The organism is Luteibacter anthropi (assembly GCF_011759365.1).
GTDB classification, from domain to species: Bacteria; Pseudomonadota; Gammaproteobacteria; order Xanthomonadales; family Rhodanobacteraceae; genus Luteibacter; species Luteibacter anthropi.
The window spans coordinates 1-56,135 of sequence record NZ_JAARLZ010000001.1 but is presented as its reverse complement, the minus strand read 5'-3'; the positions used below and the strand labels follow the sequence as shown (position 1 = coordinate 56,135).

Here is a 56,135-nt window from a genome sequence, read left to right as displayed (position 1 = left end):
CGGGCCGTATCGGGAGGTCTGGGCCATGCCAGTGCCGCGCATTCCGCGGTGAACGAGGCGCGCGACATGACCGACGAAGGCCACCGCGTGGCGATGGCCGCCATCGACAACATGCGGACGATCCTGCGCACCACCGAGCGCATGAATGAGGTGCTTGATCTGGTGGACCAGGTAGCGTTCCAGACCAATCTGCTGGCGCTCAATGCCGCCGTGGAAGCCGCCCGCGCCGGTGAGCACGGCCGTGGCTTCGCCGTGGTCGCCTCCGAGGTGCGCGAACTGGCCCAACGCTGCGCGCAGGCGGCACGCGACATCCGCGGCCTGATCGGTGCCAGCGACGAAGCCGTGCAGGCGGGCGTGACCTCCGTGGACCGCGCTGGTGCGGTACTGACGGGCATCGGTGAGCGGGTGACCTCGTTAGCAGGTCTCGTAGGTTCCGTGATGGAAGCCACGCGCGGACAGAACGACGGCATCGCCCGGGTGAACGGCGCGATCCGCGGCATCGACGAAACCACGCGCGAGAATGCCGCAATGGTGGAGCAGGCCGCCGCCGCAAGCCGCGCCATGCGCGAGAGCGCGGAAATCCTCCGTCGCGAAGTGGCGTACTTCGAGCTCACGTAGAAGCGCGCCTGCGCGCAGCCGGCTTATCACGATGAATGCGGTTGTAGGAGCGCGCCTTGCGCGCGACCGGGTGATCGAGACACCCCGGTCGCGCGCAAGCGCGCTCCTACATGTCGTCTTGCCTGACGCGTTTCAGCGACTTGTAGAGCGTCGCCCGTGATACACCGAGCACCTTGGCGATGTAGTTCGCTGCGTGGCGGATATCGAACAACCCACGTTCATCCAGCTGCGCCACCAGTGCCTCGCGCTCGGTTACATCCAAACCGGCCAGACTCGTGCCGCGCTCACCAAGGAACGCACCCACCAGATCGTTGATCTCCTCGCGCCAGTCCTCGCGAAACAAGGCATCCGGTCGCGGTGCCACCTTCGCAAAGTGCAGGAACTCCTTCGACATCGCATGCATCGCCTCGAACATGCTCACATCGATGTTGATGCAAAGCAGCCCCACCGCCTTGCGCCGCCCGTCGCGCAGCACGGCAGTCACCGATTTCATCGAACGTCCGTCCGCATGGGTCTTCGGATAGGGCCCGATCACCGCATCGTCGAGCGATTCGATATCCGCGATATCGGTAAGCGATGCATCGCCCGGTGCACGGCGTGACATGCGATTGGCGATATGCCGGATACGGCCGTTGCCGAGATCGTGGATCACGACTTCGGCATGCGGCTTCAGCACGGCAGCAATGGCATCGGCAACGGGGATGAAGGTGGTAAGGACATCGGTCATGCGACGATCATGGGTTCGGCGAGACTTTCTGTCCAGCCTGGACGCACACGCCGTCGAGCGCTGCCGATGCCACCGGTCCGCCGGGCATACGAGCCCGGCAGACCGGCGTCACATCACTTCGGCAGCGGCAGCGAGATGGTGCGCGACTTCAGCGTGGCCGACAGCGACGGGAAGGGATCGACGCCCGTCTCGGTGATGATCGCGTTGATCGACACCACCGAGCAGACCGGCGTGTCGATGTTCGAGCAACGCCAGGCGCTGGCGCCGACCTTGGGATCGTAGATGGCCTTCCAGGTGTAGTTCGGCACGATCACGGCATCGGCACCGATCGTGTCCGGCGTCGGGCCGTCGAAGGCCGGGCCGGTCACCACGAAGACTTCGCCGTCGTTGGTGGCCATGGTGCGCACGCTGGTTTCGATGCGCTCCCACTTGCCGGTGTTCAGCGTGTGGCTCTGCGGGATCATGTTCGCCAGCGAGAAGCTCTGGTACTGCGCGCTGGAATTCGGCTCGTCACCCGACGGCGTCATGTGGCCGCGGTCGTAACCACTGCCCTTGTAGTCGGCCAGCTGGGCGCGATCCGCCACGGGGATGGCAGTCTCGGCGTGAAAGGCATCCTTGCGCGGCGTGTTCTGCGCATCGGCGATCTGCTGCGCGGTGAGGTGCTCCGCGGACCACAGCGGGCCCTTGGTGACACCGGAGGCAAGCAGGGAGTAGGCATCGAAGCACAGCGGCGTGGTGCGTTCGGCCAGCGAGGTATCGGTCAGGTCGGGAGCCTGGCCACCCTGGAAGAGCTGGGGACACTGGGTGTCCGACGCGTGGACCGCGCCGCCGACAAGCAGGCCGAAAACCACGCAGAACGCGCGCGCATGACGATTGAGCATGAGTTGTTCCCCAAGAAGGCGACGGATCCCCCGTTCGCGAGGCGGTCATTCTTGCCGCAAGCGATGACGGATTGGGGACAACGCGGGCAGGGAAGTGCGACCTGCCTCGCACTTCGGGCGTTTCGCCTCAGTGTTCGAAGCCGTGGTCACCGATGGTTTCGGCCAGATAGTTCACGAAGGAGGCGATGCGCGCGGAGATCGCGGTATTGCGGTAGTACACGGCGTTGATCGGCTGGCGTTGCTCGATAGTCATTTTCGGCAACACCTCGACCAGTGTGCCGGCTTCGCGGTCGGTCCGCGTCATGAAGTCCGACAGACAGACGATGCCGTTACCTTCGAGGGCGAGATAGCGCAGCGTTTCACCGCTGGACGAACCGATGGCCGGCTTGATGTGCACAGGCTGGCGTCTGGCATCGAGCAAAGGCCATTCGTTGAGCATGTCCAGTTCGGTGAAGCCCAGCAGCATGTGCTTTTCGAGATCGGCCACCTTGCGTGGCGTGCCGTACCGTTCGAGGTAGGCCGGGCTGGCGAGGCAGCGCAGGCGACTGCTGCCGATGGAGCGCGCATGCAGGGTGGAATCGCGCAGCCGGCCGATGCGCAGGGCCACATCGGTGCGTCGTTCCAGCAGGTCGATGAAGCCTTCGCTGCTGTGCAGTTCCAGGTCCACTTCGGGAAAGCGTTCCCGATAGCCCGCGATGAGCGGCACCACGACATGCAGCATGAAGGGCGAGGCGGCATCGACGCGCAGCCGTCCCGCTGGCCGGCTGCGTCGCGAGGCCATCTGCTCTTCGGCGCTTTCCACGGCAGAGACGATCTCGCGCGCGCGTTCGAGGAAGGCCTGGCCTTCGTCGGTGAGTTCGATGCGTCGCGTGGTACGGCGCAGCAGGGTGGTCTTGAGCTTCTGTTCGAGCCGGCCCAGCGTGCGGCTGGCGGCGGAGACGGTCTGATCGAGCTGCTGCGCCGCGCTGGTGATCGAGCCGGTGTCGACGACGGTGATGAAGTTCTGGATCTCGTCGAGGGTGATGTTCATCGTTGCGTTCGGCTCAAGTGTATTTCGCTTATACGCGGCTTTTTCGACAAAGGTAAGAGGCCGAGAATGCGCGCCTCCCTCACTTCCCCGGAGCATGCCATGGGCATCCCCACCTTCGGCCTGGGCACGTTTCGCCTGACCGGCCAGACCGTCGTCGATTCCGTCCGTCATGCGCTGGATCTCGGTTACCGCGCCATCGACACCGCACAGATCTACGGCAACGAAGCCGAGGTCGGCCAGGCGGTAGCCGAGTCCGGCGTATCCCGCGACGACCTTTACCTCACCACGAAGATCTGGGTGGAGAACCACTCGCGCGCCAAGCTGGCTACCAGCCTGGAAGAAAGCCTCGCAAAGCTGCGCACGGACCGGGTGGATCTCACCCTCATCCACTGGCCGGCCCCCGGCAACGGCGTGCCGCTGGCCGAAACGCTGGAAGCCCTGGCCGCGGTGAAGGCACGCGGCCTGACCCGTGCCATCGGTATCTCCAACTTCAACATCGCCCTGACCCGCGAGGCCATCGACGTGCTGGGTGCGGGCGAGATCGCCACCAACCAGATCGAGCTGAGCCCTTACCTGCAGAACCGCTCGCTCACGGCATTCCTTGCATCGCAGGACATCACCGTGACCTCGTACATGACCCTGGCCTACGGCAAGGTGCTGGCCGATCCCGTGCTGACCCGCATCGCCGATCGCTACCAGGCGACGGTGGCGCAGGTGGCGCTCGCCTGGGCTCTCCAGCAGGGTTATGCGGTGATTCCGTCGTCCACCAGGCGCGAGAACCTGGCCAGCAACCTGCTGGCCCGCGACCTGCATCTGGGCGACGACGACATGGCAGCCATCGCAGCGCTGGAACGGGGTGGCCGCGAAGTGAGCCCCGAAGGTCTGGCACCCGTCTGGGACGCCTGAACACCTGATCGGCCGGATGCTCGCAAGTAATTGTCGCGAAAGGTAGAACCATGGAAGATGCGTCATCTTCCGCAAGCCGACCTCGCTTCCCCGCATGCCTGCGTCCATCCATCCGCCGCACTTCGATGCCGCCTGCGAGCCGGGACCGGACTGGGCTGTCCAGCGCTCCCAGCGCACCGATACGGTGGCCGGCGACGACGTGGGCCGGCCACTGGACGGTCTGCTGGCCTCGCGGGCGTGGCTGGAAGTGCCGCGATATGCCGGACGCATCGCCCTGGCATCCACTCGCATCACGCTCATGGCTTCCGGCCGCCTGCTGATGGATCATCGCTCGGGCCGCCAGCAGGCCTCGCCCGGTGAGGTGCTGCTGGTACGTCGCTGCGAGACCTATCGCGTGCATGCCGATTCGCTGTCCGGTCATGTGATCAACCTCGACGTGCAGCCGGCTTACCTGCGCGACCTCGGGCTCAGCGAAGACGATATCGCACTCGCCCTCACCAACTCACCGGGTGCCAGTCTCGTGCTGCTGCGCCTGTTCCGAGAGTCGCGCACCAACGTGCAACACCTGCCTTGGGAAGCCCGCGCCATGCTGGCTCAGTGGCTGGCGTCGTCGCAGCGGATCGCCGCGCAGTCGCGCACGCACTGGGCCGCACGCCTGCGCGGTTTTCTCGCCGAACACTGGAACGAGCGCTGCCCGCTGAAACTGCTGGGCGAAATCGCCGAGTGTCACCCGGTGACCATCGCCCGGTATTTCCCGATCCACTTCGGTTACACACAGCTGGAATACGTGCGCCTGCTCAAGACCGAACAGGCTGTATGCCAGTTGCTTCGCACCGGCCACTCGGTAACGGATGTGGCGCATCGCTGCGGCTTCTCCGATCACAGCCACCTGACCCGCACGCTGCGTCAGCTGACGGGCCTCACGCCAGTGGAACTGCGCCGCTTGGGTTCGCCTGCGGCCTGAGCAGCGGCTCGATCCGATCTCCATCGAATCTGGAACCAATCTCCACACTCACGGCCCATGCTCGTCGCGGGCCACCCGGTGCCGCGCGCCCCGACCCCCGGACCCTCGCCTGGCGGCGCCTGGGTGGCCCTCTCTCAGAGCCCCAGTGCGCGTCGCAAGCCATCCACATAGGACCGGCTGGCGCGCACGAGGGTGCCGTCGCGAAGGCGCACCAGGCAATCCCGGTTCGATAGCGCTTCCAGCTCGGCCACGCAGTCCACGCGCACGATGGTGGAACGGTGGATGCGGATGAAACACGACGGATCGAGCATGCGCTCCACCTGCTGCATGGTCTCCCGTACCAGGTGACAGCGTTCGCCGACATGCAGGCCCACGTAGTCGCCGCTGGCCTCGATCCACTCGACATCGTCCGTTCTTACCACGACATCGCGATGGCCCAAGCGCGCCGTAAAGCAGCGTGCGTGAGGCGAATGACGCTGGGGCGTCGGTTCCCGGGTCCCGAGGTGTTGCCGTGCCCGGGACAGCGCTTCATCAAAACGCGTGTCGTCGATGGGCTTCAACAGATAATCGAGCGCAGCGGCCTCAAAGGCACGCAAGGCGTACTGGTCGTAGGCGGTCAGCATGATCGGCAGCGGGCGGCGTTCCTTCGGCAGTGCCTCCAGTACATCGAAGCCGCTGATCCCCGGCATGCGCACATCGAGAAAGGCAACATCGAAGCGCTGTTCTTTCAGCATGGCGACGGCCGTTTCGCCATCGGCACATTCGTCGGTGGCAAGCACATCGGCATGCCGCGCCAGGCGCAGTAGCACGCCGCGTCGCGACAAGGGCTCATCGTCGACGATCAGTACGCGCATCAGGCCACCTCCGGCGAGGCATGCAGGCGGAACGGCAGGAGGATGTCGACCTGACAGCCGCCGTCGTCGAGCATGACGACGGCCACCTGCTGCGCTTCGCCATACAGGCGCTCAAGCCGCTCGCGAACATTGGCCAGACCGATGGCCCCGGGCCGCACGGTATCGTTGGACTCCGCCACGGGCCCATCGTTATGGAGCGTAATGCGCAGGTTCCCGTCTTCGCGTGCGACCCGCAGGTCGAGGCGGCCGGGTGTCCGCAGGCGAGTAATGCCATGCCGGATCGCGTTCTCCGCCAGCGGCTGTATCAACAGGCCCGGCACCCGGGCGCGAAGCACATCCGGTCCGGCGCGGACATCGACGATGAGTCGTTCGCCCAGGCGGGCTTTCTCTATGTCGAGATAAAGGCCGGTCGTGGACAGTTCCTCGGCCAGCGTCACTTCATGCGCGTGATCACCTTCGAGCGTGGTGCGCAGCAGATCGCCCAATGTCGAGAGCATGCGGGTGGCATCGTCGTTGCGCCGTTCGGTCACGAGCGCCGAGATGGCATTGAGCGTGTTGAAGAGGAAATGCGGATTGATCTGGTAGCGCAATGCACGCAACTCGGCTTCACGGGCCAGCGCCTCGGCCTCATGCAACCGTTCGCGCGCCGTCCTCAGTTCGTACGCATGGGCCACGATGGCATGGATGGCGCAGAACGCGATATACGCCAGCCAGCAACCGTCCAGTCCGGCAAGCGTACGGAACCAGCTGAAACTCGGTACGCGCCCCCAGTGGATCGCCAGCAGCTGGAGCACCGCATTGTTGAGCACGGACATGACATAGCCGGCGGCGAGCATGGCCACGACCAGCATCCACATGGGGATACGTCGCCATAAAGCACGCTGCAACACCGTGAGCGGGATGCTCCACAGTACGAACGCGCTGGCGAGGAAGATGCGCACCGCGAAGGCGTGCTCGTAGCCGAACTCGGCCAGCCCGACCACGGCCATGCAGGCCACGATGGGCGATCCGGCCGCGATGGGCAGCAGGAAGGGCACGCGCTGTCGTGGCGGAACAGGAAACGGCATGGCGGTCTGCGAAGGTAGGGGGAATCGGCAAGGAAGCTGCGGGCTCCCTGGCCGCATCCTACCCTTCCGGAGCTGCATTGGCAGGGGCCGTCCCTGGACCCTGCGACCATTCCAGCGCAAGGGCTGCCGGCGGGCCAGCTCCCGTCGGCGGTACGTGCGGGATGTGCGGTAGAACGTTGGCGCCGGAGGCGCTACTTTTCGCTCCCCCCGACGTAGCCGGTGGAAGGTATCGTAGGATAGGGGGCTCCACATTGGTCAAAGGACGTGCCATGTCGTCGAGCCGCCCCTTCGCGAACAAACGTGTCGTCATCGTTCACGGCTATATGGCCTCGCCGACGGACCACTGGTTTCCTGCCCTGAAACGCTCGCTGGAAGTCGAAGGTGCGCAGGTCGATGTCGTGGCGCTGCCCGAATCGAATGAACCGCAGGTCGATGCGTGGGCCAGAACACTGAAGGAAGCGCTTCCGGTGGTGAATGACCGCACCTTCATCATCGGTCACAGCCTGGGCTGCGTGACGGCGTTGCGGCATCTGCAATCGCTGCCCAATGGCACGCGCGCGGCAGGCATCGTGCTGGTTTCCGGCTTCGATTGCCCACTGGATACCATTCCCGCGCTGGCAGCGTTTACCTCGCCACCCCTGGATCACGACGTAGTCCGCAAGCGTGCCGCGCATATCGTGTCGATCGTTTCGGACAACGACGTCATCGTGGATACCAGGCATTCACACGCCTTGGCGGAATCGCTCGGCAGCGATCTCCAGGTGGTGAACGGCGGCGGTCATTTCATGGCGGAAGATGGGTTCACGGCGCTTCCGCAGGTTCATGAGGCGCTGCGTCGCATGGTGTAACGCGTCACTTCACCAGTTCGACAAGCGGTTTGCCCTTGGGAACGATATAGGTGCCCAGTTCGGCGGCACGGGTCTTGCCGACATTCCTGGCGCTATGCACCACGCCGGTGGGAACGAAAAGCACATCGCCCGCCTTCAACGTCATGGGCGGCCTGCCATCGAGCGTGTACTCGATGGTGCCTTCGATCACGTAGATGATTTCTTCACCGGGATGACGGTGGTTGGGTGCGATGCGGCCGGGATCAATGTCCACCCGGACCTGCAGTTCCTCGTAGCCGGGCAGGTCGAGGTCGTTGCGCGAAAGATCGGTGCGGTGCACGCCGGTTGGCATGGCACCGTCGGCGTGAGCTCCATGGCTTGCAGTTGTAACAGCGAGGATCGTGGCGACGAACAGGGCAGCTTTCATGGCATGTCTTCCCATGGCGTTGAATGATGGGAGGACGTTACGCCTCAAGATCGTGCCTTGTCCGTAACCGAATGTAGCGTTTGTAACGAGCCTGGGCGCAAGGCCGCCATGCAGCGGCCCCTTGGCTGCGGCGCCTACGTTTCGTTACAAAAAGCCTTCGCCAGCATCAGAGCCACGCCAGCAACGGCGACACGCACAGCAGCAGGCCGATCAGCACGATGAAGGCGAGACCGGCACCCTTGTAACGGGACAATGCCGGGACCTTGTAGACCAGCCAGGCGGGAATCAGGCAGCCCAGCACGCCGAAGATCGGGCTGCTCAGGGTCGTGAAGGACAGTACGGGGAGATTGCCCACGATGGCGCCCCATGCGAGCAGTACGGCGAATACCATGACGCCGCGCGACACCCAGTGGCGCGGGATGCGTTCCTGCGGCAACCACCGCCCGAGCAGGGTCACCAGCATGCCCTGGCAGGCTTCGCGGAAACCCAGGTACACGCCGAAGAATGCCGTCATCACCGCGAAGATGTTCAGCACCACGCCGACCAGGCTGGCCCAGCTGCCGGGAAAGATCTGCGCACTGATAGCCAGTGCCGACACGTTCTGCTCATAGGCCTTCACCGCATCGTCGTGACCCATGGCAAGGGTGAAGGACACCGCGTAGAAGAACACCGTGGCGAAGAGGATGCCGAAGGCGATGTTCATGGCGCGCAGCGCCTTGTGCCGCGCGACGGCGATGGAGGTTTCGCGCGCACGATAGGAAATCACCATCGGGCTCAGCGTCTGGATGAACAGGATCGAGGTAAGCGTGAAGGGCAGGGTGACCACGGCGTTCTTCACCAGCGTGCCCGGGGCGGGTGGCGTGCCAAGATTGCCGAGGTTCCAGCGCGAGATCATCAGGAAGCCTAGCGCCGCCACGATGAGCAGCTTGGTCAGCACCAGCAGTGACGACAGGCGGAACAAGGCCCGCTCGCCACGGGATGCCAGGGCCACGAGCACGATCATGAGGATGAGGCCATACCACGGACTGTCCGAAAGCAGGTGCTGCGTGATACCAAAGCTCTGCAGGTAGGACGCGCTGTCCCGCGTGATGGCGGTGGCATAGACGAACATCCAGATCGTCAGCATCACGAAGTACAGCAGACCCAGCGCCACGCCCCAGCCACGACCGAGATACCCGGCGATCATGCTCGGGTAATCCTGGCTTTGTTTCGCATCGGCCAGCGTGTTGATGAACAGCCGCTGGAACAGGTACATGCCCGGGTAGCCGATCACGGCCGACAGCAGGAAGACCCAGATGCCCATCAGGCCCACCTGCACGGGCAGGAAGACGATGCCCGCGCCGATGGCCATGCCGATGCTCATCATCACCCAGCCCACGTCGGTGCCGTCGAAGCGGGTGGCGGCACGCCATTGTTCGGCGCTCATGCGCTCGCCGGGATCGGTGCCGTGATCGTGGAGATAAGCCATCGGAAGTTCCTGCGGTTCGGTGCGCGTCGACGACGCTGCATGCCATCCGGCGGGATGCCGGAGGGCGTGGTGTTCGGGGGGAGGGGGTGGCCGGCGCTCAGGCGCAGGCAGCGTGTGTCCGGGAGACGCTCAACAGGGACGACAACACGAACGGCCGCCCGCGCGACACGGCAGTGCCGTGAAGAGGGTGGTGTCGTTCGTCGTGTCGAGGTCCACAGTGTTCACCGGGGAAATCACGCCAGGAAGGCCGGCATGCGCCGGCAGGGCCCCCATTCTGCGATAACGCGGCACTGCTTTGTCAATGCCGCGCCGCTCACGGCCCTGGCGAAACATGGACTGTGATTTTCTCCCGCCCCGTGCGAATCATGTTCCGTACCCAGGGGAACGATCCGCACGATGACCGTCCACGCCGGCCGCTCCGTGGTCCGCACGGAAGCCATGCTGGAAGAGATTGCCCGGTTTGAGAAAGAGTGACCGGGCCTTTCCGTCACACGTCGAGCTCGTAACGCGTGTTCCTGCCCCCGCCCGGCAGACGTCGCAGGCAGCCTTTTTCGACCAGGTCGGCGAGGTGTCGGGTCGCCGTGGCCTTGGATACCTTTGCCACGGCCTGGTACTGCGAGGCGCTGATACCTTGCAGGAAGCCCCGCTCACCGCCGTCCAGTAATCGATTGAGGACCTTGACCTGATCTTCCGACAGGCCGCGGTGTCGATGAGCCTGCCAGAACCGGGCCTTGGACAGGACGCTATCGATACGTTGCTGTGCGTGGACGAGGCTATCCAGCAGCGTGCGCAGGAACCATTCCAGCCATGCCGTGATATCCAGCCCTGCTTTCTGGCTGGATTCGAGGATCGTGTAATAGCCCGTGCGGTCGGCAAGGATGCTTGCCGACATGGCATGGAAACGGATGGCCTGGGGTTGGGACTGGGCAAGCGAGAGATCGGTGAGGGCGCGCGTGATGCGGCCGTTGCCGTCATCGAAAGGATGCAGGGTGACAAACCAGAAGTGGGCGATGCCCGCACGCAGCAGCGGATCGAGCGTCGCATCGCGTCGTGATGCGTCGAACCATGCGAGGAATCCATCGAGCTGTTTTTCCAGTCCATCGCGTGGCGGTGCTTCGAAATGAACGACGGGCCGATCGATACGACCGGATACGACCTGCATGGGTTCGTCGCCACGCAAGCCACCCACGCGGATGCGCGAAGGCAGCAACGCGTCGTGATTCACGAAGAGCCACTGGTGCCAGCGAAAGAGGCGCGCCCTGTCGAGCGGCGCATCGATGTCGCGGGTGGCATCCAGCATCAGGTCGGCAAGCCCTTCGCTCCGGGGCGTGGATGGACGGGGCGGGTGTTCCGCCAGCCCCAGTCGCCGGGCCAGCGATGACCGGACCGATTCGACATTGAGGCGCTCCCCTTCGATGGCGGAAGAGGTAACGATGTTGGACAGCAGCGTATCCAGGGCATCCTCCGCCTGGACTTCCACGCCCGCCGTGCCGGCCATGCCCAGCAACTGGCCTTGCGCCAGCTGGCATTCGCGCAGCAGAGGGGCCAGGGTATCAGCCTGCCAGGTGAATCGGGGCCAGTCCGGTGCCTGCCAGATCCAGCGAAGGGTACTCATGGGCCTGCTCCGGGGCGATGAGCCGAATCCAGGACTTATTCGGCTCAGATTGTGAGCCGATTATAGGCAGGATTCGGCTCATGCGGGGTGCCGCCGCGAGCACGCCTCAGGCCAGCGCTTCCTTCGCAGGCTGCGACGTGCGTCGCCCGGCGTACTCCGCGACGATCACGCCGAGAATCGTCAGCAGGCCGCCGCAGGCCGTGGTCACGGTCAGTTTTTCGCCCAGGGCGAACACCGCCAGCACGGCCGTCACGATAGGCACGAGGTTGAAGAATCCGGTGACGCGGGCCGCGCCCAGGCGGCTGATGCCGGCCATCCAGCAAAGCGGGGCCATCACCGAGGCACCGATGCCGGCGAAGGCAATGCATCCCCATGCCGCCGCTCCGTGCACGCCTTCACCGAAGGCCAGCCATAGCGGTACGAGCATGATGGTGGCCGTAGAGGCCTGCATGAACAGCGACTCCACCAGCGAGACCTTCAGCTTCCACTTGTGCATGAGCAGGTTGTAGAGCGCGAACGCCGTGGCACCCAGCACGATCAGGCCATCGCCACGGTTGAGCCCCTGCACGGTGAGCTGGCGCGGATCGCCGTGCGAGATCACCATGACGACACCGAACGCGGAAACGAGGGCACCGGCCACGACCAGCGCCGTGACCCGGTGGCGCAGGAAGATTGCCGAGAGCATCAGGGTGATCAGTGGAATGAGCGACTGGATCACGCCCATATTGGTCGCCGAGGTGAAATGGGCGGCGTAATAGGCGGCGCACTGGTAGACGACGCTGCCCAGCAGGCCCAGCAGGAAGAACCGGCCGAGGTTGGGGCGGATGACGGCCATGTTGCGACGCAATCGCGGTATCGCCCAGGGCGACACCACCACTGCCGCGAAAAACCAGCGCAGCAGGCTGATGTCCACGGCACCGACGGTGCCGGAGGCCAGTTTGGTGACGAGCGTGTTCACGCCCCACAGGAGGGCGGCGATAACGGGGAAGAGGTAATTCATGGGGTCGTACAGGGGAGGGGATACGGCAGGTAAAGCGTAGCAGTGACGCATTTGCCGGGCATCCCTGAAATGCGACAATGCCTCCCGGTTCTGCGACAGCAAGGGAGATCGCCAATGCGTCCGATCCCTACCTTCAAGCAATTGCCCGGCCCCATCTATTTCCGCCACGGCACGATGCCGCCCTCGGTGTTCGAGTCGCATGTGCATCCGTGGGGCATGCTCAACTACGTATCGCAAGGCCTGATGGAGCTGACCGTCGACTCGCGACGCATGGTGTCACCGCCGCAGTACGGTATCTGGATTCCGCCGGGCGTTTCCCATGGTGCGGTCAATCGCAATGCGCTGGAATTTCGCGCGGTGTATGTATCCCTGGCCATTGCAGCGAAGATGCCGGCCGAAGCCTGTGCGCTATCCATCAGCGAGGTATTGAAAGTGCTGCTGGACGAGTTTGCACGGCTGGACATCATCACGCCGCGCGAGCCCGCGCACGTCCGCATGTCGCGCGTGGTCATCGACCAGATCCTCGCCGCAAGACCGGTGGCCAACTTCTTGCCATCCAGCGAAGAGCCGCACCTCGTCGCCGCCATGGCATTCGCAAGAACATACATTGCGCGTGGCGATTCGGTGCGGGACATCGCCCGGTCGCAGCATATGAGCGTACGCACGCTGGAACGCCTGGCGCAGAGCGAGCTTGGCATCGGCTTCGGTGAATGGCGTCAGCGCCTGAGATTCACGCTGGGCGTGGAGTTGCTGGCGAAGCAGCAGTCGGTAGAGACGATCGCCCGCGAACTCGGCTACGCCACCGCGTCGTCGTTCATCGAGATGTTCAAGCGCCAGGCCTGCTGCACACCGGACCAGTTTCGCAAGGGCATGCTGGCGCGCGCCTGATCCCGTCACCGGGGATTGAATGTGGGGTCACCTGCCCGCAGGAAGACGGGCAGCTTATTTTGTCCGTTCCGTCCTAATAACGGCCCACATTTACTATACCGGTGACCATATTCATGTCAGAAAATCGCAGCGCAAGCCCGTTGTTCCAGCCCATCCGCCTCGGTGACCTCGATCTCAGGAATCGCATCGCCATGGCACCGCTCACGCGCAGCCGTGCGCTGAAGGGCGACGTGCCGCGTCCGTCCGCCGTCGAGTACTACAGCCAGCGTGCCTCGGCCGGCCTCATCATCACCGAGGCCACGCAGGTCGACGACAGCGCCAAGGGCTATGCGTTCACGCCGGGCGTGTATACGGATGCGCAGGTTGCCAGCTGGAAGAACGTGACCGATGCCGTGCATGCGAAGGGAGGTTCCATCGTGGTGCAGATCTGGCATGTGGGCCGCATCTCGCATCCGTCGCTGCAACCGCAGGGCGTGAAGCCGGTGGGGCCGTCCGCCGTGAAGCCCGAAGGCAATGCATTCACCGAGAGTGGCTTCCAGCCGCATGAGGAACCGCGCGCGCTGGAAGTGGATGAGATCCGCCAGATCGTCGCCGACTTCGCCCATGCCGCCACGATGGCCCGCAAGGCCGGCTTCGACGGCGTGGAAGTGCATGCCGCCCATGGTTACCTCATCGACCAGTTCCTGCGCGATGGCTCCAACAAGCGCCACGACCAGTACGGTGGCAGCATCGAGAACCGCACGCGCTTCCTCTTCGAGGTGATGGGCGCGGTGTCCGACGCCATCGGTGGCGGTCGCACCGGCGTGCGTCTTTCGCCGGTATCGCCCGTCAACGATTCCAGCGACAGCAACCCCGTGCCGCTCTACCTGCATGCGGTGGAAGGGCTCAACCGCTTCAACCCGGCATACCTGCATATCGTGGAAGGCGCCACCGGCGGCTCGCGCGACTACGTGCCGGGCTACGATTTCGGGGCCCTGAAGAAGGCCTTCCACGGCAAGTACATGGGCAACAACGGTTACGACTTTGCGCTGGCCGATGCCGCGTTGCGCGAAGGTCGCGCGGACGTGATCGCCATGGGCCGTCCGTTCATCAGCAATCCCGATCTCGTCGAGCGCCTGAAATCCGGTGCCCCGATCGCCCCGAGCGATCCGAACACCTATTACGGTGGCGACGAGCACGGCTATACGGACTATCCGTCACTCGGCTGAGCCTGATCGATACACGGCGGGTTGCTTCCTGAAAGAGGTAACCCGCCGTGTACTCATGTAAACCGTAGCCATCGGGCCACGACAAAAATACTCAGTGATCCTTCGGCGGGAGCCGGTAGGGGACGAACTGCCCGAGCACCACGAAGCCACCGGGTACGCCGGTATAGCGCTCCACAAGACGCACGCTGTCGAGTTCGCACAACTGCGAGCCGAAGGTGCGGGTGACCAGCACATCGCGCGAATCGAGGAATTCACCGCCCGAGCGCAGCTGGTTTACGTACCAGATGCTGCCCACGCGGTAGGCGATGGTGGTCTTGTCGATCACCTGGCTGTCATAGGCCTGGCTGAGGTCGATGCAGCGCTGGGGCTTGCCCGCGATGCGGCCTTCGGTGAGCTTCGCCAGCTGGGCGGCCGGATCGTCCTTGGCGGCCCAGGCGGGCATCACGACGCTGGCTCCCAGTGCCAGCAGCAGGAAGCGGCTACGCGTGTTCATGGCGACTCCGACGGTGGTGCGGGTGCTTCGATTCTAGTCCAGTCGTGGCGGTTTTATTGGACGTAACTTCATGCCTTCAGGCGTGGGATAGAAACGTCCAGAAGCGTTGTCGCAAGGATGGACGGACATCGCGCAGGCCACCGCGACACGTTGCCACGGTGGTGCCGCCGGTCACCAGTTCGTATGCCACCATCCCAACCCTGGTCCCTACTCCAGGTGCGGCGTGAACGCAGATACAAACCGGTTCCCGGAGCCATCGCCTGCGGCGGTGACGCTATCGCGAGGCGCGCGCTACCGCATGATCTGGCGGTGGCACTTCTATGCCGGGCTGTTCTGCCTTCCCTTCATTGTCTGGCTGGCGACGACGGGCATGGTCTACCTGTTCAAGCCACAGATCGAGCCGTGGCTGGAACGCGGCTATGCGCATGTGGCCCATGGCCCGGCGCTACCACCTTCGGCGCAGGTGGCTGCGGCGCTGGCCGCCGTACCCGGCAGCGTACTCAACGCCTACGAACTTCCCGTCACCACGGAGCAGGCCACGCGAGTCCTCGTGGGCAAGGGCCCGCAAGTCATTCGTGTCTTCGTCGATCCTTCTACCGCACGGGTGCTTCACGTCGTGAACGACGAAGATCGCTTCATGCGGGTGATCTTCTATCTGCACGGTGAACTGCTGGCCGGTACACCGGGCTCCATGCTCGTGGAGCTGGCGGCATCATGGACCATCGTGATGTTGTTGACGGGTCTTTATCTCTGGTGGCCGCGTGGCACGCGTTTGCGCGGCGTGCTACTTCCCCGGCTGAGACAGGGATCACGTATCTTCTGGCGTGACCTGCATGCGGTGACCGGCGTATGGATTTCCGCGATGGCGCTCGTGCTGCTTTTGTCAGGTCTTCCGTGGGCGAAGTCATGGGGTGGCTTGCTGAAAGATGCAAGGCAGGCTTATTCCCACGTGGTGGTTGCCCAGGACTGGACCACAGGTAGCGCTGACCAGCGAAGGATCAACCGCGAAGCCAATGCACCTGTCACGGATGAACACGCAGGCATGGCCGGGATGTCGATGCCGGGCATGGCCATGGATGACAAGACGGCTTCAATGCCTGTCGTGGCACCGGACTATTCACCGATCGACCGTATCGTTCCCGGCATGGCCAGCCAGCACTGGCCCGCGCCGGTATTGATCAGCCCACCTTCGAAGCGTTCGCCTTTCTGGTCGGCTCACTCCGATGTCCAGGACCGCCCTCGGCGGATCGACGCGCGCATCGATCCGTCCACGGGAAAGATCATCGATGTGACGCGATTCAAGGATCGTCCGTTCCTCGACCGGCTTATCGGCTATGGGGTGGCCCTCCACGAAGGCCAGTTGTTCGCACCACTGAATCAGGTGCTCGGCGTAGCCACGGCACTCGGCCTTTTGCTGATGTCCGTCAGCGCCACGGTGCTGTGGTGGCGTCGCCGACCATCCGGCTTGCTGGGGGCACCACCTGCGCACGGAAGCACCCGCGTGTCTGGCGCGTTGATAGCGGTCATTGTCCTTCTGGGGATATGCCTGCCGCTTTTTGGCGGAACCTTGCTGGTGGTTCTTATGCTGGAGCGGCTACTTGTCACTCGCTGGACCAAGGCCCGGATTTTCCTCGGTCTGGCACGAAGCTGAGTCAGACCGATCCTGACTGCCGTTGGCGTTACTCGTGCAGACCATGGCGCCCTTCTCGTAATACCCCTCGCGCGACATATAACCGCCTCAGAACACGCGATGGCTGCGCAGGGCTTCCACCGCATCCTGTCTGCCCAGTTCGTAGGCTTCACGAACCGTCGCGCGGGGCGTGCAATCCCAGGTGGAGACGGGAATGCGCTTGCTCGGCTGCCAGTACGTGCGACCGGCCCAGCGGAACAGCGGCGGCAGCTTCGGGTAGTGCCGGGTCAGCAGCACGAGCGTGCCCGTCCGTTCGGCATCGGTCTGGGGAGGAATGGGTGCGTTGTCCGTATAGCCACCATCGATGGCATGCGCGCCGCCGACAGGGCGTGCGGACATGATGGGCGGTGCGGATGCAGCCGCGATCAGCAGGTCCTGCGCAGACTGGATGTCGGTGCAGTCGTTGAGCACCATGAAATCCCGGCGCAGGCCCATCAGTGTCGGGAGGCGCGGATGGATGCTGTTCCACACGTACTTGTCGATGAGGTAGGCGAACGTGCCTGCCGCCACGGAACCACGCATGCCGAGAAAGCGTGCCGTTCGTGTCAGGCCCACCGTGAGCCGCGACGACGACTGGCGCAAGGTGTCGAGCGTGTCGGCATTGAGGAACGCATCGACCCAGGCCGGATAGACGCGCTGGTGGGCGAAGCGGAGCTTGAGCTTTGCGATGCCCGACCAGTCGAAGATCTTCGGCGTCTCGGCATAGAGCCGCAGGCAGGCTTTCAATGCCTCGCCGTCACTTTTCGTCAGAAACGATGCAGCGACGGCGGCTCCCGCACTCGTTCCCACGAGTTGTCCTGGTAGCGACATCCCGGCATCGAGTAGATGGCGCAGTGCCCCGGATTGCCACCAGCAGCGGTTACCGCCACCGGCGAAGACCAGCGTCTTCGTATCCCTGAAATCGTAACGGCGGAGTTCTTGGAATCCGGTGGTCATGAAATGGCGGCTCGTGGCATGAGTAGTCTCGGCGAATGGTCGGTGGGTGACCCCGCCATCCAATGGGGACACGCCGTTGCCATTAAAAGTGGTCTGTCAGATCGTCGGTCCATCCCATTCGTCGAGATACTTTGGCAGCGTATCCGCGATATCCATGACCCGGTGGCGATAGAACAGGTACATCGTTGGTAGGAGTGCAGCGGCAAGCTGCACCTACCTTGACCGGGCGATCAATACATTCGGGACCACTCGCATACCAACTTGGCATGCTCCGTGGCTTCACATTCATGGGTGTCCTCACACTCGTTCGAGCATATATCTCCGCATGATGTGGCCGTCGAGGTCGGTGTCGTTGGCATAACGAAACCCTAGGCGTTCCGCCACCTGGATTGATCTTCTGTTGCCAGCGCCGATAAGCGCTTGCACTTGTGATCTACACTGGACATCGAAAGCGTGCTGTAGCACGGCCGTCGCGGCTTCCCCGGCTATGCCTTGCCCCCAGAACGGCTTGTATGTATTCCAGCCAAGCTCAAGCACCGGATCCCGGTCGCGGAAGAAAGCTCCGACATTGCCGACCAGCTCACCGGTGTCCCGGTGTTCGATAGCCCACCAACCTGCGCCACCCAGGATCCATAAGCCGGTATGAGATCCGAATATACGCCACGCGGTTTTCCGGTCAGACAGGTACGGAGGCGGCATGCAATCGGGGTCCGCAAGGTGCGCAGCAAAAGCTTCAAAATCGCCAGGCCTGTACTCCCGAAGTATCAGGCGTTCTGTTTTCAGGTATGGAATAGACGCTGTAAAATTCATCTGATCAGCCTGAGAAAGTCACTCGGAAATGAAACAACGCTGGGTGCATGAATTTCTTAAGTTTGTCAGGGACAATCTCAGTGCGGGCTATCCAGGTACACATCGAGGATGCCTGCGACCAGCTTATAAGGCTGCGATGCCTGGAGATTCGTCAGAACGATCACCGTCAGGTGTCGATCGGGGATCGTGGTGATCCATACGGCCGCGCCACCCCCGGTGTGTATCGTTACATGCCCCTGCTGGCTGTCGTGCATGAGCGCCAGGCCGAAGTCGCCGGTTTTGCCGTCCGTCATCACGTAGGGTTTCGCCATCAGCGCGAGGCTTTCCGGCTTGATGATCCTGCCGCTCCATAGCGCGTTCTCCCAGGTGGCCATCGCCTCGATATTGCCGCTCAGTCCTGCGGCGGGCAGCAACCATTCCGTCGCTATCTTCGATCCGAATGGGTGGATGCCGTCGGTGGAAAGTACGGGTGCACCTTTCGCATCGAGCTGGAGCTTCGAGTGATCGGCCGTTGGCTGCAGGGCGGTATACAGCGAAGCACGACCCGGCACGAGCGTCCACGTATCACCCCAGCGCAAGCCGGTGATACCCAGCGGCTTCAGCAAGCGGTCGTCGATATATTGCTGGTAAGGCATGCCACTGACACGCGCGATAATGTCGCCGAGCAACATGTAGCCGGTCTGGTTGTAAGCCATCGACGTGCCTGGCGCCTTGACCGGCTTGCTGGCAAGCAAGGCCATCAGGTCCGCACGCGTACCCGCCAATGGCAGCACGTTGACGGTATCGTCCTGCACATTGTCGGGAAGGCCGGATGTGTGGGAAAGGCAGTGGCGTATCGTGACGGGCATCCATGAGGCGGGGAGTTCCGGAAGATACTTCCTGACCGGATCGTCGAGCGCGAGCTTGCCTTGCTCGACCAGTGTCATGATCGCTACGGCAGTGAATTCCTTGGTCGTGGAAGCGAGCGGATACAGCGTCGCGTTCGTCGCTGGCACGTTCAGTTCGACGCTGGCGAGCCCATAGCTCTTCTCGAGCACCACCTTGCCGTCTTTGATCACGGCGACGGATGCACCAGGCGTATGGCGAGCCGCCATATCCTTGGCCACCACGTCGTCCACCTGGACCGCCATGGAGGTTTCCGCATGCGCGAGCGGCGCCTGCGACAGGACCAGGGCCATCAACAGACCCGCGATATGTTTTGCCATGGCGGCCCCTGCTCCGATGAATGAATGGATGCATCCTATGGAGGGCCAGGCCCAGGCGTACGTGCCGGTCGGCCTCCGTACTTGTGGCCTACCGCGAGCCGCCATACACCGGTCAGTGGTCCGCGACGGCTGGCCAAATAGGTGTAGTACACGTGCGCGTACCATGCTGGCATCTCCATTGGCCATCGCGTTCCCCCGATTGCCACCGTTATCCAACCTCCCTACATTGGTGCAATGCATGCACCGGATACGAACGACCTGTTGACCCTGCTGGGTACCGGCCTTGCCCTCGTCGGGGCAGGAGGCGCCGTGTTGTGGATCAACCCCGCCCTGGGCGAGGTGCTGGGGGTGGGGCCGCGGACGGCGGTGGGGCAGCGGTTGCCGCAGCTGATGCGGGAGCCGGGTCTCGTCTCGCACCTGGCGCGGGCGCAGCGGGAGCGGCGGGCGTTTCATCTGCGGGCAGTCACCTTCGGGGTGGCGCGCGGCCGGGAGGTGACGGCCGACCTGATGGTGCAGCCGGTGGACGACGAGCGGGTGCTGGTCGAGGTGCATCCGCTGGTGAGGGAGCAGGGCAGCACGACGACGCCGTTGTCGGCCACGCTGCGCGGCTTCGCGCATGAGGTAAAGAACCCGCTGGCCGGCCTGCGCGGTGCCGCGCAGCTGTTACAGCGCCGGGTGCAGGATGACGATTTACGGCAACTGGCCGGGATGGTGATCGGCGAAGCCGACCGGCTGGCTGCGCTGGCCGATGGCTTGCTCCGGCATGGCGGCGCGGCGCGGATCGCGCCGGTGAATGTGCACGAACTGCTGGAGCGACTGGAACACATCATCGGTGCCGAGCCGGGGGCACCTGGCGTGCGTCACGACTACGATCCCAGCCTGCCGGACAGCCTTGGTGACGGCGACCGGCTCTTGCAGGTGCTGCTCAACCTGGCTCGAAATGCACGTGAGGCAGGGGCGGGCCTGCTCGTGCTGCGTACGCGCGTGGAGCATGGCGTGCGCCTTGGCGAACGGTCGGTACGGTCGGCACTGCGCATCGATGTGATCGACGATGGTCCCGGCGTGCCCGATGCGCTGCGTGACAGCCTGTTCCAGCCACTGGTCTCCGGCCGTCCCGACGGGACGGGGCTGGGCCTGGCGCTGTCACGCGAGATCGCGCAGGAACACGGCGGCGACCTGCGTTATGTGAGCCGCCCGGGCGAGACGACGTTCTCCCTCTACCTTCCGATGGAGCGTGCGCATGACTGACATCTGGATCGCCGACGACGATCGCGGCGTGCGCTTCGTGCTGGCCGAGGCATTGCGCGATGCCGGGCACTCAGTGCGCGAATTCAGCGCGGGCGATGCGGTGCGCACGGCGCTCGACGATGCGCGGCCGGCCTTGCTGGTCACCGATGTGCGCATGCCGGGTGAAGATGGCCTGCGCCTGCTTGAAGACCTGACCCGGCGCAATATCGGTCCGGTGATTGTCATGAGCGCGTTCACCGATGTAGCGACCACCGCTGCCGCGTATCGCGCAGGCGCCGTGGATTACATCGCCAAGCCGTTCGACCTTGACCAGGCGGTGGCGGCGGTGGAACGCGCCATCGCGGCGTCGCATGAAGACGTGGTGGTGCCCGAACTGCGCCAGGACCCACATGCCCTGCTGGGCGAAAGCGCGGCCATGCGCGAGGTGTTCCGGCTGATCGGTCGCGTGGCGGCCAGCGATCTCAACGTCCTGGTGACCGGCGAAACGGGTACGGGCAAGGAGCTGGTGGCTCGCGCGCTGCATGAGGAAAGCGCGCGCAGCGGCAAACCCTATGTCGCCCTCAATACGGCCGCCATTCCGGCCGAACTGCTGGAGAGTGAATTGTTCGGCCACGAGGCCGGTGCCTTTACCGGCGCCGCGCGTCGGCATATCGGCCGCTTCGAGCAGGCCGACGGCGGCACGCTGTTTCTCGACGAGATCGGCGACATGCCGGTGGGTTTGCAGACACGCCTGCTGCGCGTGCTCTCCGGTGGCGAGTACTACCGCGTGGGTGGCCGCGAATCCCTGCGCGGCAACGTGCGCATCGTGGCGGCCACGCACCAGGACCTGGATGCACGCGTGGCGGCTGGCTTGTTTCGCGCCGACCTGAAGCATCGGCTGGATGTCGTGCGCATCGCGCTGCCTTCGCTGCGCGAGCGAGGCAGCGATGTGCCGTTGCTGGCAAAGCATTTCCTCGCCCGCGCGGCCACGGAACTCAACCTGCCGCCGAAGCGCTTCTCGCGTGCCGCGATGAAGCTGATCGAGCAACGTGATTATCCGGGCAACGTCCGCGAACTGGAAAACCTCTGCCGCCGTCTTGCCGTGGTTGCTCCCGGCAGCGAAATCCTTGCATCGGATCTCGGCGCGCTTCCTGGCCGCGAGACGAAGTCGGGTGAATGGACGGACGCGTTGCGCCTGTGGGCGCAGGATGCCCTGGCACAGGGAGAGGCGGATATCCATGCGCGCGCCCGCGAGGCGCTGGACCGCACCCTGCTCCAGGTCGCGCTGGTGGCCAACGACGGTCACCGGCAGCAGGCCGCGGCGGCGCTTGGCGTCGGCCGCAACACCCTGACCCGAAAACTCGGCGCCTCGCGCAAGCGCCGGCCCAACAATGGATGAAACGATGACCCTGGAGATTCGCCGGGCGACGGTCGCGGATGCCGACACGATCGCCCATTGGAACAGCGCCATGGCCTGGGAGACCGAGCAGAAGCGACTCGATCCCGACATCATCGGTCGTGGCGTGCGCGCCGTCTTCGATGAGCCGCGTCGCGGCTTCTATCTCGTGGCGATGCTCGATGGCATGCCGGCCGGGTGCCTGATGATCACTTACGAATGGAGCGACTGGCGCTGCGGTGATTTCTGGTGGATCCAGAGCGTCTACGTGCCACTGGAGGCTCGTCGTGCCGGGGTATTCCGCGCGCTGTATGCGCACGTGAAAGGCCTGGCCGACGAAGCGGGTGCCGTGGGCATCCGTCTCTACGTGGAGACGGAGAACGAGCGCGCCCAGGCCACATACTCCGGCCTGGGCATGGAGCGCTGCCACTACTACATGTACGAGGCGATGCTGGCGCGCTGAGTCAGCGCGCGCCGGGCAGGCCCGTGTCCACTTCCGCGATGCGGGCTTCGAATTCGCGAGCGCTGACACCGCGACCATAAAGGAAGCCCTGCATCTGCGTGCAGCCCGATGCGCGCAGGAAGTCAGCCTGTTCCTGGCTTTCCACGCCTTCGGCAAGCACATGCTTGTGCATGCCTTTGCCCATGGTGATGATTGCCCGCACGATGGCGGCGCTGTCGCTGTCCCAGGCGGCGTCGCGGATGAAGGCGCGGTCGATCTTCAGCGTATCCACGGGGAAGTGCTTCAGGTACGACAGGCTGCAATAGCCCGTACCGAAATCGTCGAGGCTCAGCGTAACGCCCAGCTGCTTGATCTGGCGCAGCAGGTGGGCGATGTGGTCGCCGCCTTCCATCACCGTGCGTTCGGTCAGTTCCAGTTCGAGCAGGGTGGGATGCAGGCGGGTGTCTTCCAGCACGCTGTGCAGGGATTCGAAGAAGCGCGTGTGCTGGAATTGCAGCGCGGAGACATTCACCGAGACCGACAGCGGGCGATAGGTGCGCGCCCAGACCTCGGCCTGGCGGCAGGCCTCGCGCAAGGCCCAGTCGCCGATGGGCACGATGAGGCCGCAGTCTTCCGCCACGGGAATGAACTGCTCGGGCGTGTAGACATCCTCGCCATCCACCTGCCAGCGAAGCAGTGCCTCGGCGCCCACGATGGTGCCCAGTTCGACATCCACCTTCGGCTGGTAATGCAGGGTCAGTTCGTTGCGGGCCAGCGCGCGGCGCAGCTCCATCTCGATGCGCACGCGGGCGCTGTTGCGCTCGTTCATGCTGGCATTGAAGAAGCGGTAGCCGTTGCGCCCCTGCATCTTCGCCTCGTACATGGCGGTGTCGGCATTGCGCAGCAGGGATTCCGCGTCGCGCGCGTCGTCGGGAAACAGGCTGATGCCAATGCTGAAACTGATCGCCAGGGCGGCGGCACCCGCGCCCATGCCGATCGCCTCGCCGCAGGCCTGCAGCACGTTCTCGGCCACGATGGAGGCGTCGGAAGCGGATTCCACGTGCGGCAGCAGCACCACGAATTCATCGCCACCCAGGCGGCTCACGGTGTCGTCGGGACGCACGGCCGAGCGGATGCGCCGGGCCACTTCCTGTAGCAGGGAGTCACCTGCCGCATGGCCCATGGTGTCGTTGATCTGCTTGAAGTGATCGATGTCCACGAACAGCACGGCGGCGCGCTGGCCGCGCCGGGCGGCCACGGTCACGGCGAAGTCCATCCGCGATTGCAGCAGGGTGCGGTTGGGCAGGCCGGTGAGCGTGTCGTGGTGCGCGAGGTGGGCCATCTTCAGGGCCAGCGCGCGTGTCTCGCTTACGTCGTGGAACACCACCACGCCGCCGACCACGTTGCCGGCGTAATCGTGGATAGGTGCGGCCGAATCCTCGATGGGGCTGTCGAAGCCGTTGCGATGCAGGAGGATGGCGTCGGTGGTGAGGCCCACGATGGTGTTGCGGGTGACTGCTGCATGCAGCGGATTGGGAATGGGCTGGCGGGTCAGCGGATCGCGCAGGCGAAAGATGTCGTCCATGGGACGGCCCACGGCTTCGTGACTGCTCCAGCCGGTCATCGCTTCGGCGATGGGGTTGAGCGAGGTCACCACCAGGTGGGTGTCGGTGGTGATCACGGCATCGCCGATGGATTTCAGCGTGACCTCGGCCAGTTCGCGCTCGCGGAACAACGCATCTTCGAAGGCCTTGCGCTCGCTGATGTCCTGGATCTGCGAGATGAAGTACAGCGGTTCACCGCGTTCGTCGCGTACCAGCGAAACGCTGATGAGCGCGTGCACGATGTGGCCTTCGGCGTGGATGTAGCGCTTTTCCATGTGGAACGACTGCCGGTCGCCGTTGAGCACGCGCTCGGTGAGGGCGAGGTCGGCCGCCAGGTCGTCAGGATGGGTGATGTCCTGGAACACCGAGGTGAGCAGTTCGTCTTCCGTATAGCCGAGGATGTCGCAGATGGCTTCGTTCACTTGCAGCCAGCGACCGTCCGGCCGTACCAGGGCCATGCCGATGGCGGCATGGCGGAAGGCCAGTGCGAAGCGGCGTTCGCTTTCGCGCAGGCGGGCTTCCAGTTCGCGGCGTACCGAGACGTCGGCCAGCATGATGAAGACACCACGCACGCCTCCTGATTCGTCGATGTCCGGTGAGAAGGTGGCCTGCGCGAAGTGACGGCCATCGTCGTCGCGGATCTCGCGGTCGGCCACCGTCTGGTCACCGCTGAGGGCAGCCTCGAAGCCGGGGATGATGCGCTTGTAGAGCGAGGCGGGAATCACGTCTTCCATGCGCCGGCCGACCACGCTGCCCTCGATGCCCATCCATGTCAGGTAAGAGGGGCTGGCATAGCGATAGCGGGTGTCCGCGTCCACGTACGCGATCATCGCCGGCGCGCGATCCAGCAGATAGGCCGGCCAGTCGGCCGGAGATGCGGTCGGTGGTGGAACCGTGGGTTGCATGGAGGCGCCGGCTGCGGAATGCCGTCACTCTACCCGCCCTTCGCGGCCGGCGTATATCGTTCGTGAAGACCTTAGTGAAGGGCCGGAGCAGGTGCGTCGAGCGCACCATTCGCATCCAGCAGGATCTTGCCGAGTGCGTGCACATTCGGCGTGGCGGCGTAGCGGTCGGCGAGGTTTTCCAGCAGGAGGCCCAGCACGTTCGGCGCCAGCGGATAACCGTGGCCGAGAATGCGGGCCTTGCCGGCCGACGGCTGCGCCACGGTGATGGCGGCCATGCCCAGGCCGGCGGCTTCATGGGCGTAGAGCTCGGGCGTCGGCAGGGCCGGATCGGCGTCGGCCACATGCTCGATGAAATACGGCTCGCTGCGGGCGGCGTCGCCGTCCATGCGCAGGGGCACGTGGTGGGCGTCGAGCAGGGCAGCGTACTGGCGAAGTTCGAACAGCGTGCCGGCGAATTCGTGCGCGGCGCTGTCGCGGTGCTCGCCGTCCCGGGTGAACCAGCCGGCGATGCCGGGAATGCTCACCTGCCCGTCGGCATAGCGCAGCGGCAGGCCGCGCGAGCCCAGCGCCGTCTCCTGCTGGTAGGGCGTGAGCAGGGCGGTTTCGAGCATGGTCCACAGGGGCGCCAGGTTCACGTGCTCGTACTGCACGCAGGTGAGGGCCAGCAGGTCGTTGCGGCTGAGGTAGCGCGCGTGTTCCAGGCGGACGCCAAGCGTGCGCATGAGGAAATCCGCCGTGCGCGCGCCGGCTTCGCCACGACCCACCAGCTCTACTTCCATCGCGGCGGTGATGTCGTCCGCCTGGTCGGCCGGCACCAGCAGCATCCACGGGATGAGTCGCATCGGGCCACCGGCGTAGCGCGTATCGGGCACCAGCGGCTGGGCCGGCATGTGGCCCTCGTGCGTGCCGAAAGCCACCACGCCACCGGCCGTGGTCACGCGCGGGATACGCCGGGCCAGTTCCTCAAGGGTGGCGAACACCGGGTAACCGGGGCGAAGAATCTCCACGCCGTCGAACAGGGCACCGGCCAGCGCGAAGCGGGCGGCTTCCACGCCGGGCACCAGGGCGCGCAGGTCTTCTGCCACCAGGGCGGCCAGTTCCTGGGCTTCGTCGCGGGTGAGTTCGAGCCGGTCGGGGCTGTCGCCCCCGGCCAGTTCCAGCGCCAGCACGGCGGGGCAGGCGATCAGCGGCGACTCGGACACGGCGGGTTTTCCACAACGGCAAAGGAACGCCATTCTACCATCCGGGCTCTTCGGGCTTTCGCCGGGGAGGGATGCGGGTTAGCCTTGCCGATACGCGTTCGTCGGCGATCGTCGGCGTCCACGGCATCTTCGCCTTCGAACGGGTTCGCCCGCTCGGGCACTCCCCTTCGGTTCCGGATAGTTCCTCACAACAGCATGGATAAGACGCAAAAGCGCGTGGGTGTGGTCGGCGGCGTCCGCATTCCCTTCTGCCGCAACAACACCGCGTATGCCGACGTCGGCAACTTCGGCATGTCGGTCAAGGTTCTCGGCGCGCTGGTCGAGAAGTACGGCCTGCATGGCGTGGAGCTGGGCGAAGTGGCGATGGGGGCGGTGATCCGCCACTCGTCGGACTGGAACCTGGCCCGCGAAGCGCTGCTGTCCTCGGGCCTGGCGCCCACCACGCCGGGCATCACCACGGCGCGCGCCTGCGGCACCTCGCTGGACAACGCCATCCTCATCGCCAACAAGATCGCCACCGGCCAGATCGACGCGGGTATCGCGGGCGGCTCGGACACCACCAGCGACGTGCCCATCGTCTACGGGCAGAAGTTTCGCAAGCGCCTGCTGGCGCTCAATCGTGCGAAGACTCTCAAGGAAAAGCTACAGGTCGCCACCCGCGGCTTCTCGTTGAAGGAGCTCAAGCCCTCGTTCCCGGGTGTGGCAGAACCGCGCACCGGCAAGTCCATGGGCGATCACTGCGAGCTGATGGCCAGGGAGTGGAAGATCGGCCGCACCGAGCAGGACGAACTGGCCCTTGCCAGTCACCTGAAGCTCGGCGCCGCCTACGATGCCGGTTTCTTCGACGACCTCGTGGTGCCGTTTCGTGGCCTGAAGCGCGACGGCTTCCTGCGGCCGGATTCCACCCTGGAGAAGCTGGGCTCCCTGAAGCCGGCCTTCGACAAGACCTCGGGTCAGGGCACGCTCACCGCCGGCAACTCCACGGGCCTGTCCGATGGCGCGGCGGCGGTGCTGCTCGCCAGCGATGACTGGGCGGCGGCGCGCGGGCTGTCCATCCAGGCTTACCTCACGCATGCCCAGGTCTCGGCGGTGGATTTCGTCCACGGCGAAGGCCTGCTCATGGCGCCGACGGTGGCCGTGCCCCGCATGCTGAAGCAGGCCGGGCTCACGCTGGGCGATTTCGACTTCTACGAAATCCACGAGGCTTTCGCCGCCCAGGTGTTGTGCACGCTGCGTGCATGGGAGAACGACGACTATTGCCGCAACCGGCTGGGCCTCGACGGCCCGCTGGGATCGATCGATCCGTCGAAGCTCAACGTCAACGGCTCCAGTCTCGCGGCGGGTCACCCCTTCGCGGCGACGGGTGCGCGCATCGTCGCCACGCTGGCGAAGATGCTCGAGCAGAAGGGCTCGGGCCGCGGCCTGATCTCCATCTGCACCGCAGGCGGCATGGGCGTCACGGCGATCCTCGAACGCCCCTGACAATAAGGAAGAACGGCCGGCATCGAAGGGGTGCCGGCCGGGCAACATCTGCATGCTCGCATTACGTACCAGCACTTCTTTGAGCGCCCTGGGCCTTGTCCTCGGTATTGCCGGCACGAGCTGGCTTACCGCGCTTACCTATGAACGCGCACCTGCCTCCCGGCCGCTGGCCGAGGTGGTTATGCCGAAGCCTGCATCGCGTTCCGGCACGGCGCCGGCCCCGGCGGGCATCTTGCGCGACGAGCCGCCGCCGCGCGTGGTGAACCGGTCACGACCTGAGTCGTCGCCCATGGTGGCCGAGGCAGCGAAGCCGGAGCCGTTGCGTGCCGTGTACATGCCGTCGCCGCGTTATCCGATCTCCGCCTTGCGCGCCCGTCGAGAGGGCCAGGTGGTGCTCAACGTGACGGTGACGCCCGAAGGCGACGTGATGGGTGTGGCCGTGGGGCGTTCCAGCGGTGACTTCGACCTGGATCGTGCGGCGGAAGATGCCATCCGCCGCTGGCGCTTTGCGGCGGCTGATCGTCCGGCGCATTTCACTGCCGAGCTTCCGGTGCGGTTCGAGCTGACGCGGCCGTTTTGAGGGGGGCGCCAGCGAGGCGTTCCTGCCATGTCGCTTCGGTCCGGTCGCGCGCAGGCGCGCTCCTACAACAGCCGCTCCGGTTCGGTAGCCCTGCCGCATTTGTAGGAGCGCGCCTTGCGCGCGACCGGAAGAACGCAAACCTACAGAATCCCCGCCGCTGATGAACCGAAGGCCGTGATCATCCGCGTGTAGATAAGCTTCAGCGACACATCCACCTCCGGGAAGTCGCCCACGGCCTGATAGCACTCGAAGAATCGCGGGTCGCTCCAGCGCATCGGAATGCACCCCGGCTTCAGCTCATAGCTGGTGGCATAGCGAAACGGCCACAGGTCGAAAAATGGCAGCCTCTCCGACACATCGCCGATGAACTCGTTCACCGACGACAGCACGGGAATCGACTTCTGCCTCGGTCCGATCACCCACGCGTTGCCCGGCAGAGTGTCCTGCAGGATCGAACCACGCAGGCGGTCGGCAAAGCGCTTGTCGTAGACGATGACGCCCGCCTCGGTGTTGTAGTGGTCCGAGCGCGGGTCGAAATTGTGCGTGCCCACCATGGCGAAGGTGTCGTCCACCACGATGGATTTCGCATGCAATCCGAAGCGGATGCCGCTGGTGAGCAGCGGGGCGGGGCGATGGCGTGGGCCGCGTCGGGAGCGGATGGCCGCCGACAGGTAACCCGACGACTCCGACGGCGGCCCCGCGGCGCGCTCGGCTTCGGCCCGCGACTGCCTGCGTCCGCGGCTGCCGGTCAGCGTCGCTGTATCGTCCTCGTCGGTGGTGTCGACCGGCGGCGTGTAGAGCGCGTGGTAGCGGCCCTCCAGCGCATCGCGATCGACATCGGTTGGATGCGGCTTCATCTCGTAGATCTCGAAGCCGTAGTCGGTGAGATAGCGCTTGCGGTGCTTGTACGACAGCGCATACACCGCGAACGCATCGGTGGATGCCAGCGAATTGGTCGACACGATGATGCGGGGCGGGTCGGGCTGCTTGCGCAGGCGCTCGAAGATCTTCTTGGCCGGCCGGCTCATCACCAGGTAAGGGGTCTGCAGCACGATCTCGCTTTTCGCGTTGCGCACCATGCCCATGATGTGACGGGTGAGGGTGCGCGCCTCGCGACGCTTGGGTTCGTCGGTCTTGCCGGGCAGGTCGGAGAAGTACTCCACGCGATTCAGGCGCAGCGAGGTCGCCTGGATGTGGCTGCCGAGCCAGCCGGCGTCTTCCGCATTGGCGAGCAGCTGGGCCACGCGCTCGGGATGCTCGTAGGCCGGCTCCTTCCAGCGCTTGGTATCGTCGGTGTCGTTGACCAGCTCACGGTTGACGTCGCGAAGATGGGTGAGCGGTACGGCGCGCTTGTGCACCCAGAACTGCTCGAAGCTCTTGCCCATCGTGCGCGCCACGGGGCCGCCGACCATGACGTCGCGGTCGACGTAGTCGAAGGCATCGTCCCAGTCGAAATAGCGGTCCTCGTAATTCCTTCCGCCCGTGATGCCGATGAGGTCGTCCACCACCAGCAGCTTGTTGTGCATGCGCTGGTTGAACTTGAAGAAGCAGCAGACGATGCCGGCCGCGAATTCCAGCGGTGGCGTGCGGGCACTGTGGAAGGTCGGGTTGTAGAGGCGGATCTCCAGGTGATCGCTGGCCCGTGCGAGGCCGGCAAGCAGGCCCGGGTCGCGGAAGGAGAACAGCTGGTCGGCCAGGATGCGCACACGCACGCCGCGCCGGGCGGCATGGATGAGTTCGTCGAGCACGAGCTTGCCGGAGTCGTCCTGCTCCCAGATGTAGGTCTGCACGCCGATGCTGCGGGTGGCGGCACGGATCAGGTTGATGCGGGCTGCCAGGGCCGATTCGCCATCTTCCAGCAAGGTGGCCACATGCACCGGCGCCTTCGCCGTGGAAGCGGCATCGGCTTCGCTGGCCGCTTCCATCAGCGGTGAGGGGATGGCGCAGTGGTCCGCGCTGTCGCAGGTGCTCTGCCGGTCCACCGTCAGGCTGACCACGGCGTCGGCGCGCTGGATGCGCGCACGCGACACCGTGCAGCCGCCGGTGGCGAGCGAGGCGGCGAGGATGACGAACATAAGGACATGACGCATGGCGCGGATTCTAGGCGACGCGGAGCAACGCCACGTGAGTTCGTCCATGGATGGCCGCCGGCTCAGGGAGCGGACAGCACGATGGCCATGCCGAGGGTGACCCGGTCGGACAGGGCGCCGCGATGGCCGCGCATGTCGAAGTCGGTGCGGTCGATGCTGCCTTCCAGCTGGAGGACGCAGCCGGCCATGGCGTCGGCCGGGCAATGGTTGGGTTCCAGGTGGAAGGTCACCGGGCGGGTGATGCCGCGCAGGGTGAGGCTGCCCTCGATGTCGCTGCCTCCGCTGAGCGTATGCAGGGACACCGGCAGTGACACGAAGTGGATCTGCGGATGGTGCTCGGCATCGAAGAACTCCGGCGCCAGCACCCAGCGGCGCAGGCGCGCGGATTCCATGCGGATGCTTTCGGTGTCGATGTCGGCCTTGACCACGGCCGTTCGGGCCTGGCGGTCGATGGAGACTTCACCGCGAATGCCGTCGAAGCTGCCGGAGACCGTGCTGACCCAGAGCAGGCGAACGCTGAACTCGGCGCGCGAGCGGAGCGGATCGATGTGCAGGTCGGCGGCGGCAAGAGGCGTCGTCGTCAGGAGCAGGGCGATCGCCGGCAGCAGGAAACGCATTCGGTGGCTCAGTTGGGTGGCGACCAGAAGGTTTCGAGTTTCGCCGTGCCGGGTTGCAGGGGGCCATCGAAGACCAGGCGTGCCATGCCGGCGGGCGGCATGCCGCGATAGTCCTCGGAACGACCTTCGGTGAGGAAGGCTACCAGTTGCTCTATGCCGGGATTGTGACCGACCAGGACCACGCGCTCGGCGTCGGCTTGTTGATCCAGCAGGTCGTAGAGGTCGCCGACGGTGGCGTCGTAGATGCTGTCTTCGTAGGAAGGTTCGATCTGGCCCAGGGCCAGCGCCGCGGTTTCACGGGTGCGCTCGGAGGGCGAGCAGAGGACGCGGTCGTAGGTGATCTTGTGCTCGGCGAGCCATTGTCCGGCTGCGCGGGCTTCGTTCTTTCCGTGTTCGGTGAGTTTTCGCTCGCGGTCGTCCTTGCCTTCCTTGCCGTGCGGCGTCGCTTCGGCATGGCGTAACAGGATGAGTTCTCGCATGGATGTCTCCCTCCGCTAGAGCCACATGACGTGGCGTGGTGGTCGGTGCGTCAGCTGTTGCGCTTGATCCAGCGCAACACCCTGGCCCAGTCCTCCTGGTGCCCGCGCACGTTTTCCGAGTGGTAATCGAAGATGCCCTTACCGAGGGCGGTGAGCAAGACGTACGCCTGCGAGTCGCGAAGTTCCCCGACCACGGGAAACGGCGCACGTCCGGCCAGCTCCGCGAGCGCGGCCTGGCTGGCATTGGTCCATGGCTTCAGGCGGTTGGCGACCAGCCCTACGGGCAGCTTGCCGCGCTTGACCCGGCCGATGCCCTGCAAGGTGCCGAGGAAGTCGAGCGTGGCATCCAGGTCGAACTGCGAAGGCAGCACCGGCACGAGGATGACGTCGGCTTTTTCCAGATACGGTTCGAGGTCCTTCTCGTCGACACCCGCGGGGGTGTCGACGATCACCCGCTGGATATCGTCGGACAGCCGGTCGAAGGCCTTGCGGCTGCCTTCGATGGCGGTCACCGCAGGGGCATTCTCCGGGCGTCTGTCCACCCAGCGCAGGCTGGAGTGCTGGCGGTCGGCGTCGATGATGGCCGTGTGCTTGCCGGCCTGCGCCCAGTGCGTGGCCAGCTGGGTGACCAGCGTCGTCTTCCCGCAACCACCCTTGCTGCTTGCCACGAGCGTCGTAAGCATCCGCGCGCACCTGCGATGGGGAGGGCTCTAGCCTACACAGGCTGGCGCCCGGGTCAAAAGATCTTGGTCCGCACTTTCGGTAACAGTACGAGGATGAGGGTGGCGATGGGGCCAAGGATCAGCGAGAGGGCCCACCAGGCGAGGCCGCCGCGGTTCTTGCCCTGGGCGAGGCCGGCATTGATGAGCGCCAGCGTGCCCCAGCCGACGAAGAAACCAGCACGTTCGCTGGCAAGGATGGCAAATTGATCCATTGTAGGTTCCTGTTCTGTCGCAGGATTGATGCAGCGGTCGTGCCGGCCCCCTGCCGGTGGTCCCCCCGCGCAAGCTTCCGATGGTAGCAATGTCTTTCGTTTGTGAAAGCGTACCCGGCAGCTTCCGTTCATGGTGGGGCGGTATCCTTCCCTTTTTATGTCATGGAGATGGCCCATGCGGGGACGTCGCGCCGTAGCTTTTGCCCTTTCGGGCCTGCTTTCGCTGTCTGCTTTCGCCGCCACGCCTTACCAGGCCGCCAAGGCGCCGGCCAAGGGGCCTGTTGCCGCGCAGAAGAACCGCACCAAGGCCCTGTTGCAGTTCCAGAAGGACCTGGCCAGCGTCGTCGCGCTGAGCACCGAGGCCGAGCCCCTGCTGGGTGCCGCCCTGCTGGCGCGTCCGCTGGTCAATCCGCCCGAGGTGCTCACCTACCACGCCCTGCTGGAGCGCGCCGCGCGAAATGCCGACGCTGGTCCACGCGTGGCCTGGGCGCAGCTGGCCGATTGCGATGCCAAGGCCGGCAGCTGCCCCAATGCCGACGCGGTGGCCAGCCTGGTGAACCAGGCCCCCGACAACGCGGCAGTGTGGCTGCTCAAGCTCGGCATGGACATGCCGCAGGGCAACGACAAGCAGGCCCGCGAGGATCTGGCGAAGGCCGCCAGCGCGAAGTCGTACGACGATTACCTCGGCGCCAGCATGAAGGCGCTGGCCATGTCGGTCAGCCAGCTTCCCCCGCCGCCGGATACGTTCGATCCGTTGCAGGGCGCCGGTGCGGCCGGTGTGCAGCTGGAAATCGTCTTCGGTCTGGCCGCGACCCAGCCGTTGCCGATGTTCCCGGCCGCCGCGCAGTACTGCGAAGGCCACAAGGATGACCAAAGCGTGGTGACCGACTGCCTGAAGCTCGCCAAGGTGCTCGAATGGGGCAGCAGCCCGCTGGGTCGCTCGCTCGGCCTGCACCTGCGCGAGACCCTGGCACCGGAAGCCGCCGACCAGCTCTCGGCGAAGAATGCCCGCCTCAACCTCGTCTGGCAGATGCAGCAGTTCGCCCGCCTGCACATGGAAGGCCTCGGCGACCGCTCGAAGGCCCAGAAGCTGCTCTCCCTGGCCCGCAGTGGCGGCACCGAAATGAGCGTGGTGCTGGCCGCGCTCAACGCCTACGGCATCAAGGCCGAAGCGCCCCCCGGCTGGGAGCCGGGCAAGCTCGAAAGCGCCAAGTGACCAACCCGCACCCGCTGACCCTGTAGGAGCGCGCCTCGCGCGCGCCCCCTCAGAACGGCTATGGCGAACGAGGCCTTGCAATGGTCGTGCGAGCGGTTAACCGCCGGCCCGACCATCGCAAGGCCTCATCGTTTTACAGGAAAGGGTGAGGGGTCGCGCGCGAGGCGCGCTCCTACACAAGCGAGTGAATCCGCGAGGTCTGGCGGGATGAAAAAAGGCGCCCATCGGGCGCCTTTTTTCGCATGCAGCAGTGATCCGCAGGCTTACTCGCCCAGCGCCTCGCGCATGAATTCCGGCTGGGCCAGGGCGCCCTTGTGGATGTCGGCGTTGTAGTACTTCGTGGCGAAGTTCTTGCTGAGGGCGCCGCGCTCGCGGAAACCCGAGAGATCGCCGTCCTTGCGGGCCATGGTGCAGCTCCACCAGCCGGTGGGATAGCACGGCTGCGGGAAGGGCAGGGTGCGCACGGCCTTGAAGCCCGTGGTGCGCATGGCCGAGCGCATGGCCTTGATCAGCTCGATGTGGGCCATCGGCGATTCCGACTGCTGCACCAGGATGCCGCCGTGGCGCAGGGCCTTGTAGCAGCTGGCGTAGAAGGCGGCGTTGAACAGGCCTTCGGCCGGGCCGACCGGGTCGGTGGAGTCGACGATGATGAGGTCGATGGATTCCGGCTCGGCCTCGGCCATGTACTTGATGCCGTCGATGAACAGCAGCTCGGCGCGCGGGTCGTTGTTGGCGTCGCACAGTTCCGGGAAGTACTGCTCGGCGAGGCGGGTGACGCGCTCGTCGATCTCGACCTGGGTGGCCTTCTCTACTTCCTCGTGCTTGAGCACCTCGCGCAGCGTGCCGCAATCGCCGCCGCCGATGATGACGACGCGCTTGGCGCGGGCGTGGGTGAACAGCGCCGGGTGGGTCATCATCTCGTGGTAGAGGAAGTTGTCGCGGCTGGTGAGCATCACGCAGCCGTCGATCACCATGAGGTTGCCCCAGTCGGTGGTCTGGTAGATCTCGATGGTCTGGAACGGCGTCTTCTCGGCGTGCAACAGGCGCTCGACGCGGTAACCGATGGATGAACCCGAGGCCTGGTGGGCTTCGGTAAACCAGCTGAGCTGCTGCTGCGACATGACGCTTGTTCCTGGAAACGGTAAGGGGTCTGAACAGGGGATTGTACCGGCTCCTGATGAAAAAGCGGCCAAGGCCGTCCCCGCGGATCCTGGCCGGATGGATACACGGATGTCATGGGTGCCCGCTACAATACGAGGTCTGCCCGCCTCCAAGGGGTGGTGGGCCCAGCCTGGTCGGCCCCGCGGCGTGCGAGGCTCCCGGCCGCCAGGCCCGTTTGAGTCAAGGTTCGCCGCTGCGACTGTTCCGCGCCCCCGGAAAGGGCTCGACACACTCACCTGGAGAAACGTTTGCCATGGCGAACTGGACCATCGATCGCGCGAAGCTGACCTACGCGATCCCGCACTGGAGCAACGGCTACGTCGACGTAGCGGGCAACGGCCATCTCAACATCCGCCCCCGCGGCGATGAAGGCCCCACCCTCGACCTGCCGGCCATCGTGGAGCAGGCCACGCGCGAAGGGCTGCGCCTGCCCCTGCTCGTGCGCTTCCCCGACATCCTGGCCGACCGCCTTTCCCGCCTGCAGGAGGCCTTCGCCAAGGCCATCGACGATGCGGACTATGCCGGCTCGTACACGGCTATCTACCCCATCAAGGTGAACCAGCAGCGCGGCGTGGTCGGCGAGCTGGTCGCCGCCGGCGAGCACGGTTTCGGCCTCGAAGCCGGCTCCAAGCCCGAGCTGATGGCCGTGCTGGCGCATGCCCGTCCGGGCAGCATGGTGGTCTGCAACGGTTACAAGGATCGCGAGTACGTGCGCCTGGCGCTGATCGGCCGCAAGCTCGGCCTGCGCGTGCACATCGTGATCGAGAAGCTCTCGGAGCTGGACCACGTGCTCGCCGAGGCCAAGGTGCTCGACGTCGAGCCGCTGCTGGGCGTACGTGTGCGCCTGGCCTCCATCGGCGCGGGCAAGTGGCAGAACACCGGTGGCGACAAGGGCAAGTTCGGCCTCAGCCCGGGCCAGGTGCTGGAGCTGATCGACCGCCTGGATGCCGCCGGCCTGAAGCACACCCTGCGCCTGCAGCACTTCCACATGGGCTCGCAGATCTCGAACGTCCGCGATATCGCCGCCGGCATGCGTGAAGCGGTGCGTTACTTCGTCGAACTGCATCGCCTGGGCGTGCCCATCGACATCGTGGACGTGGGTGGCGGCCTGGGCGTGGATTACGAAGGCACCCGCTCGCGCAGCTTCAACTCCATCAACTACAGCATGGGCCAGTACGCCGCCAGCGTGGTACAGCCGCTGGCCGAGGCCGTGGCCGAGTACGGCATGCCGGCGCCCACGATCTTCACCGAGTCCGGCCGCGCGATGACCGCGCACCACGCCGTGATGGTGGTAAACGTCAGCGAAGTGGAAGAAGTGCCCGAGGGTACGATTCCGGCCGAGCGCGACGGCGAGCCGACGGTGCTGCGCCACCTGCGCGAGACCCACGCCGAGCTGGACCAGCGTCCGCCGCTGGAGCTGTTCCACGAGGCCCAGCACCATTTCGCCGAAGGCCAGGCCCTGTATGCACTGGGTCAGCTCGACCTGCGCGATCGTGCCCGTCTCGACGAGCTGTTCTATGCCATCGCCAACGCAGTGCGTACGCGCCTGCTGCCGGCCGAACGCGCCCATCGCCAGGCGCTGGACGACCTCGACGAGAAGCTGGTCGACAAGTACTTCGTGAACTTCTCGGTGTTTGAGTCGGTGCCGGACATCTGGGCCATCGACCAGATCTTCCCGATCGTGCCGATCTCGCGCCTGGACGAAGAGCCGACCCGTCGCGGCGTCATCGCCGACCTCACCTGCGATTCCGATGGCCGCATCGACCACTACGTGGACGCCGAGGGCGTGGACGTCAGCCTGCCGCTGCATGCACTGAAGGACGACGAGTCGTATCGCCTGGGCATCTTCATGGTGGGCGCTTACCAGGAGACCCTGGGCGACATCCACAACCTGTTCGGCGACACCGATGCGGTGAATGTCCGCGCTACGGCCGGCGGCTACGAGTTCGCGCACATCCGTCGTGGTGACACCACCGACCTGATGCTCGACTATGTGGGCTACGACCTGAAGGCGCTGCGCCAGTCCTACGCGGACCGCATCGCGGCAGCGGGCATCGGCGGCGACGAGGCGGCGACGCTCACCGAGGCGCTGGAGAAAGGCCTTACAGGCTACACCTACCTCGCGGAGACCGCGGGGCGCTGAACCGGACGCGGCGCTTCATGCGCCGCGTTTTTTTTGCACGTACGACGACGGATAACGCAATGACGATCAAGGCAGCATTCATCGGACTGGGTGCCATGGGCGCCCCCATGGCCCGGCACCTCCACGACAAGGGATTGCTTGCCGCCGTCGGCAACCGCACGCAGGCGCGCGCGGACGAACTGGCGAAGGAACTGGGCGTGCAGGCCCCGGATACGGCGGCCATCGCCGCATCGTGTGATGTGATCGCGCTGTGCGTCAGCGCGGATGCCGATGTGATCGGCGTGGTGGAGGCGCTGGCGCCATCGCTGTCCAGGGGCGACATCGTGATCGACCATTCCACGGTGGCGCCCGCCACGGCGCAGCGTGCCGCGCGCATCCTTGCCGATGTCGGTGCGCATTTCCTCGATGCGCCGGTGTCCGGCGGTGTGGAAGGCGCGAAGAACGGCAAGCTGTCGGTGATGGTCGGCGGCGAGGCAGACGTGCTCGAACGCGCGCGGCCGGTGCTTGAGGCTTATGGCGCGCGTATTACCCACATGGGGCCGGTGGGTAGCGGCCAGGCGACGAAGGCCGTGAACCAGGTGCTGGTGGCCGGTATCGCCCAGGCGGTGACAGAAGGCCTGGCCCTGGGCGAGGCGCTGGGGCTGGAGGCGGATCGCCTGATTCCCACGCTGGGTGCGGGCGCGGCGGGCAACTGGTTTCTGGAAAAGCGTGGCGGCACGATGCTGCGCAACGAGTTCTCGGTGGGCTTCAAGCTGGGCCTGCTGCACAAGGACCTCGGCATCGTGCGTGGTATCGCGCAGGACGCGGGCACGGATCGGACCATCATCGAGCAGTCGCTGGCGAACTATGCCGAGCTGATGTCGCAGGGGTATGGCGATGACGATATTTCCGCGTTGATCCGGTTGAAGCGGAAGAGCTGAGGGGCGCTTCGTAGCGGTCGCGCGCAGGCGCGCTCCTACAGGGCGGCTCGTGCAGAAGCGCGCCCCCGCGCGACAGCCCCAGTCCATGTAGGAGCGCGCCTTGCGCGCGACCGGATCAGGCCGAAACTCCAGCCATAAAAAAGCCCGCCGAAGCGGGCTTTTTTATGCGAGGTGCCAAAGACTCAGCTGCCTTCCTTCAAGGCAATGGCGCTGATCCCCGCCGACTGCAAGCGCTGCTTCGTGCTTTCCAGGTCGGTAGCCGACTTGAACGGCCCCAGGCGCACACGGTTGTAAGTCTGCGCGCCCACCTTCACCGATTGCACGTTCGCCACGAAACCCTGCAAGGCCAGCTTGGCCTTCAGCGCTTCGGCATCCGATGCGCTCGGGAATGCACCCACCTGGAGCAGGTAACCCGAACCCGCCGACTGCGCGGCAGGCTGGGCCGGCTGCGAGGGCGTGGCGGTCACAGTCTGCGTGGTGGCCTTCGGCAGGTTCGCGGCGACGACGGCGGCCTGCTGCGGAGGCTGCTGTGCCTGCTGCTGTGCGGCGGCCTGCTGTGCGGCCTGTTGCTGGGCCGCCTGCTGTTGCTGCTTTTGCTGCGCCTCGGCACTGGCCTGCGCGCGGATCTCGGCATCGGGGATGCGGACTTCCTTCTCCGAAAGCACTGAGTAGAAGTCGTACGACGGCTTCTTCGGCTTCTCGGGCTCGGCCTGGTCCGCCACGCCCGGGTCGCTGCCCTTCTGTGCGGTGGCCTGCGGGTTCGGTTCCGGGCCGTCTTTCTTGATGGGGATGATGCTGCCGCGCATCGCGACGGCCATCAGCACGGCACCGGCGAGGATACCGATCAGCGCCCAGCCCCAGCCCGGCATGCCACCGGAGCTGTTGCGAACGGCCTGGCGGCCCTTGCCCTTCTTGCGTGTTGCCATTTACATGCTCTCCGGGGCGGAAATGCCCAGCAGATCCAGACCGTTGCGAAGCACCTGCTGCGTGGCGGCCACCATGGCGAGGCGGGCGTCGCGCAGATCGGCGTCGTCGACGATCCACTTGTGCTCGTGATAGTAGCTATGGAGCGCGCGCGCAAGCTCTTGCAGGTATTGCGCGATCAGGTGCGGTTCCAGATTGGCCGCGGCCGCCTCCACCACTTCTGGATAACGCGACAGCTCCACCATCAGCACCTGCTCGTGCTCGTTGTCGAGCAGGTCGAGCTTCGCCAGGCCATTGGCGCGATCCGTCGCCAGGCCGCGATCGGCCAGCTCACGGAAGACGCGGCAGGCGCGCGCATGCGCGTACTGGATGTAATAGACCGGGTTATCGGTGCTCTGCGAACGGGCCAGGTCGATGTCGAACACCAGTTGTGAATCGGCCTTGCGGGCGATCAGGAAGTAACGCGTGGCGTCGCGGCCCACTTCGTCGATGAGATCGCGCAGGGTGACGTACGAACCGGCGCGCTTGGAGATCTTCACCTCTTCGCCGCCCTTCATCACCGTCACCATCTGGTGCAGCACGTACTCGGGCCAGTTCTTCGGAATGCCGGCGTCCAGCGCCTGCAGGCCGGCCTTCACGCGGGCCAGCGAGCCGTGATGATCGGAGCCCAGCTCGGTGATGGCGCGCTCGTAGCCACGCTGCCACTTGGTGCGGTGGTAGGCCACGTCGGGCAGGAAGTAGGTGTAGGTGCCGTCGGACTTGCGCATGACGCGGTCCTTGTCGTCACCGAAATCGGTGGTACGCAGCCACAGCGCGCCGCCTTCCTCGTAGGTGTGCCCATGTGCGACCAGCTCGCGCACGGTCTCGTCCACCTTGCCCCCGGTATAGAGGGAGGATTCGAGGTAGTACACGTCGAAGCCGACGCCGAAGGCCTTCAGGTCGAGATCCTGCTCGTGGCGCAGGCAGGCCACGGCGAAACGACGGATGTCGTCGAGGTTGTCGACGTCGCCGCTACCGGTGACGACCTCGCCATCGGCTTCCACCGATTCCTTCGCCAGGAAGGCGCGGGCGACGTCGGCGATGTAGTCACCGCGATAACCCGACTCGGGCCAGCCCGCGTCGTCCGGGCCGATGCCCCTGGCGCGGCACTGGGTGGAGAGAGCCAGGTTGGCGATCTGCACGCCGGCGTCGTTGTAGTAGAACTCGCGGAATACCTTGTAGCCGGCCGCGTGCAGCAGGCGGCTGATGCTGTCGCCGATGACCGCCGCGCGGCCGTGGCCGACATGCAGCGGACCGGTGGGATTGGCCGAGACGAACTCGACGCCGGCCGTGCGGCCGCCACCGTCCTGGTTGTGGCCGTAGCTGTCGCCCAGCGCGAGGGACTGGCGGATTTCGGCGTGGAACGCGGCCGGGGCCAGGAAGAAGTTGATGAAGCCGGGGCCGGCGATCTCGACCTTGCCCACGAGCGGGGAAACCGGAAGGGCCTCCACCAGGTCGGTGGCGATGTCGCGCGGCTTACGGCCGGCAGCCTTGGCCATCATCATGGCGGCATTGGTCGCGAAATCGCCGTGCTCGCGACTGCGCGTGCGCTCGATGACGAACGCGGGGGCGACGAAGTCGGAAGGCAGCTTGCCGGACTCCCGCAGGGCGCCAATCGCCTGAAGGACAAGTTGTTTCAGCGGATGTTTCACGGGATGTGCGACGCGGAGATGGAACCCGCAATCCTATCAGAAAGGCAAAACCCGCCCTTCGGGTCTGTCCACAGATCCCTTGCTGCCTGTGGATAACTCTGTGAACAAAGCTCCCGTCAAGTGCCTTCGAAGCCCCCCAGCCCCTCTTGACATCGTTGCGTCACAAGTAAAGGTATTTGAGATCAGTAAGTTAAGTGCCTGACCTGTGCAAGGACAGCAGCTGTGACCGGCAAGTGGGAAAGATCGCAAATGTGCATAAGTCCTTCGGTGGCCGTCGCCTTCGGGGGATTTTCGGCACGTCATGGGTCTGTCATCGGCCACTGTCACACTTTTGTCCGTGCCCGGTGTCTCCCCGCCATGGCACGACGGGTTATCGACGCCCCTCCCTCGATAGATGACCCACGAAGGCGCGAGCGGCACTCGCGCCTTTATTTTTGCGATTCGCCGGATGCCAGACCATCCGACGAACGCAGCGCTCTTGCAGGAGCGCGCCTTGCGCGCGACAGCCGCTTGCGATGGCCCCCCGGTCGCGCGCAAGGCGCGCTCCTACAGAAGCCGAGTCACGTGGCCAGGAAACGAGCTGGTCGCGCGCAAGGCGCGCTCCTACAGACAGCCGGGCCAGGTGGTCTGGAAACGGGTCACTCGCACGATTTGATGGTTTCGTACCGGACACCCCATGCCCGATCCGGGAAGATGTCGGCTCTTCGACACCCGGAAGCCCAGCGGATGGATCAACCCCAGAATCAGCGTGTCCTCATTGCCGGAGGCGGCATCGCCGGCCTCGCCACCTTGCGGGCCCTGGCCCAGAAGGGGGTGCCGGCCACCATCGTCGAGCGCAGCCTCCAGGCCGCCGACGCCGGTCTGGCCATCAACCTGCCCGGTAATGCCGTGGCTGCCCTGCACCGGCTGGGGCTGGGCGAGGCGATCGAGCGCCTGGGGTATCCGGTGAAGCGTCGCGAGTACCGCACGCGGAAGGACCGGATCCTCGCGTCGATCGATGAGGACGCTTTCTGGGGAGATGCGATGCGGCCGCGTGCGGTGCGTCGCTCGGACCTGATGAACATGCTCGCCAGCGGCCAGGATGCCTCCCACATCCTGCGCGGAACCGGCGTGGCCTCGGTCTCGCAAGACGCCACGGGCGTCCGCACCCGCCTGGCCGATGGCCAGGAGTGGATATCGGACCTGCTCGTCGGTGCCGATGGCGTGCGCTCGACGATCCGGTCCAGCGTGGCCGGCACGACCGGAGCCTCCAGCGCGCGGCTTGCCGCGGCAAGCTGGCGTTTCATGGGCCCGAACCCCGGCCTCGATTGCTGGACCCTGTGGACCGGCGAGCGCGGCATGGTGCTCCTGCTGCCGGTGGATGAGCGCACGGTCTATGGCTGGGCCGCGGCCACGTCGGCCGGCGCCGCCGACAGCGACCTGTCGCTGCTGCGTGATGTAGTGCGCGACTTCCCCGCGCGGGTGCGCGAGACGATGGACTCCGTGCTGGCCTATCCCGGGTCGGTGTATCACTCGCCCATCGAAGAGGTGCGCCTCACTTCCTGGAGCCGCGACCGCATCCTCCTGATTGGTGACGCCGCGCACGCCACGGCCCCGGTCTGGGCCGAGGGCGCCGCGCTGGCGATGGAAGACGCCCTGGTGCTGGCGGATATCGTCGCGAAGGAGGGCGCGGGCCCGGCGGTGGGGCAGCGTTTCGAGGCAGCACGCCGTTCCCGCGTCGAACACGTGCAGGCGATGACCGACAAGCTCTCCAAGGCAGCCCGCCTGCCACATGCGCTGCGCAGCCTGCTGATGCCGTTCATCACCCCGCGCAGCTATGCGGCGACCTATGGTCCGTTGAAGCAGCCCTGACGGATCGTCAGATAAGCCCCCGTGAGGCCATGGACACCGTTTCGCCATGGCCGACCACGATGTGGTCGAGCACGCGGATATCGATCAGCGCCAGCGCTTCGGTGAGCCGGCGGGTGATGTCCAGATCCGCCGTGCTGGGTTCGGCGATGCCCGACGGATGGTTGTGGGCGAAGATAACCGCGCTCGCCTGATGGCGCAGGCATGCTCGCACGACCTCCCTTGGATAGACGCTGGTGCCATCGATGGTGCCGCGGAACAATTCTTCATAGCCCAGTACGCGATGGCGGGTGTCCAGGAAGAGGCAGGCGAACACCTCGTGGGCCAGGTGCCGCAACCGTGATTCGAGATAGGCGGTGCTGTCGGCGGGCGAGCGGAGCGCAGGCAGGTCTGCCAGGCCTTCGGCGAGTGAACGCCGGGCCAGCTCCAGCGCGGCGACGATGCGCGCCCGCTTCGCGGGGCCCACGCCGTGCACCCGGGGCATGTGGTCCGGGTCGGCGAGCAGGCGCCCCAGGCTGCCCGCCTCGCCGAGCAGCGCCCGGCCCGTGGCGACGGCATCGCGGCCGGCACTGCCGCTACCCAGCAGGACGGCAATGAGTTCGGCATCGGAAAGCGCCACGGCACCATGGCGCAGCAGCCGTTCGCGAGGGCGTTCGCTTTCGGGCCATTGCGGGATGGTTCCGGCGGTGTAGCGAGGCGTGCGGGCATCCCCCACCCCTTGCGCGTGGGTATCCTGTTTCATCTTCGTGTTCCGGTGTCGGCGACGGCCCACGGTAGGCGGATGACCGGCAAGCCGCGATGGAAGGATTCTGAAAAAGCGCCGCTCGTCGCCCGCGACGGAGGTAGGCGCGAAATCCGCTAAGCTAACCAGCCTTTAGAGCAAACGCTGTTTCGCCATGAGTCTTCGTCAGCGTCGCATCCTGATCGGCGTCACCGGCGGCATCGCCGCCTACAAGGTCTGCGAGCTCGTCCGTCGCCTGCGTGATCTCGAAGCCGAGGTCCGTGTGGTGATGACCGAGGGCGCCACCCACTTCGTCACGCCCACCACCTTCCAGGCGCTGTCCGGACAGCCGGTGCGGGTGAGCCTGTGGGATGAGCACGGCGAAGCCGCCATGGGCCATATCGAGCTGGCCAGATGGGCCGAGCGTGTGCTCATCGCCCCCGCCAGCGCCGATGCCATTGCCCGTCTGGCGCATGGTTTTGCCAACGATCTGCTCAGCACCGTTGTGCTCGCCACCGCGGCACCCGTGTACGTGGCGCCGGCGATGAACCAGCAGATGTGGGCCCATCCGGCAGTGCAGGCCAATATCGGCACGCTGCGCGTGCGTGGCGTGGGCATCCTGGGGCCGGCCGATGGCGACCAGGCCTGCGGCGACATCGGTTCCGGTCGCATGCTCGAACCGCACGACCTGCGTGACCGCCTCGTGGCCTCGTTCGGCAGCCAGGCCTTGCACGGCCGACATGTGGTCGTGAGCGCGGGCCCCACTTACGAAGACATCGATCCGGTGCGCTTCATCGGCAACCGCAGTTCCGGTCGCATGGGTTTCGCCGTGGCCGCCGCGGCCCGCGATGCCGGTGCGGAGGTCACGCTGGTGGCCGGTCCGGTATCCCTGCCGACACCGCCAGGTGTCACGCGCATTGATGTGCGCAGCGCGCGGCAGATGCAGGACGCCGTGCTCGCGGCCTGCCAGCGCAGCGATATCTACGTGGGAGCGGCCGCCGTGGGTGATTACCGCCCGGCAGGCACGGCCGACCACAAACTGAAGAAGGTCGACGGGTCCCCGCTGCACCTGGAGCTCACCGAAAACCCGGACATCATTGCGGCCCTCGCGGCGCAACCCGGACATCCCTTCCTGGTGGGCTTCGCCGCCGAAACGCACGAGCTGGCCAGCTACGCGCAGGACAAGCTGCGTCGCAAGGGCCTGGACATGATCGCCGCCAACGAAGTGGGCGCGGGCAAGGGCTTCGAAGTGGCCGAGAACGCACTGCACCTGTACTGGCCCGGTGGCGATCTCGTACTCCCCACCCGGCCCAAGACCGAACTGGCGCGACAGCTCATCGAGCACATCGCCGAACGCTTCCTTTCCGGCCACGGACCGACACCTTGATCGACATCGAACTGAAAATCCTCGACCCGCGCCTGGGCGACAGCATCCCGCTGCCCGAACCGGCGACGGCAGGCAGCGCAGGCATGGACCTGCGCGCGGCCACCGAGGCACCCGTGACCCTGGCTCCGGGCGAAAGCCTGCTGGTGCCCACTGGCATGGCCATCCACATCGGCGATCCGGCCTGGTGCGCGCTGATCGTTCCGCGCTCGGGCCTGGGTCACAAGCAGGGCCTGGTGATGGGCAACCTGGTGGGCGTCATCGATGCCGACTACCAGGGCCCGTTGATGATTTCCTGCTGGAATCGCGGAAATGCGACGGTGACCATCGCGCCGGGCGACCGGATTGCGCAACTATTGCTCGTGCCGGTAGGCCGCGCGCGTTTGCGCGTGGTAAACGAATTCCAGCCGTCGCAGCGGGGCGAAGGCGGATTCGGTTCCACCGGCGTGGGCTGACACGACGACAAGGGGCGGCATGGCTCGGATAACGGGAGGGGTGGGGCGGAGACTCCGTATCGATCTGCGTCGCACGCTGCCGCTGGCGGGAGCGACGCTGCTCATCGTGCTGGGGTTTTTCTGCGCGTGGCAGACCTGGCTCATCGCCGACAAGGAGCGCGCGGCCGAGCGTACGCACGCTGCCCAGCGGGAGGCCGTGCAGGCCATCGCGGGCGTCGTGAACGGATACCAGGGCGCCTTTCGCAAGGCCATCGGCGACCCGGCGCTCGCCGTCATCCTTGACGACCATCCGGCCGTGGCCGCCCGCCTTCGCCTTGCCATGCCGGATGCGCGGGCTGTGGACGTCTACAGCAACGGCCTCGATGAAGTGGTGCATGCCGACTACCGCACCTTCGGGTATGCCAAGGCCGCACAGCTGATGAGTGCGCTGGGCACGGAAACGGCTGTCCCTGCGTCCACGTTGCTGGTGAATGGCCAGCGGCGAATGTCCCTCGTGGAGCCCATCGGTGATATCCGGGATCCACGCGCCTGGATCTGGCTGGAATTTCCGTTCGACGCAATCACCCAGCACTTCGAGGCTGTTTCCCCCGCAGGCGGCCGCCTTGAACTGCACCAGGGCGACAATGCCGCTCCCTTGCTGACCCGCGGTTCCCGTGCGGCGGAACTGGAAGCGACCGGGATGCCGGTGCCGGGAACGATGTTTTCCGTCATGGCAGCCATGCCCCGCGCCTTCATCGTGCTGCCCGATTCGGTCGTGGTCGCTGGCGTGCTGACGCTGCTCTGCCTGGGTGGCGGTGGTTTTCTCGCCTGGCGACGAAACCATCTTCCGCCGCCCGTGGATGACGAGCCGGAACCGGACATCCTTGTTGCCGATGTGGTGCGCAAACCACGCCTGCCTCCCGCAGCGGCGCCAGCCCTCGCGCATGCCGCGGAGGAGGTGGTGTCCGATATCCCGAAAGTCACGGCGGGTCCAGTGGACGCCTCGATCTTTCGTGCATACGACATACGTGGTGTCGTGGGACGCTCCCTGGGCACGGACACCGCCCGCCAGATCGGCGGTGCCATCGGCAGCCTCATGCGTGAGCATGGCCTGCATGAGATCGTGATCGGCCGCGACGGTCGTACGTCGGGGCCGGAGCTTGCGCATGCACTGTCCGACGGCTTGCGATCAGCGGGCATCGACGTGATCGACATCGGTGCCGCGCCCACGCCGGTGATCTATTTCGCGGCCTTTCACTTTGGCACGGGCTGCGCGGTGGCCGTGACGGGTAGCCACAACCCCGCCAGTCACAATGGTTTCAAGATCGTGGTCGGCGGTGAAACCCTCGCCGGCGACGCCATCACCGACCTGCGCCGGCGTATCGAAGAAGGCCAGCTTCCTGTCGATGGGCATGGCAGCCTGCGGGAGGTATCCGCAACCGGTGCCTACGTTTCCCGTGTCGTCGGCGATGTTTCCGCCGGGCGCCGGCTGAAGGTGGTGGTGGATGCCGGTAACGGCATTGCAGGCGTCGTGGCGCCGCGCGTGCTGGAAGACATCGGCTGCGAGGTGATGCCGCTTTACTGTGACGTGGACGGCACCTTCCCGAACCATCATCCCGATCCGTCCGATGCACATAACCTCGCCGACCTGATCGCCGCCGTGCGCACCACGGGCGCCGATCTCGGCATCGCGTTCGACGGCGATGGCGACCGCCTGGGTGTCGTCACGCACGAGGGCGAGATCGTACCGGCGGACCGGCTGCTGATGCTGTTTGCGCAAGACGTCCTGCTGCGCAATCCGGGTGCCACGGTCGTCTACGATGTGAAGTGCAGCGCGCACCTGCGCCCGGTCATCCAGGAGGCGGCAGGCGTGCCCCTGATGTGGCGTACGGGACACTCGATGATCAAGGCGAAGATGCGCGAGACCGGCGCCGCGCTGGGTGGCGAAATGAGTGGCCATTTCTTCTTTGCCGACGGCAATCGCTGGTACGGCTTCGACGATGGCGTGTATGCGGCGGCACGGCTGCTCGAAATCCTCGCGGGCGATCCGGAAGAGCGTGGTCTGTCCGCGCTGGTCGCCGAGTTTCCGCACGGCATGTCCACGCCGGAGCTGCGCCTGGCGATGGAGGAGGGCGCGTCGGCTCGCTTCATGGCAGCGTTCCGCGACATACCGTTCGACGATGCGCGAGTGACCACGCTTGATGGCGTTCGCGTCGACTGGGCGGATGGCTGGGGCCTCGTGCGCGCCTCGCATACCGAGGAAGCGCTCGTATTCCGTTTCGAAGCGAACGACGGCAAGGCGTTCGAGCGGATCAGGGACGCATTCCGCCAGCACATCCATGCGGTGGACAGCGGGATTTCGCTGCCGTTCTGAGCCGGCCTACTGGCCGGCGGGGGTCTGCGCGGCGGTTTTGACGTCGCGGTAATGCTTCAGCTGTGCGTCCAGCCCGGCCTTTGCGGTGTCCTTGGCCGCCTGCTGGCGCTGGAGCGTGGTGCGCAGGTTGGTCACGGTATCGCGCTGGGCGGCAATGCGATCCTTGAGATACGGCGGCACGGGCTGCTTGGCGCGCTCAAGATCCGCGGCACGGTTGAGCAGGTCGGCAAGGGCTTTCTCCTGTCCCTGCAAGCTGAGGCGCGTGGTACGGGCTGCCTGTTCGAAATTATCGACCTCGGCGTTTTTCGCCGCCATGAACGAGGTTTCGTCCGGATAGGCATTGAGCATCTGCGCGTCTTCGCGCCGGCGTTGCTCCTGTGCCTGGTCTTGTGCCGCTTTCTGGTCGGCAAGCTTGCGGGCTGCGGCGCGTTCGTCGGCGGTGAGCGCCCTGTCGACATGGCGTACCGTCATGCCCTGGCCGTTCACCACGTCATAGCCCGACTTGAGGGCATCGGGTGTGAGCGTGTCGCTGAAGATGGAGGCGCCCGAGGCGTCCTTCCATTTGTAGCGGACGCCGTTGTTGTTGGATGTGTTGCTCTGGGCGAGTGCCGCCGTGCCAAGGCACAGCGCGGCTCCCGCCAGGATGTAACGTACAGCTCGCATGGTGTTCCCTCCTGAAGCCGGAGTATAGCCAGCCATCGGAGGGGAACCATGCGCAGGCCGCTATCGCGACCCCCTGCGTGACGCAGTCGCGCTTTTGTCAGGCCTTGACGCCGTACTGCTCGCGATACGCCACGAGGCGCGCGTGCTCGGCGGCCAGTTCCGGACGCTCGCCCGCATAGGCGAGCACGTCGGCGAGGCTGGCGATGGCGATCACGGGGATGCCGAAGTGCTTCGATACTTCCTGGGCGGCCGACAGCTCGCCCTGGCCGCGTTCCTGGCGATCGAGTGCGATCAGCACGCCAGCCGGTTCGGCCCCCTGCGCGCGGATGAGCTCGAGGGATTCACGCACGGCGGTGCCGGCGGTCATCACGTCGTCGACGATCAGCACCTTGCCCTTCAACGGGGCGCCGACCAGCGTGCCACCCTCGCCGTGGTCCTTGGCTTCCTTGCGGTTGTAGGCCCAGGGAATGTCCCGGTCCTGGGTATCCGCCAGGGCAATGGCCGTGGCGGCGGCCAGGGCGATGCCCTTGTAGGCCGGACCGAACAGCATGTCGAAGGCCACGCCGGAGCGGGTGGCCGCCGCGGCGTAGGAGCGACCCAGGCGGGCCAGTGCGGCGCCGGAGTCGATGCGGCCCATATTGAAGAAGTACGGGCTGCTGCGGCCGGATTTCAGCGTGAACTCGCCGAAACGCAGGACGTCGCGGGAAAGGGTCAGTTCGATGAATTCGCGCTGGTAATCGTGCACGTCAGGAAATCTCTGCTGGGTTCGATGGGGGCAGCGAGGCCCACATCACATGTTGCGGGCCCGCCGACCCGCCATGGTACAGCGTGCCGCTGTCGACATAGCCGGCCCGGGCATAGGCGCGGACGGCGCCTTCGTTGCGTACGTTCACGGTAAGCAGGATGCGCTGGCGGTCCGGGTGCCGTCCGGCGACGTATGCGGCGATGGCTGCGAGCGCACGTGTACCCAGGCCCCGGCCCTGTCGATGAGCATCGATGAGGAAGCTGCGCAGCGCCACTGCGCCGGCGATCAGTGGCGAATCACCCAGCGCCGCCGCCGTGCGATCGATGCGCACATAACCCACCACCGCACCGTCTTCCAGCAGGGCCAGCGCCTCGCTGCCGGGACATACGGCGACATCGGCCAGGGAGTCGGATACCTGGCCTACGAACATGGTTTGCGCCGGGTGGACGGCGAGCGCGCTGACCGCGGCACGCAGGCTGTCGTCGACGGGGCGCACTTCGATGTTCGGCATCATTGTTACATCCTAACAGGAGGCCGTCGGCGCAAGCCGCTATCATGCGGTCCTCGACGTCGCAAAGAAGATCCCATGCGCATCATCTCGCTGAACGCCAACGGCATCCGTTCCGCCGCCACCAAGGGCGTGTTCGACTGGCTTCGCCAGCAGGACGCCGACGTGGTCTGCCTGCAGGAAACCAAGGCCCAGGAATCGCAGCTCACCGATGCGATGTTCCGGCCCGATGGCCATCATTGCTTCTATCACGACGCCCGCAGCAAGAAGGGCTACAGCGGCGTGGCCATCTATTCGCGTCGTGAACCCGATGAAGTGCGTACTTCGCTGGGCCGCGAAGATTTCGACTGCGAAGGCCGCTACATCGAAGCCCGCTATGGCAATCTCAGCGTGGTGTCGTTCTACATCCCGTCGGGTTCCTCGGGTGACGAACGCCAGCAGTACAAGTTCCGCGTAATGGAATGGCTCACCCCGATCCTGCGCGAGTGGGCCGCCAGCGGCCGCGACTACGTGCTGTGCGGCGACTGGAACATCGTGCACACGAAGAACGACATCAAGAACTGGACCTCCAACCAGAAGAACTCCGGCTGCCTGCCCGAAGAACGCGCATGGCTCGACCTGCTGTTCAACGAACTGGGCTGGGTCGACAGCTTCCGCGCACTGAAACCCGATGCCGTGGAATACACCTGGTGGTCCAACCGTGGCCAGGCACGGGCCAACAACGTGGGTTGGCGCATCGACTACCAGATCGTCACCCAGGGCCTGCGCGATCGCCTGCGCGGTTGTTCGATCTACCGTGACGAGCGCTTCTCCGACCACGCGCCCTACACCGTGGATTACGCCGAGTGAGCGAAGCGTCGGGAACGGTCCGCTACAAGGGCCTGCGGGGTGTCCTTGCGGCCTTCGCCCAGCCGGGTGCCATCACCATGCTGCTGTTCGGCATCGGTTCGGGCCTGCCGTTCCTGCTGGTCGGCAATACGCTGTCCGCATGGCTGAAGGAGTCGGGGGTGGATTACGGTGCCATCGGCATCGCCAGCTTCGTGACCTTCGCCTACAACTTCAAGTTCGTCTGGGCGCCGGTCGTGGACAAGTTCCGCCTGCCGCTGTTCTGCCGGCTGGGGCAGCGACGTGGCTGGCTGTTGTTTGCCCTGCTGCTGCTGGCGGCGGGGCTGCTGGGCATGGCGGCGATGCCGCCGACGCTTTCCCTGCAGGTGTTCATGGGCATGACCCTGCTGGCGGCCATCGCGGGCGCCACCATCGACATCGTGGTGGATGCCTACCGCGTGGAGATTGCGCCCATCGAGGCACAGGGGGCACTCGCAGCCACCTATACGCTGGGATACCGGCTGGGTCTCATCGCGGGCGGCGCTGGCATCCTCATCGTGGCCGACATGGTGGGCTGGCAGCGCGGCTACGTGGTGATCTGCGCCCTCATCCTGATTCCGGTGGCGGCGGTCTTTGCCGCCCGCGAGCCCGAACACCGTGTACGCGAGCGGGTGCCGTTGCGCCAGGCGGTGGAAGAAAGCTTCATCGGGCCATTCCGCGACTTCTATTCGCGCTTCGGACTCGTGCTGGCGGCGGGCCTGCTGGTTTTCGTGGCCCTGTTCCGCCTGCCGGACCAGATGCTGGGGGCAATGGCTTATCCGTTCTACCTGGACGCCGGCTTCAGCAAGACGCAGATCGCCGAGGTATCCAAGGTCTATGGCCTGATCATCGGCATCGTGGGCGCCCTGGCGGGCGGCTGGGCGGTCACCCGGTTCGAGATGCGGCGCCTGCTGGTGATCTCCGCGATCGGCGTGGCGCTGTCCAACATGCTCTACCTGCTGATGGCGCAGAACCCCGGCCAGACCTGGGCCTTCGTGGCGACGCTGTCGGGCGACAACCTCGCCCAGGGCTTCGCCGGGCCGGTGCTGGTGGCCTTCATGTCATCGCTGGTCAATCGCAGCTTTACCGCCACCCAGTACGCCCTGCTCAGCTCGCTGGCCAACCTGCCCGGCAAGCTGATCGGCGGCTTTTCGGGCTTCCTCGTGAAGGGTGCGGGCTACCCGGCACTGTTCATCATCAGCACGGTGTCGATCGTGCCCACGCTGCTCGTGCTGGCGTGGCTGTGGCCGCGTATTCCGGGCCTGTCGAAGCCGGTTCCGGTCAATGCGCCCTGACGGCAAACCTGTGTAAGATCGGCAGCACAGGGGGCATGCGCGAGGAGGTCACGCACGTGCCGGATATCGTAGTGCGACATATCGACGACCAGATGGCCGAGCGGATCAAGACACTTGCCCGCGAACGCCGCTGGTCGATCAATGAGGTGATCCTGCATGCGTTGCGCCATGGCCTCGGCCTTGGCCCGAGCGACGCATTCGGCGAACTGCTGCTCGATCCGGGCGATATCGCCCATCTTCACGGCACCTGGGATGCCAGCGAACAGGCCGCCTTCCAGGAGGCACTGTCTGCCCTGGCCCAGGCCTCGCCCGACCGGCTGGCGAAGCCGGCCGGCAAGGCGACCGACGAATCCCTTTGAAGCCGGTCAGGGTGCGGCGTACAGCGCGCCCAGCAGGCGGGGGCCCTTTGCGCCGGTAACGGCCGGCAGGTTGCCGGGTTCGCCACGCAGACGGCGGTAGGCCAGCCAGGCAAAGCCCATGGCTTCCATCAGATCCGGGTCGATATCGAAATCGGCGCTCACCACCAGGGCCTTGTCTTCCAGGCGCATCGCGATGGCCTGCATCAAGGCGAGGTTGTGCACGCCACCGCCGCAGGCCACGATGTCCAGTGCGTCGCCGGCGTGCTCGCGGATGGCATCGGTGATGGAGACGGCGCTGAGGGAGAGCAGGGTGGCCTGTACGTCTTCCGGTGCCAGTTCCGCCACGCGCGGATGCCGGTCGAGCCAGCCCAGGTGGAAATGCTCGCGGCCTGTGCTCTTGGGCGGCGGCAGTACGAAGTAGGCATCGTCCAGCAGTTCGGCGAGCAGGTCGGGGTCGACCGTGCCGGACAGGGCGAAACGGCCGTCGCGATCGTAGGCTTCGCCACGGTGGCGCAGGCACCAGGCGTCCATGAGGCCATTGGCCGGGCCGGTATCGAAACCGGTGACGCCCCCGTCGGAAGTGAGCCGGGTGACGTTCGCGATGCCGCCCAGGTTGAGCACCACGCGGGCGCCTTCGCGCGGGCGCAGCACTGTGGCGTGGAACGCGGGCACGAGTGGGGCGCCCTGGCCGCCGGCGGCCACATCGGGCCGGCGGAAGTCGCCGATGGTATCGATGCCGGTGTTTTCCGCGATCACCGAGGGATCGCCGATCTGCAGCGTGAAGGGCAGGTCGCCGTCGGGGCGGTGACGGATCGTCTGGCCGTGCGAGCCTATGGCCGCGACCTCGCTCGCAGCAACGCCGGCTTTCGCCAGCACGGCATGCGTGGCCTCGGCGAAGGCGCGCGCCACGGCGACGTCGAGCCGGCCGTAGGCATCCAGGTCGAGGCGTTCCTCATCCTGGGCCACGGCAAGGATGCGCCGGCGCAGGTTTTCGTCCCATGGATGCGTGAGGCCCGCGACAAGCGCGGGCCTTTCGTTGCGGAAGCGGACCAGCGCGGCATCGATGCCATCCGCGCTGGTGCCCGATATGAGGCCTACGTAGAGGCCGTCGTGTAGTGCCACGGTCAGTCGTCGCTCTTGGCTTTGTCGTTGCCGGGCTTGGTGTCGGCGCTGGCGAGCTTGACGTTGCTGTCGACGCGGTTGAGACGCGCAAGCTGCGGTGCCACGACCTCCTTCTTGAACTTCGCCAGCTGCGCGGCCGGCAGCGGTTCGGGCTTGGGAAGGGTGACCGTCTGCGGGTCGCGCTGGACGTTGTTGACGCGGAACTCGTAGTGCAGGTGCGGACCGGTGGCGAGGCCGGTCATACCGACGAAGCCGATCGTGCTGCCCTGGCTCACGCGCTGGCCGACGCGCAGGTTGGCGAAGCGCGACATGTGGCCGTAGGCGGTGCTGATGGTGGCGTTGTGCTGGATAACCACGAAGTTGCCATAGCCATTCATCCAGCCGCGAAACTTGACCACGCCGTCACCCGCCGCATGGATGGGCGTGCCGGTGGGGGCGGCGTAGTCCACGCCCTTGTGCGCGCGCATCTTGCCCAGGATCGGGTGCATGCGGCCGGCGCTGAACTGCGAGGAGATACGGGTGAAGTCGACCGGGATGCGCAGGAAGGAGCCGGTGAGCGGACGGCCTTCCTCGCTGAAGTAGCTCACCTTGCCGTCGGTGTTCTTGAAGCGGTAGGCGGTGTAGCGCTTGCCCTGGTTCACGAACTCGGCGGCCACGATGTCGCCTTCGCGCAGGAAGGCGCCGTCGCTGTAGACGTCGTCGTAGATGACGGTGAAGTTGTCGCCGACGCGCAGGTCCTGCACGAAGTCGATGTCGAACTTGAACACCTCGGCCAGCTTCAGCACCATCGCCGTGCTCATGCCGGCCTTGGTGGCGGCGCCGAACAGCGAGCCGTCGATGACGCCGTGGGCCATGTGCTCGCGACGCTGCACGTCGCGCGTCTGCGTGGTGAGCTGCGGGCTGGCGCCGTCGAGGCGCAGGGTGGCGATCTTGCTTTCGTCCTGGTCGAAGCGCACGCCCTTGAGCGTGCTGTCCGCGCCGATGAGGAACTGGAATTCCTGGCCCGGCTTGATCTGGTGGAACACCTTGCTGCCGCCCGCGCCGTCGATGACGTGCTGCAGGTCGGTCATGGTGAGATTCTGGTCGAGGAAGATGTCAGCCAGGGTCTGGCCCGGCTGCACCTGCACCGTCTGCCATTCCTCGACGGGAGCCACCGGCTTCACGGAGGCGGGGTCGATCTTGGGCAGGGCGAGCGGAACGACGGAATGAACGAGGGGCTCGGTGACCTTGGGCGACTTCATCGCACCGGCCCACGCGGGAATCACCAGCGCGGAAAGAATGACCAGCAGAAAGGCCGTGCCGGCGAGGATCCAGCGCTCGCGGCTCCAGCTGAGCGGCTCCGACGAAGCGTTGCGACTGAACGACCAGTGGGCGCGGCTATCGTAGAAGTGCGAATGGCTGCGTTGCGCCTTGCGGCGTATGGCCTGCTTGCGCGCATGGTGCGCTGCCCGTTTCACATCACCCATTGTCGTCTGTATGTCCGCTCGCCCCGAGGTTGCCGCGTACCATAACGGCCTCGTGCAAAGACAGTCAACGCCTTTTCCATCAAGGCTTTGCATCGCATCTCGGGGTTAACGCACAATTAACCCCACGCCCGCTTCACGCACCCGGTGCAGGGGCGACGAACTTACCTATATAGAGAGAAAGCATGAACGAGCTGGAGCAGGCCCTGGCGCTCATCGCGCGTGGCGCCGACGAGATCATCAAGAAGGAAGACCTCGAGGCACGCCTGAAGCTGGGCAGGCCGCTGCGCATCAAGGCGGGCTTCGATCCCACCGCGCCTGACCTGCACCTGGGTCATACGGTGCTGCTCAACAAGATGCGGCAGTTCCAGGATCTCGGCCACCAGGTGATCTTCCTCATCGGCGACTTCACCGGAATGATCGGCGATCCGACCGGCAAGAACGTGACGCGCAAGCCGCTCACCCGCGAGGACGTGCTGGCAAACGCGGAAACCTACGCCGAGCAGGTCTATAAGGTGCTTGACCGCGACAGGACCGAGCTGCGCTTCAATTCCGAGTGGTTCGGCAAGATGACCGCCGCCGACATGATCAAGCTCGCTGCCCAGCACACCGTGGCGCGCATGCTCGAGCGCGACGACTTCTCCAAGCGCTTCGCGGGCCAGCAGCCCATCGCCATCCACGAATTCCTCTATCCGCTGGTGCAGGGCTACGACTCCGTGGCGCTGGAGGCCGACGTGGAGCTGGGCGGCACGGACCAGAAGTTCAACCTGCTCATGGGCCGCGCCCTGCAGGAACACCATGGCCAGGCGCCGCAGATCGTACTGACGATGCCGCTGCTGGAGGGCCTGGACGGCGTGGCCAAGATGTCCAAGTCGCTGGGCAACTACATAGGTATCAACGAACCGGCCATCGACATCGTCACCAAGACCATGAAGATCGGTGACGAGCTGATGTGGCGCTGGTACGAGCTGCTGAGCTTTGACGTCTCCATGGATGAATTGGCCACCATGAAGGCTGGTGTCGCCTCCGGTGCGCTCAATCCCCGTGAGGTGAAGCTGCGCCTGGCCCGCGAACTGGCCACGCGCTTTCATGACGCCGCGGCGGCGGAACAGGCCATCGCCGGCTGGAATGCCGTGGTGACGGGGCAGGGCGATACCTCTTTGCTTCCTCTGGATGAGATCCAGGCACCGGCAGAGGGCTTCCGTCTTGCAGCCTTGCTGACCGCCGCGGGGGTCACGCCGAGCAATTCGGAGGCGAATCGCAAGCTCAAGGAGCGTGCCGTACGCATCGATGGCGAAGTGGTGGAAGACGCTTCCCGCGTCTTCGAGGCCGGATTCGAGGGCGTGCTGCAGGTTGGCAAAAGAAACTTCGCCCGTATCCGACTGATTTAACGCGACTTTCAAAAAAAGTTCACAAAAGGGGTTGCGGCCCCTTTTTAAATCCGTATTATTCGCCTCCCCGCTGACACGGAATGCGCTTCGCAAACGGTGTCGATGTTCTTCGGAACTAGCGACCCCCTCGAAAAAAAGATTCACGAGGGTGTTGACAGAAACGAAAAACGATATAGAATGGGCGGCTCACTCAGGACGAAATGTCCTGAAGCGAAAAACGAAATGTTCTCGCTAAGTGATTGATCTTTGACAGTATGCGCAGGTGAATTGTGTGGACGCCTTGCGATGGATTGACGATGTCAACCAAATGCAAGTGTCCCACTAGAAAGAAGTCAGC

The 56,135-nt window shown here is 65.5% G+C and carries 52 protein-coding genes (1 of these 52 running past the window's edge); 23 read left to right on the top strand and 29 right to left on the bottom strand.

Annotation, left to right across the window (positions count from 1 at the left end; translation table 11 throughout):
• Nucleotides 1-618 carry the 3' end of a methyl-accepting chemotaxis protein gene (locus HBF25_RS00260; protein ID WP_166945449.1) on the top strand. It extends 942 nt beyond the left edge of the window, so the window shows 618 of its 1,560 coding nt (coding positions 943-1,560); the start codon falls outside the window, past its left edge; the stop codon is at nt 616-618.
• 106 nt (nt 619-724) lie between these two features.
• Here HBF25_RS00260 and HBF25_RS00255 read toward each other — a convergent pair whose 3' ends face one another.
• The 3 genes from HBF25_RS00255 to HBF25_RS00245 form a co-directional block, all read right to left on the bottom strand.
• A complete protein-coding gene (locus HBF25_RS00255; protein WP_166945447.1) occupies nt 725-1,345 on the bottom strand; it encodes a helix-turn-helix transcriptional regulator in 621 nt (206 codons plus the stop codon).
• Nucleotides 1,346-1,458: 113 nt separating this feature from the next.
• Nucleotides 1,459-2,226 carry a DNA/RNA non-specific endonuclease gene (locus HBF25_RS00250; RefSeq protein ID WP_166945445.1) on the bottom strand — a complete coding sequence of 256 codons (768 nt, stop codon included), beginning with the start codon at nt 2,224-2,226 and terminating at the stop codon, nt 1,459-1,461.
• A gap of 127 nt (nt 2,227-2,353) precedes the next feature.
• Complete coding sequence (locus HBF25_RS00245) at nt 2,354-3,256, bottom strand: LysR family transcriptional regulator (protein ID WP_166945443.1); 903 nt, start codon at nt 3,254-3,256, stop codon at nt 2,354-2,356.
• Between the two features lie 99 nt (nt 3,257-3,355).
• Here HBF25_RS00245 and dkgB point away from each other — a divergent pair, with 99 nt between their 5' ends.
• Together dkgB and HBF25_RS00235 are read left to right on the top strand one after the other, a co-directional pair.
• Complete coding sequence (dkgB, locus tag HBF25_RS00240; protein ID WP_166946366.1) at nt 3,356-4,162, top strand: 2,5-didehydrogluconate reductase DkgB; 807 nt, start codon at nt 3,356-3,358, stop codon at nt 4,160-4,162.
• Between the two features lie 94 nt (nt 4,163-4,256).
• The gene (locus HBF25_RS00235; protein WP_166945440.1) at nt 4,257-5,126 is read left to right on the top strand and encodes a helix-turn-helix transcriptional regulator; all 870 of its coding nucleotides are present in this window, start codon (nt 4,257-4,259) and stop codon (nt 5,124-5,126) included.
• A gap of 134 nt (nt 5,127-5,260) precedes the next feature.
• Here HBF25_RS00235 and HBF25_RS00230 read toward each other — a convergent pair whose 3' ends face one another.
• Both HBF25_RS00230 and HBF25_RS00225 read right to left on the bottom strand, forming a co-directional pair.
• Nucleotides 5,261-5,980 (bottom strand): LytR/AlgR family response regulator transcription factor, encoded by a 720-nt coding sequence (locus HBF25_RS00230; protein WP_166945438.1) that lies wholly within the window; start codon nt 5,978-5,980, stop codon nt 5,261-5,263.
• Nucleotides 5,980-7,047, bottom strand: a complete 1,068-nt coding sequence (locus HBF25_RS00225; protein ID WP_166945436.1) for a sensor histidine kinase — start codon at nt 7,045-7,047, stop codon at nt 5,980-5,982. The genes HBF25_RS00230 and HBF25_RS00225 overlap by 1 nt, the downstream gene beginning before the upstream one ends.
• Nucleotides 7,048-7,316: 269 nt before the next feature.
• Between HBF25_RS00225 and HBF25_RS00220 the strand changes: the two genes are divergently transcribed.
• The gene (locus HBF25_RS00220; RefSeq protein ID WP_166945434.1) at nt 7,317-7,895 is read left to right on the top strand and encodes an RBBP9/YdeN family alpha/beta hydrolase; all 579 of its coding nucleotides are present in this window, start codon (nt 7,317-7,319) and stop codon (nt 7,893-7,895) included.
• A gap of 4 nt (nt 7,896-7,899) precedes the next feature.
• On the opposite strand, the gene HBF25_RS00215 is transcribed toward HBF25_RS00220, so the two are convergent.
• The 4 genes from HBF25_RS00215 to HBF25_RS00200 form a co-directional block, all read right to left on the bottom strand.
• Entirely contained in the window at nt 7,900-8,301 is a 402-nt protein-coding gene (locus tag HBF25_RS00215; protein ID WP_166945432.1) for a cupin domain-containing protein, read from the bottom strand.
• A 166-nt stretch (nt 8,302-8,467) separates the two neighbouring features.
• Complete coding sequence (locus HBF25_RS00210) at nt 8,468-9,769, bottom strand: SLC5/6 family protein (protein WP_166945430.1); 1,302 nt, start codon at nt 9,767-9,769, stop codon at nt 8,468-8,470.
• Between the two features lie 487 nt (nt 9,770-10,256).
• Entirely contained in the window at nt 10,257-11,384 is a 1,128-nt protein-coding gene (locus HBF25_RS00205; protein ID WP_166945428.1) for a Fic family protein, read from the bottom strand.
• 106 nt (nt 11,385-11,490) lie between these two features.
• Nucleotides 11,491-12,384, bottom strand: a complete 894-nt coding sequence (locus tag HBF25_RS00200) for a DMT family transporter (protein WP_166945426.1) — start codon at nt 12,382-12,384, stop codon at nt 11,491-11,493.
• Nucleotides 12,385-12,498: 114 nt separating this feature from the next.
• Between HBF25_RS00200 and HBF25_RS00195 the strand changes: the two genes are divergently transcribed.
• Nucleotides 12,499-13,272, top strand: a complete 774-nt coding sequence (locus HBF25_RS00195; protein ID WP_166945424.1) for an AraC family transcriptional regulator — start codon at nt 12,499-12,501, stop codon at nt 13,270-13,272.
• A gap of 113 nt (nt 13,273-13,385) precedes the next feature.
• Entirely contained in the window at nt 13,386-14,480 is a 1,095-nt protein-coding gene (locus tag HBF25_RS00190; protein WP_166945422.1) for an alkene reductase, read from the top strand.
• 91 nt (nt 14,481-14,571) lie between these two features.
• Here the strand turns inward: HBF25_RS00190 and HBF25_RS00185 are convergent, their stop codons facing one another.
• Nucleotides 14,572-14,973 (bottom strand): hypothetical protein, encoded by a 402-nt coding sequence (locus tag HBF25_RS00185; protein WP_208392348.1) that lies wholly within the window; start codon nt 14,971-14,973, stop codon nt 14,572-14,574.
• A gap of 223 nt (nt 14,974-15,196) precedes the next feature.
• Between HBF25_RS00185 and HBF25_RS00180 the strand changes: the two genes are divergently transcribed.
• Complete coding sequence (locus HBF25_RS00180) at nt 15,197-16,624, top strand: PepSY-associated TM helix domain-containing protein (RefSeq protein ID WP_208392347.1); 1,428 nt, start codon at nt 15,197-15,199, stop codon at nt 16,622-16,624.
• An 87-nt stretch (nt 16,625-16,711) separates the two neighbouring features.
• Here HBF25_RS00180 and HBF25_RS00175 read toward each other — a convergent pair whose 3' ends face one another.
• The 3 genes from HBF25_RS00175 to HBF25_RS00165 form a co-directional block, all read right to left on the bottom strand.
• Nucleotides 16,712-17,599: a patatin-like phospholipase family protein gene (locus HBF25_RS00175; RefSeq protein ID WP_166945420.1), complete on the bottom strand. Its 888-nt coding sequence runs from the start codon at nt 17,597-17,599 to the stop codon at nt 16,712-16,714.
• Between the two features lie 297 nt (nt 17,600-17,896).
• Nucleotides 17,897-18,409 (bottom strand): GNAT family N-acetyltransferase, encoded by a 513-nt coding sequence (locus HBF25_RS00170; RefSeq protein ID WP_166945418.1) that lies wholly within the window; start codon nt 18,407-18,409, stop codon nt 17,897-17,899.
• A gap of 77 nt (nt 18,410-18,486) precedes the next feature.
• Nucleotides 18,487-19,614 (bottom strand): serine hydrolase domain-containing protein, encoded by a 1,128-nt coding sequence (locus HBF25_RS00165; protein WP_166945416.1) that lies wholly within the window; start codon nt 19,612-19,614, stop codon nt 18,487-18,489.
• 234 nt (nt 19,615-19,848) lie between these two features.
• Between HBF25_RS00165 and HBF25_RS00160 the strand changes: the two genes are divergently transcribed.
• Genes HBF25_RS00160 through HBF25_RS00150 form a run of 3 tightly spaced genes read left to right on the top strand, consistent with a single transcriptional unit; the run spans nt 19,849 to nt 22,700 of the window.
• Nucleotides 19,849-20,862: a two-component system sensor histidine kinase NtrB gene (locus HBF25_RS00160; protein WP_166945414.1), complete on the top strand. Its 1,014-nt coding sequence runs from the start codon at nt 19,849-19,851 to the stop codon at nt 20,860-20,862.
• On the top strand, nt 20,855-22,240 hold the full coding sequence (ntrC, locus tag HBF25_RS00155) for a nitrogen regulation protein NR(I) (RefSeq protein WP_166945412.1): 1,386 nt from the start codon (nt 20,855-20,857) through the stop codon (nt 22,238-22,240). The genes HBF25_RS00160 and ntrC overlap by 8 nt, the downstream gene beginning before the upstream one ends.
• 4 nt (nt 22,241-22,244) lie before the next feature.
• Entirely contained in the window at nt 22,245-22,700 is a 456-nt protein-coding gene (locus HBF25_RS00150) for a GNAT family N-acetyltransferase (RefSeq protein ID WP_166945410.1), read from the top strand.
• Between the two features lies 1 nt (nt 22,701).
• Here HBF25_RS00150 and HBF25_RS00145 read toward each other — a convergent pair whose 3' ends face one another.
• Nucleotides 22,702-25,188 (bottom strand): sensor domain-containing protein, encoded by a 2,487-nt coding sequence (locus tag HBF25_RS00145; protein ID WP_166945408.1) that lies wholly within the window; start codon nt 25,186-25,188, stop codon nt 22,702-22,704.
• Between the two features lie 71 nt (nt 25,189-25,259).
• Entirely contained in the window at nt 25,260-26,390 is a 1,131-nt protein-coding gene (locus HBF25_RS00140) for a hypothetical protein (RefSeq protein ID WP_341777999.1), read from the bottom strand.
• Nucleotides 26,391-26,585: 195 nt separating this feature from the next.
• Between HBF25_RS00140 and HBF25_RS00135 the strand changes: the two genes are divergently transcribed.
• Both HBF25_RS00135 and HBF25_RS00130 read left to right on the top strand, forming a co-directional pair.
• Nucleotides 26,586-27,872 carry an acetyl-CoA C-acetyltransferase gene (locus tag HBF25_RS00135; protein WP_166945404.1) on the top strand — a complete coding sequence of 429 codons (1,287 nt, stop codon included), beginning with the start codon at nt 26,586-26,588 and terminating at the stop codon, nt 27,870-27,872.
• Nucleotides 27,873-27,924: 52 nt separating this feature from the next.
• Nucleotides 27,925-28,452, top strand: coding sequence for an energy transducer TonB (locus tag HBF25_RS00130; RefSeq protein WP_166945402.1), 528 nt, complete (start codon nt 27,925-27,927; stop codon nt 28,450-28,452).
• Nucleotides 28,453-28,592: 140 nt separating this feature from the next.
• Here the strand turns inward: HBF25_RS00130 and HBF25_RS00125 are convergent, their stop codons facing one another.
• From HBF25_RS00125 to HBF25_RS00105, 5 genes are all read right to left on the bottom strand, one after another.
• The gene (locus tag HBF25_RS00125) at nt 28,593-30,542 is read right to left on the bottom strand and encodes a phospholipase D family protein (protein ID WP_166945400.1); all 1,950 of its coding nucleotides are present in this window, start codon (nt 30,540-30,542) and stop codon (nt 28,593-28,595) included.
• A gap of 62 nt (nt 30,543-30,604) precedes the next feature.
• On the bottom strand, nt 30,605-31,159 hold the full coding sequence (locus HBF25_RS00120; protein WP_166945398.1) for a YceI family protein: 555 nt from the start codon (nt 31,157-31,159) through the stop codon (nt 30,605-30,607).
• 8 nt (nt 31,160-31,167) lie between these two features.
• Nucleotides 31,168-31,638, bottom strand: coding sequence for a SixA phosphatase family protein (locus HBF25_RS00115; RefSeq protein ID WP_166945396.1), 471 nt, complete (start codon nt 31,636-31,638; stop codon nt 31,168-31,170).
• Between the two features lie 50 nt (nt 31,639-31,688).
• A complete protein-coding gene (locus tag HBF25_RS00110; protein WP_166945394.1) occupies nt 31,689-32,321 on the bottom strand; it encodes a ParA family protein in 633 nt (210 codons plus the stop codon).
• 53 nt (nt 32,322-32,374) lie between these two features.
• A complete protein-coding gene (locus HBF25_RS00105; protein WP_166945392.1) occupies nt 32,375-32,572 on the bottom strand; it encodes an antitermination protein NusB in 198 nt (65 codons plus the stop codon).
• Nucleotides 32,573-32,747: 175 nt separating this feature from the next.
• Between HBF25_RS00105 and HBF25_RS00100 the strand changes: the two genes are divergently transcribed.
• Complete coding sequence (locus HBF25_RS00100; RefSeq protein ID WP_166945390.1) at nt 32,748-33,788, top strand: hypothetical protein; 1,041 nt, start codon at nt 32,748-32,750, stop codon at nt 33,786-33,788.
• Between the two features lie 263 nt (nt 33,789-34,051).
• Here HBF25_RS00100 and speE read toward each other — a convergent pair whose 3' ends face one another.
• Nucleotides 34,052-34,909, bottom strand: a complete 858-nt coding sequence (speE, locus tag HBF25_RS00095) for a polyamine aminopropyltransferase (protein ID WP_166945388.1) — start codon at nt 34,907-34,909, stop codon at nt 34,052-34,054.
• A gap of 293 nt (nt 34,910-35,202) precedes the next feature.
• Here speE and speA point away from each other — a divergent pair, with 293 nt between their 5' ends.
• Both speA and HBF25_RS00085 read left to right on the top strand, forming a co-directional pair.
• On the top strand, nt 35,203-37,092 hold the full coding sequence (speA, locus tag HBF25_RS00090) for an arginine decarboxylase (RefSeq protein ID WP_166945387.1): 1,890 nt from the start codon (nt 35,203-35,205) through the stop codon (nt 37,090-37,092).
• A 17-nt stretch (nt 37,093-37,109) separates the two neighbouring features.
• Nucleotides 37,110-38,012, top strand: a complete 903-nt coding sequence (locus tag HBF25_RS00085; RefSeq protein ID WP_166945385.1) for an NAD(P)-binding domain-containing protein — start codon at nt 37,110-37,112, stop codon at nt 38,010-38,012.
• A 182-nt stretch (nt 38,013-38,194) separates the two neighbouring features.
• On the opposite strand, the gene HBF25_RS00080 is transcribed toward HBF25_RS00085, so the two are convergent.
• Together HBF25_RS00080 and argS are read right to left on the bottom strand one after the other, a co-directional pair.
• Complete coding sequence (locus tag HBF25_RS00080) at nt 38,195-38,938, bottom strand: SPOR domain-containing protein (RefSeq protein ID WP_166945383.1); 744 nt, start codon at nt 38,936-38,938, stop codon at nt 38,195-38,197.
• Nucleotides 38,939-40,627, bottom strand: a complete 1,689-nt coding sequence (argS, locus tag HBF25_RS00075) for an arginine--tRNA ligase (protein WP_166945381.1) — start codon at nt 40,625-40,627, stop codon at nt 38,939-38,941.
• 726 nt (nt 40,628-41,353) lie between these two features.
• On the opposite strand from argS, the gene HBF25_RS00070 reads away from it, so the two are divergent.
• A complete protein-coding gene (locus tag HBF25_RS00070) occupies nt 41,354-42,478 on the top strand; it encodes an FAD-dependent monooxygenase (RefSeq protein ID WP_166945379.1) in 1,125 nt (374 codons plus the stop codon).
• A 7-nt stretch (nt 42,479-42,485) separates the two neighbouring features.
• Here the strand turns inward: HBF25_RS00070 and radC are convergent, their stop codons facing one another.
• Nucleotides 42,486-43,217, bottom strand: coding sequence for a RadC family protein (gene radC, locus HBF25_RS00065; RefSeq protein ID WP_166945377.1), 732 nt, complete (start codon nt 43,215-43,217; stop codon nt 42,486-42,488).
• Between the two features lie 154 nt (nt 43,218-43,371).
• On the opposite strand from radC, the gene coaBC reads away from it, so the two are divergent.
• The 3 genes from coaBC to HBF25_RS00050 are packed head-to-tail and all read left to right on the top strand — an operon-like array spanning nt 43,372 to nt 47,388.
• Nucleotides 43,372-44,583: a bifunctional phosphopantothenoylcysteine decarboxylase/phosphopantothenate--cysteine ligase CoaBC gene (coaBC, locus tag HBF25_RS00060; RefSeq protein WP_166945375.1), complete on the top strand. Its 1,212-nt coding sequence runs from the start codon at nt 43,372-43,374 to the stop codon at nt 44,581-44,583.
• Nucleotides 44,580-45,035 carry a dUTP diphosphatase gene (gene dut / locus HBF25_RS00055; protein ID WP_166945373.1) on the top strand — a complete coding sequence of 152 codons (456 nt, stop codon included), beginning with the start codon at nt 44,580-44,582 and terminating at the stop codon, nt 45,033-45,035. The genes coaBC and dut overlap by 4 nt, the downstream gene beginning before the upstream one ends.
• Nucleotides 45,036-45,075: 40 nt before the next feature.
• Complete coding sequence (locus HBF25_RS00050; protein ID WP_341777997.1) at nt 45,076-47,388, top strand: phosphomannomutase/phosphoglucomutase; 2,313 nt, start codon at nt 45,076-45,078, stop codon at nt 47,386-47,388.
• Nucleotides 47,389-47,394: 6 nt separating this feature from the next.
• Here HBF25_RS00050 and HBF25_RS00045 read toward each other — a convergent pair whose 3' ends face one another.
• The 3 genes from HBF25_RS00045 to HBF25_RS00035 all read right to left on the bottom strand — a co-directional run bounded on the left by HBF25_RS00045 (nt 47,395) and on the right by HBF25_RS00035 (nt 49,310).
• Entirely contained in the window at nt 47,395-48,051 is a 657-nt protein-coding gene (locus tag HBF25_RS00045) for a DUF4124 domain-containing protein (RefSeq protein WP_166945369.1), read from the bottom strand.
• Nucleotides 48,052-48,148: 97 nt separating this feature from the next.
• On the bottom strand, nt 48,149-48,796 hold the full coding sequence (gene pyrE / locus HBF25_RS00040; protein WP_166945367.1) for an orotate phosphoribosyltransferase: 648 nt from the start codon (nt 48,794-48,796) through the stop codon (nt 48,149-48,151).
• Nucleotide 48,797: 1 nt separating this feature from the next.
• Nucleotides 48,798-49,310, bottom strand: a complete 513-nt coding sequence (locus HBF25_RS00035) for a GNAT family N-acetyltransferase (protein WP_166945365.1) — start codon at nt 49,308-49,310, stop codon at nt 48,798-48,800.
• 72 nt (nt 49,311-49,382) lie between these two features.
• On the opposite strand from HBF25_RS00035, the gene HBF25_RS00030 reads away from it, so the two are divergent.
• Genes HBF25_RS00030 through HBF25_RS00020 form a run of 3 tightly spaced genes read left to right on the top strand, consistent with a single transcriptional unit; the run spans nt 49,383 to nt 51,822 of the window.
• The gene (locus HBF25_RS00030; protein ID WP_166945363.1) at nt 49,383-50,153 is read left to right on the top strand and encodes an exodeoxyribonuclease III; all 771 of its coding nucleotides are present in this window, start codon (nt 49,383-49,385) and stop codon (nt 50,151-50,153) included.
• Complete coding sequence (locus HBF25_RS00025; protein ID WP_425483415.1) at nt 50,150-51,463, top strand: AmpG family muropeptide MFS transporter; 1,314 nt, start codon at nt 50,150-50,152, stop codon at nt 51,461-51,463. Before HBF25_RS00030 ends, HBF25_RS00025 begins: the two co-directional genes overlap by 4 nt.
• A gap of 35 nt (nt 51,464-51,498) precedes the next feature.
• Nucleotides 51,499-51,822: a ribbon-helix-helix protein, CopG family gene (locus tag HBF25_RS00020; protein ID WP_208392346.1), complete on the top strand. Its 324-nt coding sequence runs from the start codon at nt 51,499-51,501 to the stop codon at nt 51,820-51,822.
• 6 nt (nt 51,823-51,828) lie between these two features.
• Here HBF25_RS00020 and HBF25_RS00015 read toward each other — a convergent pair whose 3' ends face one another.
• Nucleotides 51,829-52,944, bottom strand: a complete 1,116-nt coding sequence (locus HBF25_RS00015; protein ID WP_166945361.1) for an anhydro-N-acetylmuramic acid kinase — start codon at nt 52,942-52,944, stop codon at nt 51,829-51,831.
• A 2-nt stretch (nt 52,945-52,946) separates the two neighbouring features.
• Nucleotides 52,947-54,410: an OapA family protein gene (locus HBF25_RS00010; RefSeq protein ID WP_166945359.1), complete on the bottom strand. Its 1,464-nt coding sequence runs from the start codon at nt 54,408-54,410 to the stop codon at nt 52,947-52,949.
• A 182-nt stretch (nt 54,411-54,592) separates the two neighbouring features.
• Here HBF25_RS00010 and tyrS point away from each other — a divergent pair, with 182 nt between their 5' ends.
• Entirely contained in the window at nt 54,593-55,798 is a 1,206-nt protein-coding gene (gene tyrS, locus HBF25_RS00005) for a tyrosine--tRNA ligase (protein ID WP_166945357.1), read from the top strand.
• Nucleotides 55,799-56,135: the final 337 nt, after the last annotated feature.

Excerpts from the sequence above, each read along its gene's own strand:
- HBF25_RS00255 (WP_166945447.1), bottom strand. The coding sequence starts at position 1,345 with ATGACCGATGTCCTTACCACCTTCATCCCCGTTGCCGATGCCATTGCT.
- HBF25_RS00250 (WP_166945445.1), bottom strand. The coding sequence starts at position 2,226 with ATGCTCAATCGTCATGCGCGCGCGTTCTGCGTGGTTTTCGGCCTGCTT.
- HBF25_RS00245 (WP_166945443.1), bottom strand. The coding sequence starts at position 3,256 with ATGAACATCACCCTCGACGAGATCCAGAACTTCATCACCGTCGTCGAC.
- dkgB (WP_166946366.1), top strand. The coding sequence starts at position 3,356 with ATGGGCATCCCCACCTTCGGCCTGGGCACGTTTCGCCTGACCGGCCAG.
- HBF25_RS00235 (WP_166945440.1), top strand. The coding sequence starts at position 4,257 with ATGCCTGCGTCCATCCATCCGCCGCACTTCGATGCCGCCTGCGAGCCG.
- HBF25_RS00230 (WP_166945438.1), bottom strand. The coding sequence starts at position 5,980 with ATGCGCGTACTGATCGTCGACGATGAGCCCTTGTCGCGACGCGGCGTG.
- HBF25_RS00225 (WP_166945436.1), bottom strand. The coding sequence starts at position 7,047 with ATGCCGTTTCCTGTTCCGCCACGACAGCGCGTGCCCTTCCTGCTGCCC.
- HBF25_RS00220 (WP_166945434.1), top strand. The coding sequence starts at position 7,317 with ATGTCGTCGAGCCGCCCCTTCGCGAACAAACGTGTCGTCATCGTTCAC.
- HBF25_RS00215 (WP_166945432.1), bottom strand. The coding sequence starts at position 8,301 with ATGAAAGCTGCCCTGTTCGTCGCCACGATCCTCGCTGTTACAACTGCA.
- HBF25_RS00210 (WP_166945430.1), bottom strand. The coding sequence starts at position 9,769 with ATGGCTTATCTCCACGATCACGGCACCGATCCCGGCGAGCGCATGAGC.
- HBF25_RS00205 (WP_166945428.1), bottom strand. The coding sequence starts at position 11,384 with ATGAGTACCCTTCGCTGGATCTGGCAGGCACCGGACTGGCCCCGATTC.
- HBF25_RS00200 (WP_166945426.1), bottom strand. The coding sequence starts at position 12,384 with ATGAATTACCTCTTCCCCGTTATCGCCGCCCTCCTGTGGGGCGTGAAC.
- HBF25_RS00195 (WP_166945424.1), top strand. The coding sequence starts at position 12,499 with ATGCGTCCGATCCCTACCTTCAAGCAATTGCCCGGCCCCATCTATTTC.
- HBF25_RS00190 (WP_166945422.1), top strand. The coding sequence starts at position 13,386 with ATGTCAGAAAATCGCAGCGCAAGCCCGTTGTTCCAGCCCATCCGCCTC.
- HBF25_RS00185 (WP_208392348.1), bottom strand. The coding sequence starts at position 14,973 with ATGAACACGCGTAGCCGCTTCCTGCTGCTGGCACTGGGAGCCAGCGTC.
- HBF25_RS00175 (WP_166945420.1), bottom strand. The coding sequence starts at position 17,599 with ATGACCACCGGATTCCAAGAACTCCGCCGTTACGATTTCAGGGATACG.
- HBF25_RS00170 (WP_166945418.1), bottom strand. The coding sequence starts at position 18,409 with ATGAATTTTACAGCGTCTATTCCATACCTGAAAACAGAACGCCTGATA.
- HBF25_RS00165 (WP_166945416.1), bottom strand. The coding sequence starts at position 19,614 with ATGGCAAAACATATCGCGGGTCTGTTGATGGCCCTGGTCCTGTCGCAG.
- HBF25_RS00160 (WP_166945414.1), top strand. The coding sequence starts at position 19,849 with ATGCATGCACCGGATACGAACGACCTGTTGACCCTGCTGGGTACCGGC.
- ntrC (WP_166945412.1), top strand. The coding sequence starts at position 20,855 with ATGACTGACATCTGGATCGCCGACGACGATCGCGGCGTGCGCTTCGTG.
- HBF25_RS00150 (WP_166945410.1), top strand. The coding sequence starts at position 22,245 with ATGACCCTGGAGATTCGCCGGGCGACGGTCGCGGATGCCGACACGATC.
- HBF25_RS00145 (WP_166945408.1), bottom strand. The coding sequence starts at position 25,188 with ATGCAACCCACGGTTCCACCACCGACCGCATCTCCGGCCGACTGGCCG.
- HBF25_RS00135 (WP_166945404.1), top strand. The coding sequence starts at position 26,586 with ATGGATAAGACGCAAAAGCGCGTGGGTGTGGTCGGCGGCGTCCGCATT.
- HBF25_RS00130 (WP_166945402.1), top strand. The coding sequence starts at position 27,925 with ATGCTCGCATTACGTACCAGCACTTCTTTGAGCGCCCTGGGCCTTGTC.
- HBF25_RS00125 (WP_166945400.1), bottom strand. The coding sequence starts at position 30,542 with ATGCGTCATGTCCTTATGTTCGTCATCCTCGCCGCCTCGCTCGCCACC.
- HBF25_RS00120 (WP_166945398.1), bottom strand. The coding sequence starts at position 31,159 with ATGCGTTTCCTGCTGCCGGCGATCGCCCTGCTCCTGACGACGACGCCT.
- HBF25_RS00115 (WP_166945396.1), bottom strand. The coding sequence starts at position 31,638 with ATGCGAGAACTCATCCTGTTACGCCATGCCGAAGCGACGCCGCACGGC.
- HBF25_RS00110 (WP_166945394.1), bottom strand. The coding sequence starts at position 32,321 with ATGCTTACGACGCTCGTGGCAAGCAGCAAGGGTGGTTGCGGGAAGACG.
- HBF25_RS00105 (WP_166945392.1), bottom strand. The coding sequence starts at position 32,572 with ATGGATCAATTTGCCATCCTTGCCAGCGAACGTGCTGGTTTCTTCGTC.
- HBF25_RS00100 (WP_166945390.1), top strand. The coding sequence starts at position 32,748 with ATGCGGGGACGTCGCGCCGTAGCTTTTGCCCTTTCGGGCCTGCTTTCG.
- speE (WP_166945388.1), bottom strand. The coding sequence starts at position 34,909 with ATGTCGCAGCAGCAGCTCAGCTGGTTTACCGAAGCCCACCAGGCCTCG.
- speA (WP_166945387.1), top strand. The coding sequence starts at position 35,203 with ATGGCGAACTGGACCATCGATCGCGCGAAGCTGACCTACGCGATCCCG.
- HBF25_RS00085 (WP_166945385.1), top strand. The coding sequence starts at position 37,110 with ATGCGCCGCGTTTTTTTTGCACGTACGACGACGGATAACGCAATGACG.
- HBF25_RS00080 (WP_166945383.1), bottom strand. The coding sequence starts at position 38,938 with ATGGCAACACGCAAGAAGGGCAAGGGCCGCCAGGCCGTTCGCAACAGC.
- HBF25_RS00070 (WP_166945379.1), top strand. The coding sequence starts at position 41,354 with ATGGATCAACCCCAGAATCAGCGTGTCCTCATTGCCGGAGGCGGCATC.
- radC (WP_166945377.1), bottom strand. The coding sequence starts at position 43,217 with ATGAAACAGGATACCCACGCGCAAGGGGTGGGGGATGCCCGCACGCCT.
- coaBC (WP_166945375.1), top strand. The coding sequence starts at position 43,372 with ATGAGTCTTCGTCAGCGTCGCATCCTGATCGGCGTCACCGGCGGCATC.
- HBF25_RS00045 (WP_166945369.1), bottom strand. The coding sequence starts at position 48,051 with ATGCGAGCTGTACGTTACATCCTGGCGGGAGCCGCGCTGTGCCTTGGC.
- HBF25_RS00035 (WP_166945365.1), bottom strand. The coding sequence starts at position 49,310 with ATGATGCCGAACATCGAAGTGCGCCCCGTCGACGACAGCCTGCGTGCC.
- HBF25_RS00030 (WP_166945363.1), top strand. The coding sequence starts at position 49,383 with ATGCGCATCATCTCGCTGAACGCCAACGGCATCCGTTCCGCCGCCACC.
- HBF25_RS00020 (WP_208392346.1), top strand. The coding sequence starts at position 51,499 with ATGCGCGAGGAGGTCACGCACGTGCCGGATATCGTAGTGCGACATATC.
- HBF25_RS00010 (WP_166945359.1), bottom strand. The coding sequence starts at position 54,410 with ATGGGTGATGTGAAACGGGCAGCGCACCATGCGCGCAAGCAGGCCATA.
- tyrS (WP_166945357.1), top strand. The coding sequence starts at position 54,593 with ATGAACGAGCTGGAGCAGGCCCTGGCGCTCATCGCGCGTGGCGCCGAC.